Consider the following 42,050-nt stretch of genomic DNA (forward strand, 5'->3'; position numbering starts at 1 on the left):
GGTGCGGGCGCGGCGGGCGCCGCGGGCGCAGGGGCGGCCGGCGCGGGCGCTGCCACGGGAGCGCATGCGGCGGCGAGAAGGCCGGCTATGACAAGCACGCCCAGATGACGTGACAGTTGCCTGGAAGAGAGCATGGGGGTCTCCTTTCACCCGGTGTGGTTATCCGTATGGAGGTGGATCTAAGGTGGGTTTATGATGCACGTTTGCGTCGCAAAAGTCAACGGGGGAGAAGGCGAGTCCGTCGCCAGGCTGGCGGCGACGCGCCCAAGCGAGCAAACGTGGCGTCACGCGGGCGGGCGCCGCTCACGCCACGCAGTCGCCTGCTCATAAGCATGCGCCACGCGCAGGACAGTCGCCTCGTCGAACGCCTTGGCGATAAGCTGCAGCCCGACTGGAAGCCCCGAGGGCGTAAAGCCGGAGAGTGTGCTGACAGCGGGCAGGCCGACAAGGTTGACCGGCCGGGTGAAGTGGGTCAGGATGTCCGTGACGCTCTCCTGTCGCTCCCCGATGTTCACCGTCTCCTCGCCGATGCGTGGCGCCGCGGTCGGACACGTCGGCGTCGCGATGATGTCCACCTGCGCCAGCGCCGCTTGGAAATCGTCCTGCAGCAGTCCGCGGATGCGCTGTGCCCGCAGGTACTGGGAGGCGGGCAGCAACATCCCTGCCTCCAGCCGGGCGCGGACGTCCGGCCCGTACTCGTCCGCGCGAGACTTCAGGTGGCGCTCGTGGATGGAGAAGGCCTCTGGCAGGACGATGGAGGAGAAGAGCGCTCTGGCCAGCCGGAGGCGGGGCAGGATAACGTCGGTGACCGACGCGCCCAGTCCTGTGAGGATGTCCAGGGCGGAGTTGAAAGAGGTCAGGACCTCCGGCGCGACGTCTCCCAGCACGAAGTGCCAGGGCACGCCGATACGCAGGCCGCGCACGTCGGCACGAAGGGCGGAGGCGTAGTCGGGCACGGGCATGTCGCTGGATGTGTCGTCCCGCGGGTCGCGTCCGGCGATGGCCTGGAGGACGAGCGCCGCGTCCAGCGCGCTCCGGGCCATGGGGCCGACATGGTCCACGGACCATGCGAGGGGCAGGACGCCGTGGCGGCTGACGCGCCCGTAGGTCGGCTTGAGACCCACCACGCCGCAGAGCGCCGCGGGAATGCGCACCGAGCCGCCGGTGTCCGACCCCAGAGAGAAGGCACACAGGCCCGCGGCCAGGGCGGCGCCGGAGCCGCCGCTGGAGCCGCCGGTAATGCGCTCGGTGTCCCACGGGTTGTGCGTCGTTCCGTAGTGAGGATTGACGTTGGTGACGCCGAAGGCGAACTCGTGCATGCCAAGCTTGCCCAGCAGCACAGCGCCCGCCTCCCGCAGACGGGAGACGACGGTGGCGTCTCTGTCAGGCACGAACTGCGCTAGGACCCGGGAGCCAGCGGTTGTGCGTACGCCCGCAGTCTGGAAGAGGTCTTTGAGGGCGAAGGGGACGCCGTGCAACGGGCCTTTGTAGTGGCCCGCGCGTATCTCCGCCTCCGCCGTCCGGGCGGCCGAGAGGGCCTCGCGCTCCATCACCAGCAGGTAGGCGTTCAGACGCGAGTCCACCTGCGCGATGCGGTCGAGCGCGGCGCGGGTGACCTCCACGGGCGAGACCTGGCGCTCGCGCAGCAGCTCGGAGAGGCGCGCGACGCTCAGGAATGCAAGGTCGGAGACGGCCACTGCCTAACCCTCCGGACGGAACCGCACGGCAGGCTCCGCGTCGCCGGGGTCCACGCCGTCGAGTTCGCGAATGTCCTGCATCAGCCGCTCGTAGCGGTGGGCGAGACGTTCGCAGCGGGCGGCGTCCAGAGGTATGCCCGCCGCCGCGGCTATCTGGCGGATGGCCTCGGCGGAAAGAGAAGGCAGGTTCGACGTGTTCATACACTGCTCCTGCGCGAGGATGGGCATCGGCAGCCTGGGCTATTATAGCAAGCCCCCGCGGTGCGCCCGCTGCCGGAGCGTGCCTGGATGGGTAGGGGAGTTGACCAAACGCCGTGATTCCTATACCCTATGCGGCATCAGACGCGGGCAGGCGTCGGGCAGTATCGTCGCAGAAGGAGAGCCGATGGCGGCCGTGAAACGGGAGCCACCCAAGAAGGCGGCAAGCGCCGGTCCAACCATCGTCCCCCTCAAGGTGCTGGCGAATCTGCGGAAGGCGATGCAGGAGGAGCGGGGCAGGCTGCGCCGTCAGGAGGCCGGGTTGGAGCAGGAAATCAAGGAGCTCCATGAGAGCGGGGCAGAGGAGAACGGTTTCGGCAGCCATCCGGCTGATGTGAGCGGCGATACGTATATGGAGGAGACCGAGGTGTCTCTTCTGGCGAACACACAGCGTACGCTTGGCCTGATCGAGCAAGCCCTCGAACGCATGGGGCGCGGGACCTACGGCCTATGCGTTGACTGTGGAGCAGCTATCCCGCTGGAGCGTCTGCAGGCCCGCCCGTACGCGGCCCGCTGCGTGTCCTGCCAGGCGACGTTCGACCGCAAGCAGCACGCCAAGACTGCCGGCTAGAGCCGCGCTTTAGCGCGACTCTCCGTGGGCGCCGTGGACGTCGCCGTACTCCGGGCAGAGGCGTCGCCCGTACCTCTTCAGCACATTGGCATGTTTGTCTCCCCGCAGCGTCGCCAGCGCACTACTTGCCCAGAGCAGCCGACAGTCGCCGCGTGAGATGTCCGTATTCACCCGTGTCTCTTTGAATGATATGATAGTGTGGTAAGCGAAACTGCCAGACAGCCGGGAAAGGGTGCGCCAATGTATAAAGCAATCCTCGTGCCCATGGACGGCTCTGCTACAGCAGAGGCGGCTTTGGACCATGCCGTAAAATTCGCCCAAGCTTTCCGGTCCACACTCGTTCTGTTCTATGTAGTGCCCACGTCCGGCGTTTCCTCTTCACCTCTGACGGTAGAGGAGAAGGCCCGCATCGCCGAGGTGGACCAGTACCTGAAGCAGTACAAGGAAAAGCTCACCAAGGCCGGTCTCAAAGACGTGAACTGGGCGGTGACCTCCGGCGACCCCGCGGAGGAGATCATTCGGTACGCTGATCGGTGCAGCGCTGATCTCGTCGTCATGGGCACACATGGACGCTCCGAGGCATTCCAGTGGCTGTTCGGCAGCGTCGCCTCCAAGGTGCTCCAGAGCCTTGGCATTCCCGTGGTCATTCTGCGGCCCAAGGCGGCGGTAAAGCCGCTTCCGTCCTCCAAAAAGTAGCTGCGGAGCGCTCTTTGCGCTGACCACCCACTGCGGGGCGCCAGCCGTCGGCGCTTCCCCTTTGTCTATTTGCCGACACGCCCTGTTTGCGCCGTGGTATGGGCGCTTGCTTTGGCGGGCGCGTTGGGCTAGACTTCGTACCTGTGAAGCAGGGACGAAAGATCGGCATTCTGTACCACCCCCATCGCCCGCGGGCCAAGACGCTGGCGGAGGAGCTTGCCCGGCGCGTCGGTACCGCCGAAGGGGATGCATGGCTGTGTCCTGTGGGGGGAGAAGACATCCCGCGCAGGCACATCGAAGAAACGCGCATCCTGATCGCCGTGGGCGGCGACGGGACCATCCTCCGGGCAGCCCACATCACCCTGCCCTATGGGATACCCATCGTGGGTGTGAACCTGGGGAACCTGGGCTTCCTGGCGGAGCTGCGGCCTGAGGAGGCGATGGAGCGCCTGCCAGGCCTGCTGGCTGGCGGCGGACGCGTCGAGGAGCGGACGATGCTCCGCGTTGAGCTCTCGCCGTCGGTGGACTCAGCGGCGACACGCCGCGCGGCCTACGTGGACGGCGCGTTCCATGCGCTGAACGATGTGGTGGTCGGCCGCGGCGCCATCCTGCGGGTCATCTACGTGGACGCGGAGATTGACGGCGCGCCCTTTGTGACGTACAAAGGGGACGGCGTCATGGTGGCGACGGCCACGGGAAGCACGGGCTACGCCTGGGCCACGGGCGGCCCGCTGCTGTACCCGCTCTCACACTCGCTTATTCTCAAACCCATCTCGCCGCACCTCTCGATGGACACCCCCGTCGTTCTGCCCTCGGCGACGGTGGTCCGCCTGCGGGTGCGCTCGGAGCACCAGGCGGTGCTGAGCATTGACGGACAGGTGGATGTTCCCCTCAAGGGGGACGAGGTCATCCAGGTCTCCGCCAGCCCGTATGTGACGCGCTTCCTGCGGAGCAATCCACCGGGCCATTTCTACACGGCCCTGCAACGGTGGATAGGCTGGAAGGGCCAGAACAACGAGTAGCGCCCTATCCCAGGGGTTGCGTGGGCGTCTTGTTGTTGCCCCCGATTTCCAGCCATACGCGTCGCGACCTGCGCATCCACTCGCTCCCGACGGGACGCGAGCGGATGCGCCTTGCAGCAACTAGCTCGCTGTCGTCACGGGCTCCGGCTCCGCCGCGGGAAGAGGCCCCTTGTAGTCGCACTTGGTGCAGCGCGCCGCCTTCTGGCCGCTTGGCGCCAGCAGGCCACCGCACGTGGGGCATGGCTGCGTGAGCGGGCGACGGCTGAGGGTGAAGTCGCACTTTGGGTAGTTGGAGCAGCCGTAGAAGACGTTTGAGCCTCCGCGCTTCGTCTTCTTGGCCCGCTTGGCGCGCCGCTCCAGGATGTCCCCGCCGCACTTGGGGCATTTGGCGCCCGTCTTGGCCTGGATGGGCCGGGCGTTCTTGCACTCCGGATAGCCGGAGCAGGAGAGGAAGCGTCCGTAGCGTCCCGCCTTGATGACCATCGGGCGGCTGCACTTCTCGCAGACCTCATCGGTAGGCTCCGGCGCGGCCACCGGGGCGGTCCCTTGGATGGGCCGGGCGTTCTTGCACTCCGGATAGCCGGAGCAGGAGAGGAAGCGTCCGTAGCGTCCCACCTTGACCATCATGGGCCGTTCGCACTTCTCGCACTTCTGGCCCTGCGCCTCGTCGGGGATATCCACATGGGCCTTCTTCAGGTCCTGCTCGAAAGGCCCGTAGAAGTCGTGCAGTACCGATGCCCACTTCCGCTTGCCGCGGGCGACGTCGTCAAGCTCGTCCTCCATCTGGGCAGTAAAGCCAAGGTCCACGATCTCCGGGAAGTTGGTGGTGAGCAGGTCGCTGACCATCAGGCCCAACTCCTGGGGATGCAGACGGCCCTCCAGCTTCTTGACGTACTCCCGTCCCGTGAGCGTAACGATGATGGGGGCATACGTGCTGGGCCGCCCGATGCCGTTCTCTTCCAGGGCCTTGATAAGAGTGGCCTCCGTGAAGCGTGGCGGCGGTTCGGTGAAGTGCTGTTCCGGCGTGATGCCCTTGCAGTCCAGAGGATCGTGGGCTTTCAGCTCGGGCAGGGGCTGCTTACCCTCGTCATCCTTCGCGTCATCGTCGCGGCTCTCCGTGTAGAGGGTCAGGAAGCCGGGGAAGCGCACCTTGGAGCCGGACGCCCGGAGCATGTAGTGGGCGCCTGAGCGGCCCGCCGCGTCAATGTCCACGGACGTCTGGTCTACGAGGGCGTTGGCCATCTGGCTCGCCACCATGCGCTTCCAGATGAGGTCGTACAGGGCGAGTTGCTCCCGCGTCAGGAAGTGGCGCAGCTTGGCGGGCTCCCGAAAGGCGCTGGTGGGGCGGATGGCCTCGTGGGCCTCTTGCGCCAGCTTGGACTTGGCGGTGTAAACGCGCGCGTGGGGCGGCAGGTAGTCCTGGCCGAACTTCTCGCGAATGTAGTGGCGCGTCTCCTCCTTGGCCGATGCGGCCACGTGCACGGAGTCCGTGCGCATGTAGGTGATGAGTCCCACCGGCCCTTCGCCGCCCATGGGCAGGCCCTCGTAGAGCTGCTGGGCCAGGGCCATCGTCCTCTGCGCGGAGTATCCCAGCCTGCGGGACGCCTCCTGCTGCAGGGTGCTCGTGGTGTACGGCGCCGCCGGCCGCCGCTGGATTTCCTTCTTGTGCACCTGCTTGACGGCAAAGGCGGCGCCTTCCATGTCCGCCTTCAGGAGGTCCGCCGTGCGCTGGTCTGGTATCTGGATGCGCTTCTCTTCTCCGGCGCGACTGTGCAGTTGGGCGGCGAAGCTCTGCTTCGCGGCGACGCCGTCGCGCTTGGCGAACAGCGCCTCGATGGTCCAGTATTCGACGCGGACGAACTTCTGTATCTCGCGCTCACGGTCCACGACCATGCGCAGCGCAGCCGACTGGACGCGGCCCGCGGAGAGTCCCTTCTTGATCTTGTGCCAGAGCAACGGGCTGAGCTTGTACCCGACCAGTCTGTCCAGCACACGCCGGGCCTGCTGGGCGTCCACCAGCCTTTTGTCAATGGCGCGCGGATGGCGGAAGGCTTCCTTGACCGCCTCCTCCGTGATCTCGTGGAACACCACGCGCTGGAGCGTCATCTTGCCGAGGCCCGCGGCTTCGACGATGTGCCACGAGATGGCCTCGCCCTCTCTGTCCGGGTCGGTGGCGAGGTACACGGTCGAGGCTGCGGTCGCCTCTTTCTTCAGGTCCTTGACGACCTCGCGCTTCTCCTTGACGACCTCGTAGCGGGGCGCGAAGTCGTCCTTGACGTCAACGCCGAGGCCGAACTTGGGAAGGTCCCGCACGTGGCCCTTGGACGCCCTGACCACATATTTGGGGCCCAGAAAACGGGCCAAAGTAATCGCCTTGGCGGGTGACTCCACAATGACCAGGTCTTTTGGCATACCTCTATTCCCCAGTGAAAACGTTCTTCAAAATGTCAGCGACCGGAAACGTTGTATTCGGCCCGTGCCTCGCGGGCGCGCACGTAGTTCATTCCGCCGAGCTGCTTGACCAGCCCCTTGATCTCCATCATAGCCAGGACGCTGGATACCGAGGCCGTCGGGCGCCGTGCCTGGCGCACGATGTCGTCAATGTGCGCGGGGCCTGCCCCCAGGATGCGCAGCAACTCCGCCTCGTCGTCGTTGGCGGGCAGAAGCTCGCGCATCTCCATCTGGACGGGGCGTGTCGAGGCTTGCAGGTTCAACTCCTCCAGGATGTCCTCCACGCTGGTGACGAGCTTGGCCCCATCCTGGATGAGCCGGTGCGGCCCCTTGCTAGAAGGGGTCAGCACGCTGCCGGGCACCGCGAAGACCTCTCTGTTTTGCTCCATGGCCAGGCTGGTCGTGATGAGCGCGCCGCTGCCCTCCGGCGCCTCCACCACCAGCACGCCGAGGCTGACGCCGCTCATGATGCGGTTCCGCCGGGGGAAGAACTCTGGGCGCGGCCTCGTACCCAGAGGATAGTCGCTGATGAGGGCGCCCTGTCCGGCGATCTGCTGGGCCAGGCCAAGGTGCTCGGCGGGATAGACCATGTCTAGTCCGCAGGCTTGTACGGCGATCGTCCTTCCTCCTGCTTCCAGCGCCGCGCGGTGGGCCACGTGGTCAATGCCCCGCGCCAGGCCGCTGACCACGGTGATGCCGTTGCGGGCCAGGTCGCCGGCCAGTCGCTCGGCTACCTCCCGGCCATAGGCCGTAGCGCGCCGCGTGCCCACCACCGAGATAGCCCATTCGTCGGCGGAGGTCAACTCGCCGCGGACGTAGAGGACAGGCGGCGGGTCGTAGATTTCTTTCAGGCGCGCCGGGTACGCCGCGTCATGCCAGGTGAGCGCCTTCACGTCCGAGCGGGCGAGGCGCTCCATCTCCGCGTCCGGCGATATGCCTGGCCGCACCGCGACGATTGCCTCCACGGAGCGTTCGTCCATGCCGCAGGCTCGCAGCTCCGCGGCGCTGGCCCGCCAAGCGTCCGCCAGGGAGCGGAAGCCGCCCTCCATCAGGACATAGCGCGCCCGCCCGATTCCGGGGATGCGGCTGAATGCGATCCAGTAGGGGAGGTCAGTGTTCATGGCTATGAAGGAATCATTCTAACACACCGAAGAAGAGGGTAACACCGCGCGTGCTCGGGGACAAGGCGGGCCGGGCGGCGGGTCGTCTGGTATATCTGAAGCAAAGAGTGACACTAGTAAAAGGAAGGGGGTGGCGGAGACGGTGGGATTCGAACCCACGAGGGGCTTGCGCCCCTACGCGCTTTCCAGGCGCGCCTGTTAGGCCACTCCAGCACGTCTCCGAGTGGCGGAGAGGGTGGGATTTGAACCCACGGTGCCTTGCGGCACACCGCTTTTCGAGAGCGGCGCCTTAAACCACTCGGCCACCTCTCCAAACCGAATGGTAATTATATCACAGAGCTATTTACCTGTGGGAGCACATGCATGATGGTTGGACAGTCCTCACGATTTCGTGTCATGCGCGTGTCTTCATGCAGCATTTTCGAACGAAATTCAATGTTTTGTTGCTTGACATCGGAGCGGTGTCGTGGTATCTTGTGCATAACCCAGGTAATTGAATAGCGTAAACCCATCAGGCACCAGAAAACCAAAGGCTAAGTAGCAGCAAGGCGTAAGCCAGCGAAAGGTTCCCAGGATTTCACCGGATTGATGGGGTAAAGCTAAAGGTTACCTGGGTTTCCTTTTGCGCGCGCTTCCCTTCCCCTGGCCCAGCGGCGGCGCCACTTTCACTACACCCTTCGTCACAAACGACCGCACCTCGTCCGCCGAGTAGCCCAGCTCCGCGAGTATCGCCTCCGTCTGCTCTCCCAGCCTCGGCGCAAAGCTGCGAAAGCTCGCGGGCGTGTCCGAAAGCTTTACGGGGAAACCGACCTGGCGCACCTTGCCCATGCGGGGGTGCTGAAGCTCCTGGACCATCTTCCTGTGCTGGATCTGGGGATCGTCCGCCACCTCGTGGATTTCCAGCAGGGGTGATGCGCACGTGTCCGCCGTGCGGAGCAGCTCAAACCACTGGTCGCGCGTCCTGGTCTTGATGATCTCCCGGATCTCCGCGTACATCTTGCGCCGGAGCGTCATATCCGCCGGCCGCAGCGTGAGCGGCGCGAAGTCGGGCCGTCCGATGGCCCGGCAGAGGTTTTCCCAGAAGTGCTTCTCCGAGGGCATGAGGACAAGGTATTTGTGGTCATTTGTTTCAAGGATGATAAGGTTGTCCTGCGGACGTTGGAATGTCCTGCCGCTCCGGAGGTGGGAGGACAGGAACATGGTGATAAAGTGGACCGCGGTGTCCATCATGGAAACGTCCACGTACTGGCCGCGCCCCGTCTTGTGCCGCGCCTCCAACGCCGTCAGGACGCCGATGACCACGAAGAGGCCGCTCGCCATGTCAATGGTCGGTACGCCAACCCAGATGGGCGTGCCTTCTTTATCGTGCGGCAGGCTCAACATGCCGGCCAGGCCCTGGTAGTTGGGGTCGTGGCCGGGTATGTCCCGGTACGGCCCGTTCTGGCCGTAGCCGGAGAGAGAACAGTAGACCAGGCGAGGGTTGATCTTCGCAAGGGTGTCGTAGTCAATACCCAGGCGCTTCGTCACCCCCGGCCTATACCCCTCTATCAGGACGTCCGCGGTGCGGACAAGTCGGCAGAAGACGGCCTTGCCCTCATCATGCTTCAGGTTGAGGGCGATGCTTTTCTTGTTGCGACCCAGGGGATTGTACGCGGAGTGCTGGTCCTCGCGCTCCGGCGAGAGGCCGGGCGGCGTGAGGATGTCCCGTCCCACCCCGGCCCGATCTTCCATCTCCTCTACTTTGATGACGTCGGCGCCCAGGTCCGCGAGGAGCATGGAGCCAGACGGCCCGGGGAGAAGCCGGGACAGGTCAATGATGCGAATCCCTTCTAGCGCAAGCATCAGCTACCTCCTGGATAAGTGCATCGGAGCGGAGCGGGAGCGTTTCCGCCCGCGTACTCCGGCGGTGCGCCAAAGTCGAAGTGAGCGACGGGAGGGAAGGAAGCGGCTATGAGACCTATGTGGTGAGGCGCCATGCCCTGGTGGTGGATGGTGTTCGGCTGGCTCCTGACGCTCCTCTGCTGGGGCGGCGTCATCGCCCTCGTCGTCTGGGCGGTCCTGCGCGCCGCCCACCGCCGGGGACACGGGGCCGACGCCCCAGGACGTCCTGAAGACGAGGTGCGGCCAAGGCGAGATCACGAAAGAGGAATTCGACCAGCGCAAGGCCGACCTTCAGTAGTCTCCTATCCCTTTCCATTCACGTGCGGGATGAGCCGCTGGCCGATGAGGCGCAGCGTCTCCAGCGCCTCCTCCTGTTTGAGGTTGGGGCGCGCGATGCTCAGTATGATGTGGTTCACACCGAACTCCTCGATGAAGCGGTTTAGCTTCTCCGCGCACTCCTCCGGTGAGCCAATCAAGGCCCGGTCCATCTCCTCCTCGAATGACCGGTGGATGCGGACGGTGGTCTTCTCCTCCAGGCCCCACGGCCGGTAGAGGGCGAAGGTGTCTTTCATGTAGCCCTGGGCTATCTGGACCGCCGTCTGTCTGTCCTTTGCAATGCAGGAATAGCGGAGGAGGGGCACATCCTTGGGGACAGGATGCCCCGCCTTGTCCAGCGCCTCCCGGTAGACCGTCCAGAGTCGTTTCACGTCGTTGAAGTCCGCCTGGGGCGGGATATACCACGCAAGTCCCAGCTCGCCGGCGCGCCGCACGGCGGGCTCGCTCTGGGCCGCAATCCAGATGGGCGGGTGCGGCTTTTGCAGGGGCGTCATGCTGATGCGGCCCCTGGTCACCCTGAAGTGCTTGCCGTGGTAAGTGACCTCCTCGCCGGTCCAGAGTTGGCGCATGACCTCGAGGGACTCCACCAGGCGCCCTGTGCGGTCGGCCCGGCGTGCGCCCGCCGCCTCGAAGAGTTGCTCCCTGTAGCCCAGGCCCACGCCGAAGATGAAGCGGCCCTTGGACATGACGTCCAGGGTGGCGACCTGCTCCGCCATGTCCACTGGATTGTAGAGTGGCAACTGCACGATGCCCGAGATGAGGTTCATGGGGGCGGTGTCCGCAGCCAGCCGGGAGAGGACGAGCATGGGCTGGAACCACTTCACGGGATGCGCTAGCCAGTGGTGCGGCGCGGCCACGCTGTTGAAGCCGGCCTGCCGGCCCACGCGGGCCATCTCCGCCCAGTTGTCGATTTGCTGCTCCACAGGATAGAGGGGATTGGCTACCCCCACGCCAAAGCCGAACTGTACGTTTGGCATCCGACTTATTCCTTGGGTGCGAGAAGCAGCTCTGGCGTGATAGCTGTTCCCTCGGCTACGCGCAGGCCCGCCGCCGCGTGGACGATGGCCTTCGCCTGGGCCAGGGCCAGCCACTTCTTGGACAGGAGCTTCTGGGCAAGTGCGGCGGTCGCGGTCATGAGCTGGTCTTTGGGCACCACCTGGTGCACGAGGCCGATGGCTTGAAGCTGCCGGGCCGTGTAGTGGTTACAGGTCATAATCATTTCCTTTGCCAGGGACGGCCCGACGAGCTTTGTGAGACGTGACGCGGCAGGGGCTCCCAGCGGTACGCCCAGGTCCACCTCCGGGACCCAGAACTGCGCTTCCTCTGCGGCGATACGGAAGTCGCACGAGTTGGCGATGGTCCAGCCGCCGCCCACGGCGAAGCCATTGACGGCGGCGATGACGATTTGCTCCAAGCTCTCCAGCGTGTCGTAAATGCCGGCGGTGAAGCGGGCGTTGAATTTGCCCTGGGCCTTAAACCGCCTGAGGCGCTCCTCGGGATCGGTGACGCCCTTGAAGATGGAGAGGTCCGCGCCCGCGCAGAAGGCTGCGCCCGTCCCCGTCAGGATGACTACGTGGACGTCGGCGTTGTCCTTGAAACTTGTGAGAATGTCCAGCAGTTCACCGGAGGATTCCGCGTTCAAGGGGTTGCGCTTCTCGGGGCGGTTGAACGTGACTGTCGCCAGGTGCCCCTTTTTCTCAAAGAGGAAATGTTTGTAAGGCATGGTGCTCCTTTCTCCGTAACGAATGCGGCGCGTATTATAACAGAGGCCGGAGTGACCTACCAGCCTTGCTCTGTCCGCGGATACGGCAGCGCAGTGGATCTAGGGTAACGCCTCGAGGGAGTCCACGACCTTGGGCCTGTGCGTGAGCGTCTTATGCACGGGGCACCGCGTGGCGATGGAGAGGAGCCTGTCCCGCTGCTCCTGGCTCAACTGGCCTTTGACCTGGATCTCCCGCGTGATGAGGTCCACGCGGCCCGACTCGTCCGCCTCGCAGTCGCGGCAGTCCTGAGCGTGGATCCGCTGGTGGCTCAGAGTGACGCGCACCTCCTCCAGCGGCCAGCCCTTCCTGCGCGCGTACATCAGGAGCGTCGTGGCCGTGCATGACCCCAGAGCGGACAGGAGCAACTCGTAGGGGCCGGGGCCCATGTCGTCGCCCTCCGGCGCGGGCTCGTCGCTGACCCAGGCGTGCGGCGCCGCACGCACCAGGATTTGGTACTTAGCCAGGCTGGTGACAGATACCGTGGCCATGCCGTTCCTCCTGCAAGACTGGGGATACTCGCCGTTTTGATTATGGGAGAGATACCGACTCATGGCAAGAGTGTGGCCGGGGTGCGGCTTTGCACCGGTTGACGGAGGAGTGTGTCCCTGCCACAATAGGACGGATTTTGCCGGAAGGAGCGATCTTCGGTGGGCAAGTACGACAGCTATACGAAGGGCCTGTTCGCCATCCCCGAGTACGAGGGAGAGAGCAAGGTCATAACTCTTGGAGAGGCGATACGCCGGAATGTGAAGCCCGGGATGACCGTACACATGGCCCAGGATGCCCGGGCCGCCGTCTGCGAGATCATCCGCCAGTTTTACGGCACGAAGCCCGGCCTCACGTTCGTCGTCAGCATCATGGGGCAGCATGCCCTGAACGTGGTCCACGCCGGCCTGGTCAGGAAGCTCATCACGTCCAACGCTTCCGACCTGTTTCCCGCGCCCGGCCCCAGCGCCATCATCCAGCGCGTCTTCAAAGAGAAGACCGTTGAGATAGAGAGCTGGTCGCTGCTGAGCCTGCTTCAGCGGTTCATCGCGGGGGCGCTGGACGTCCCGTTCATGCCCACCAAGTCGCTGATTGGCAGCAGCATGGCGGAGCACAACAAGGATGCCTATTCCACGGTGGATGACCCGTTCGGGTCAGGCAGGCGCGTGGGCGTGGTCAAGGCGCTCCAGCCGGACGTCTCCATCGTCCACGGGTGGGCCGCCGACCCCTATGGCAACACCATCACCCTGCCCGTGGACGGCGACGGCGTCTGGGGCGCGAAAGCCTCCAAGAACCCCGTGATCGTGACTGTGGAGCGCATTGTCTCCACGGACTTCATCCGCGAGCACGCTCCTCTGGTGAAGATCCCCGGCCACATGGTGGGCGCGGTGTGCCATGTCCCCTTCGGGGCGCATCCCGGTGGCGTTCTGAACCGGCTGCTGCCCGCCGAGTTCCAGGCGTACACGCAGGACAGGGAGTTCACTATTGCCCACCGCAACGCGAGCCAGAAGCCGGAGACACTGGACGCATGGCTCAAGGAGTGGGTACTGGACGTCAAAGACCATGAGGGCTATCTGAAAAAGCTTGGCTCCGACAAGCTCCTGTGGCTGCGAGGGCGTGCCCAGGCCGACTCGTGGGAGGTGGAGCTGCGCTCCCTGGCCGACAACATCTCCACGTCTCCCGACTACAATGCCGCGGAGTTGATGGTAGTTGTGGCGGCGCGCCAGCTCGTTGAGCGGATGCCCCAGCGCGGCCACCGGGTTGTGCTGACGGGCATCGGCACGGGCGGTCTGGCCGCCTTCTTGGCGTACTACTGGCTGCGTGAGAAAAACTACACCATCGCGCTCACCATTGGTTCCGGGTATTTTGGCTACGCGCCACGGCCGGGCAGTCCCACCCAGTCTGATTTCGCCAACTCCTACACCGCGCAGATGCTGTCCGATGCGCTGGACGTGTACGGCGTGGTGGTGGCGGGGCCGAAGAACGCGAGCATCGGCATCCTGGGCGCGGGACAAATCGACAAGCACGGCAACATCAACTCCACGCGCCTCTCCGCCGATGTGTACTTGACGGGCGCCGGCGGCGGCAACGATGCCGCGAGCACGGCGCGGGAATGCATGGCGGTGGTGCCCCAGTCCAAGCGCCGGTTCATGGAGCAGGTGCCCTATATCAGCATGCCCGGACGCAGGGTGACAGTCCTGGTCTCCAACCGGGGTGTTTTCCAGAAGCTGGGCGACAGTCAGGAGCTTGTGTTGACCCACTGCCTGCCGGACCCGGCAACGCCATCGCTGGAGAAGCGCGTTGAGGCCATCAAGGCCAACTGCGGATGGGATCTGAAGGTGGCGCCTGAGGTGCAAGATGTGCCGCCGCCGACCCTGGACGAGTTGACGGCGGTGCGCCTGCTGGACCCGCGCAAGGAGTTCATCGGAACGCGGGAGTAGCGCCAGGGCCATTGGAAGAGCGATATGTGAAGGAGGTGTGCCGTGCCGGACATCAGAATTGACTCAACGCTGGACATGCACTACGAGGTGGACGATTTCACCGACCCCTGGACAGACCCTCCGATAGCGGTCATGCACCACGGCATCGCGAAGAGCAGCCGTTTCTGGTACGCATGGGTGCCCTATCTGGCGCGACACTTCCGCGTGTACCGCGTGGACGCCCGCGGATTTGGCCAGTCCAGCGTCCCTCCGCCAGATTTTCAATACTCCGTGGATAGCCTCGGCAAGGACTTGCTTGCCTTCATGGACAAGCTCAATCTGCGGAAGGTGCATCTGCTTGGCGAGACGTTTGGCGGAACGGTGACCCTGAAGTTCGCCCACGACCATCCGGAGAGGCTCCACAGCCTGGTGTTCTGCGCCGCGCCGCACACCTTCGCCGGCCTGAAGCAGCGTCTGCCTCAGGAGGTGCGTACGCTGCGCGAGCACGGGGTCGCCACGTGGGCGCGGGAGACGATGTACGGGCGGTTCGACCGCAGCCAGGTTCCCGCAGGACTCATTGACTGGTATCAGGAGCAGATGTCAAAGGCCAACCCCCGCAGCGTCATGGGAGTGGTGAGCCAGCTCGCGGACGTGGACCTGACGCCTCTCCTGCCGCGCGTGCCCATGCCCGTGCTCATCATCGGCGGGGAGAAGAGCATCATGACGCCCCCGGCGTGGCTTGAAGAGATGAGACGAGCTCTCCCCCACGCCGAGCTGATCATTATTCCGGGCGCGCAGCACCACGTCCAGGCGGCTTTCCCCGACAGGTGCGCGCAGGAAGCGGTCAAGTTTATGCTCAAGGCGGGATCGGCGTAGGAGCGCGAAGGAGGCGGTGTCTTGGCGATCCCAGGGCGGGTGCGGTAGGCGACTCTCACTCTGGCCAGGCGGGTTGGTCTGGAGATGGGATCGGGCCGCGTGTCCCCACGAGCTACGTTGGGACTGTCTTCAGCAGCCCGCCTCTCATGGCATTCATGACGGCTTCGGTTCTTGTCCTGGCCTTCACCTTGAGGAAAAGGCTCTGCACGTGGGCCTCCACGGTCTTCGGCGAGATGCCAATGGCTTTCGCGATCTCGCGGTTCCTCGCCGAGAGGAAGATGCCCTCCTCCCCTGCGGGCATCCGGAGCTTCTCGCGGCCCCACCGGGGATACTGCTCCCGCAGGGCCTGGATGCGCAGCACCACGGCCATCGGTGTGATGGGCTGGCGCACGCGTTTTGGCCGGCGGCCCCGAGGTTCCAAGCCTGTCAGACCGTGCGCGGCACAGGCACGCGCCCATCGGCTGATGGTATCCGGACTGAAGCCAAAGCGGCGGGCCGTGAGTTGTACCCTTCGTCCATGCTCTTGATACCACTGGAGGACGTACCATTGCTGGTGTCCGATATGTGTCCGACCCTAATCAGGGCCACGGTCGTGCCGGTGGCAAGCGCAGCATATTGAATGTGACGCGCACGGGAGGACGGGGTGGTGTCCAAAATATGCGGGCACAGTCGGCAGGGCGGCATACTTTTCGTCCGTGAGACGGGCGGCGGGGCCGCCCGTCTCAAACGGCCAATGTGGTATATAATTGGTCATCCCGTGGACACGCGGACAGAGGAGCTATGGATAATCAGGAACTCAATCGGCTTCTCCAGGCGGTGCTGGACTTGGGGGCGTCTGACATGCACATTGCGGCGGGAAGGCCGCCCGTCGTCCGCCGCATAGGTCATCTGGAGCCTCTTGAAGGCTATCCTGCGTTGTCGTCCGCGCAGACGCGGGACATGCTGGCCGCCATGATTGGCCCTGAGGACATGGCGGCCTTTGAGCGCGAACGCGACCTGGATTTTGCCTATGGCATGAAGGGGATGGCGCGCTTTCGGGTGAACGCCGCCTACCAGCGAGGCTCTATTGCCCTGTCGTTGCGTCCTGTCCCCGTCAGTCCGCCGACGTTTGAACAATTGCGCCTGCCGCACGCCTGCGCCACCCTGGCCACGCTGGCGCGCGGGCTGGTGCTGGTCACGGGCCCGACAGGCAGCGGCAAGTCCAGCACTCTGGCCGCCATGATTGACTACATCAACCGGACGGCCCATGTACGCATTGTGACGATTGAGGACCCCATAGAGTTCTTGCACTCTGATAACAAGGCGCACATTATCCAGCGGGAGGTCGGCGCGGACACGCGCTCCTTCGCCACCGCTCTGAAGCACGTCTTGCGGCAGGACCCGGACGTCATTCTGGTGGGAGAGCTGCGCGACCTGGAGACCATCGCGCTGGGCCTGACGGCGGCGGAGACGGGCCATCTGGTGCTGGCGACGTTGCACACCAACAGCGCCGTTCAGACCGTGGACCGTATTATTGATGCCTTTCCTTTCCCGCAGCAGAACCAGATACGCGCTCAACTGGCGCTGGTCCTGGAGGGCGTCGTCGCCCAGCAGCTCCTGCCCCACGCCGACGGCAAAGGGCGGGTCGTCGCCTGCGAAGTGCTGATAGCTACTCCGGCCATCCGCAATCTCATCCGGGAGGGGAAGACGCACCAGATGTCCACGTATCTTCAGACGGGGACTCGCGTAGGGATGCAGACTCTGGAGCAGGCGCTCAAGGAGTTGGTCCAGGCAGGGCAAATCAAGGCCGAGGATGTTCAGGCGATGCTCGCCCAGCAGGCATAACGGAAGGTGTGATGAATATCTTCTTTGACGTGGACAGCACGCTGATTGCCCGGGACGGGAGCTTGCGTCCGTTCGTGCCCCAGGTGTTTGAGCAGCTCGTAGGCGATGGACACAGAATCTACGTTTGGTCGGGGGTCGGACTGCGCTGGGAAGTGGTGGAGCGCCACCGCCTGCGGCCCTATGTCTCCGACGTGTTCGTCAAGCCTCTCTATGACCACCACAACAGCCTCCCCCTGCTGGGCGTATCCGTAAAACCCGACTTCTGTGTGGATGATCACCCGGAGGTCATCGGGGCGTTCGGGGGAGTCACCGTCTGGCCTTATGATGACCCGGACCCATTGGACCGCGAGATGGAGCGGGTCTACCAGATGGTGCAGGGCGTCAACAAAGCGCGGCGCAACGGCAGCTAGACGCGCGCCACGCGGGGTGGGATGCGGCAGCGTTCCGCTTGCAGAATCGCCTCAATGGTAGAGGCGGCGTGGTCAATACGCCCGTTGTCGTTCACGACCACGTAGTCGAACATGGGCAGGCGCGCCATCTCCTCCTGGGCCGTCTTGATGCGCCTCTCCATGTCCACCTCGCGCTCGGTCTTGCGCTGCCGCAGCCTGCGCTCCAGCTCCTCCAGGGTCGGCGACGCCAGGAAAATGAACACCGCCTGCGGGGCAAGGCTCTTGATGGTGGCCGCGCCCTGGACGTCAATCTTGATAAACACGTCCCGCCCCCGGCTCAATGCCTCGCGCACCTGGGAGCGGGGCACTCCGTACCAATGGCCATAGACATGGGCGCTTTCCAGGAACTCGCCGCGCTCTTTCATGGCCGTGAACGCCTCTTCCGTGTAAAAGAAGTAGTCCACGCCGTCGCGTTCGCTGGCGCGCTTAGGCCTGGTTGTGGCGGTGATGGTGAAGTGGTAGGGCCGGTCAAGTGCGCGGAGACGCACCAGCACCGCGTCTTTGCCCACGCCGGAAGGGCCGGAGAGGACGACGAGCAGGGGGCTCCGCGCGAGGTATTCCTTGGGTAGCAGGTCCACTACGCGCTCCCGCTCCGCCGCGCCTTACGAGGCCTCGGCGCCGGGGCCGTTCTGGAGACGGTTCGCGATGGTGGCGGGCGTGAGGGCTGCGAGGACGATGTGCCCGCTGTCCAGGACCACGGCGGCCCTGACCCTGCGTCCGCTGGTCATGTCCACAATGAGGCCGCGGCTCTTGCCGTCCTTGATCATGGTTTTGACCGGCGCCGAGCGCGGGGAGACGATGGCTAGTACGCGATTCGCCGCCAGGACGTTGCCAAAACCTATATGAACGAGGTCCGTCGGCATAGTCAACCCCGCGTCTGCCCTTCGATATGATGGCCGCGGCACCGGGCCTGCAGCCAGAACGACGTGTCCGCTATCCATGACCGCGGCTGTGTTCACCCTGCGCCCGTTGGTCATGTCAATAAGCGTGCCCTGTCTTCGGCCTTCCTCAATCAGCCCCCTGGCCTCCATGGACCGGGGCGATAGGACTGCCCGGACGCGCTCGACCCTTAGCATGTTCGCAAAGCCGACGGTTGTCAAGTCGTCTGCCGGGGGCGGGATACGCTGCTTCTGTGGAGACATACACCACCTACGGGAGACTGGCGAGTCGGCGCAAGTCTTGCCAAAAGCTGGTATAGGAGATGGATGCGGCCTCCGCGTCGTCTATGGTTGTCTCATCCTGCGCCACCAGGCCGGCCACCGCCAGGCTCATGGCCAGTCGGTGGTCGCCGTGGCTCTGGCAGGCGGCGCCACGCAAGCGCGCACCGCCGTGGATGACCATGCCGTCGGGAAGCTCCTCGACTTGGACGCCCATGCGGTCCAGCTCTTGGGCCATGCTGCGGATGCGGTCGGACTCCTTCACGCGTAACTCTTCCGCGTTGCGGATGGTGGTTGTGCCACGGGCGACGGCTGCCGCTATCGCCAGTATGGGTATCTCGTCAATGGCGCGCGGGACAAGGTCGCCCGTGATCTCCGTGGCCTGTAGCTGGCTGGACTCGGCGACGATGTCCGCGACAGGCTCGCCTCCGACTTCCCGCTGGTTCTCCTGCCGGATGCGGGCGCCCATGGCACGCAGGACGTCCAGCACCCCCGTTCGCGACGGGTTGACGACGACGTTGCGCACCCGTATTCGGGCGTCCGGATGAATGGCCGCGGCGACCAGCCAGAAAGCCGCGGCGCTGATGTCCCCCGGCACATCCACGTCCACCGCGTGAAGCTTTCCCGGCCGGATGGTGACGCGGGACCCATCTGTCCGCACGTCGGCGCCCATGGCGCGGAACATGCGCTCCGTGTGGTCGCGGGTGGACACAGGCTCTTCCACCTCTGTCTCACCCTCGGCGAACAGCCCCGCTATGAGGATGGCGCTCTTGACCTGGGCGCTGGCCACGGGCATCCGGTAGCGGATGCCTTTGAGGCTGCCCCCGCGGATGGCCAGCGGCGCCTGTGTATCGCCTCGGCGTCCCCATATCTGAGCGCCCATCTGCCGCAGGGGCTGGATGACCCGTCCCATGGGACGGCTGCGGAGCGAGCTATCGCCAGTGATGATGGACAGGAAGGGGCGGGATGCCAGCAGGCCGCTGAGCAGGCGGGTGGAGGTACCGCTGTTGCCTGCGTCCAGAATACTCTCCGCCTCACGCAAGGCGTCCGCGCCCCGGCCATGCACCACCAGGCGCAGGGAGCCGTCTTCCGCGGATGTGGACTCGATAGAAGCGCCCAACGCGCGCAGGCACGCCACGGTCGAGAGGCAGTCCGCGCCTGTGGAGAAGTGGGTGATGGTGGCTTGCCCGTGCGCAATGGCGTTGAACAGAGCGGCCCTGTGGGAGATGGACTTGTCGCCAGGCAGCGACAGGTCGCCTTCCAGACGTGCGCAGGGGCGGACCGTCTCACGCATGGGGTCTCGCTGCTACTTCTTCGGGGCTGGCGGCAGGTCGCCGAGCTTTTTCTGGCCCTTCCCGTCCGTATCGCCCATCAGCTCCCTGCTACGGCGGGCGAGCCGCTCGCCGACGAAGAGGCCCGCCATGCGCTCGCTGAGGCCGGGTATCTCCTCGAAAGCCTTGCTGGACGGCGAGGGCTCAAATGAGCCGTTCAGCCACCGCTGCCGCGCCTCGTGGACTCGGACGAACGTCGGGCCGAGCTGGTCATTCGCCTCCGTGAGCATCCGGCGGTACTCCTGGAGCTCGCGGATGAGTGCGTTTATCCAGGGGACAATGTTGTCCTTGTTGGTGAGGCAGATGTCCCGGTTCATCTCGGGGTCGCCGGAGGCCAGTCGCGTGACGTCGCGGTAACCCGAAGATGCAAGGCGGCCCATCTCGCGCCAGGAGGGGCTGCCCGTCGTGGCGGACGTCAGCGCGGACGACAGGACAAGAGGCAGGTGGCTCACCGCGGCGACAAAGCTGTCGTGCTCCTGGGCGTCTAGGAAGAACGGTTTTGCCCCCGCGATCTCCGCAAGGCTGACAATAGCTTTTACCGCTTCGGGAGGCGCCTTCTTGCCCGGAATCACACAGTAGGAGGCGCCTTGGAAGAGGCCCGCGTCCGCCGCGTCAATGCCGGACGTCTCTTTGCCCGCCATGGGATGCCCGCCCACGAAGCTGACCGTGGCCGGAAGGTACTGTTCCGCCCACGCCAGTACCTGGGTCTTGGTGCTGCCCGTGTCGGTGACCACACAGTTGGGCTGCAGGTGCGGAGCAATGGCCTCCATAACCTCGCGGATTGCCATCACCGGCGTCGCGATGATGACCATTCCGGACTTCTCGACCGCTCCAATGAGGTTCCAGGAGGACTTGTCAGCCGCGCCCCGTTTGACCGCCTTGGAGGCCGCGGACGGCTCCTTGTCGTGGGCGACAATCTCAATGTCCTTGAGCTTGGCCTTCTTCAGGGCCATGCCCAGCGAGCCTCCAATAAGTCCCGTCCCGATGATGGTGATTTTTTCCATATCCCTCTTCCTCGTCGGTGTCTACGGCAGCGGCCTGCCGGCAAAAAGCATGCCCAGGAACTGCGCCACAGTCCGCAGTCCGCCCCACAGGAAACTCTGCTGAGAGAAGCTGTCGAAGGCCAGCACCGCGATAAGGAGCATCGGCCCGTAGGTCTCGACGCGCGCCAGCGCGAAGGCGGGCCGCCGCGGAAGGATGCCCAGAAGCACCTTGAAGCCGTCCAGCGGTGGCAGGGGAATCAGGTTGAAGACGCCCAGAATGATGTTGTAGAAGACGATGTAGCCCAGGACGTCGCCGACCAGCCCCTGGTCCATCCCGAAGAGGAAACCGCTCAAGGAGATTGTCCCCAGCTTGAGCGGGATGCCGAAGATGCCCGCGGTGACGAAGTTCGCCAGGGGCCCGGCGAGGGCCACCAGTGCCATGGCCCTCATGTGGTCCATGCGGACGCCGATGGCAAAGGGGTTGACAGGCACGGGTTTGCCCCAGCCGAACCCAACCAGGAAGAGCAGGACAGTGCCCAGCGGGTCCAAGTGTCGGATGGGGTTCAGGGAAAGCCGGCCCAGCCGCTGGGCCGTGTCGTCGCCCAGCGCGTGGGCGGCCAGGGCGTGGCCGAACTCGTGTACGGTGATGGCGACGAGCAGCGACAGCCCGACGGTGACCAGGACGACGGGGAGCACCTCCAGGAACTGGAGCGGGTCTCGAAAGAGCAGCGTCAGCAGGGGAAGCAGCATACAGCCTGGTCCGTTTTCACTTTGCGTGTTGCAATAGCGCCAGCTGACGCATTATAGCATGAGCAAGCCTTGTAGCCACAATTGCGCAGGCGCTCTTGAACTCGTAGCGCTGATGCCGCTGGGAAGCGTGCTCGCCGGGGCGCTGGCGGACGCGTTCAGTGTAGGATGTGGGGCTATATGGGGGCTCTCGGCGTGGTCCGCGCTGCCTTCGTGACGCTGGTTGTGGTCGCTGCGCCGAAGCCAAAGAGACTGTAAGGCTTTGAGTCTTCCCATTGGTCGGAGGAGGCTACTCTTCCTCCTCCTCTTCCTCCCCATCCTCGTCTGGCGCGGTGCGGAGAGCGATTCTGGGCACGATGGCATTCGCCTTCATCTTTTTCTTTTTGGGGGGCGCAAGGCCCTCCGCGGCCTTACGCAGGTCGCTTATGGCTTCGGCGGACTTGACGTCCTTCACCCGAACGGCCAGCCCCTGGACACCCATGTCGCGCAGCACCTCCACCTCGGCGATGGACAGGGTGGCCGGCACCACAGCGATGACAGACTTGCTGGTAAGCCCCGCGGTGCGCTGGAAGACCATGACCCGCTGAATCGTAAGCGGGGGGTCCCCCAAGTCCAGCAGGACGGCGTCCACTTCCAGTTGCTCCGCGGTGGCCGCGAGGGTGTCCTCCATGAGGTTGTCCAGGACGAGCACCTTGCCCATCTCTTCGTCGCGGAGGATGGACATGGGCGCCTGCTGCGGCTCGAAGACCAGGAAGTCGCAGCCGGCTTCCTTGAGCGCCGGTATGTGCTCCGCGCTCAGGTCGTGGCAGAGGACCCCGCAGGACACGGACTCGGCTGCCTTGAATGTAGCCCCAAGGTCCTTAATGTTCGCAGCGGATACGGGGACAACTATGAAGTCGGCGCCCGCGCTGGCTGCGGCTGCGGCCGTCCTGGGGTTCTCCTTGTCCAGGAGGGCAATGGTGAGGAGGCTCGGCGTCTTGGGCTGGGCTGCGTGGAAGCCGAAGCCCATCGGCTGATTCACGCCGTGGGCGAGCTTCTCCAGTCGCTCCACCAGTTTGCTCACGTTACGTCCTCGCATATCGGCGATGCTGTGGAGCCAGCGGTGGGATTCGAACCCACGACCTGCGGTTTACGAAACCGCTGCTCTACCACTGAGCTACGCTGGCGTCAAAACTAACGGCCCAGCGCCACGGCTGGACCGTTTCCTACGCCATTTTACTACGGATGCCGTCTGAGCGCCAGACGTGCGGTAAATACAAAGAGGCTTGAATTGCCGAGCGTGATGATACCGGAGTGTTGCTCGTACCGGTGCGTTCGCCGTCGGCGCGGCGCCGGAAGGCTTTGGCCCGACCCGTGCAAAAACAGAGGAGGCGCAGGCTTTCCTTTCTGACGAGGAAGCCCGCGCCTGGGCTTGCCCGTGACCGCTCCGCACGGGCGGGAGCCGTTTACGACCCCAGCTAAACTATTTCAAGCATGGCCCGCGTGCCCTTCTTGATCGCGGCCACGCGGAGCAACGTCCGTATGGCCTGGGCCACGCGTCCTTGCTTGCCAATGACCTTGCCCTTGTCCTCCGGGTCCACCTCAAGTTTGAAGATGACCCGGTCGGCCTCCTGGACCTCCGTGACTTTGACGGCATCAGGCTTATCGGCGATAGACCTGGCGATGAATTCCACCAGTTCCTTCATAGCCCGTTCAGCCTTTCTCGAGGCCCGCCTTCTTGAAGAGCAGCGCCACCGTGTCCGAAGGCTGAGCTCCCATCTTAAGCCACCGCGCCGCCTTTTCCGCGTCCACCTTTACCGTCGGCGGGTCGGTACGAGGGTCGTACTGGCCGATTACCTCGACAAAAGCCCCGTTGCGTGGCGCCCTGGAGTCCGCGACCACAATTCGGTAGCTTGGCTTTTTCTTCGCCCCCACGCGCCGGAGCCGTATTCGTACCATTCTGACGCTTCCTCCATGGATATAACAAACGAATCTAGTCCTCGACGACGAGGCGACAGCATTGTATCCTTGCTCTACCTGTCTTGTCAACTCTACGACAGATGCGCGCCTGGTTCAAAACCGGCTGCTCGCCACTCAGCGCCTGGCGAAGGGGGCATGCTATAATTGCCGGATATGACTAAAGTGACTGACGCAGCCGCTCGGAAGGCAGGCCAAGCTGTGTTCCTGTGCGACTTCTCTCCCCCGCGCGGCGTTGACCTGGCGTATGTGGAGTCGGTGCGCGACATGGACGCTGACTTCGTCTGTGTTGCGTATAACCCCGGCAAGTCCGTGCGCGTTACGCCCGCCGTGGCCGCGGCGGTCATCCGCGACCACACGCGTAAAGAGGTTGTGTTCAACCTCGCCTGCCGGGACATGAACAAGCTGGCTCTCCAGAGCTACCTGCTGGGCGCCCAGGCGCTGGGGTTGGAGAACGTGGTCGTGGTCAAGGGCGACGACTTCACCGAGAACGAGCTGACGATGGTCAGAGGCGTGGCTGACACCACGCCCACCGACCTCATCAGGGCCATCAAGCTGATGAACCAGGGCACAGACTTCAAAGGGCTGCGGCTCCGGACGCAGACCGACTTTTGCGTCGGCGCGGTGCTGGACCTGGGCAGAGGCGTCGAGCGCGAGGCGGCGCTGGCCCGGCGCAAGGTGGACGCCGGCGCCGATTTCTTTATTACGCAGTCGCTTTACGACCCCCGCCTGGCCCGTCAGTTCCTGGAGGCATATCATTCAACAGCGGGCTGTAAGCTCGCCGCTCCGGTTTTCTACGGCATCCAGATCCTGCGGAAGGACGGTCTCACCTTCGGCGATATCCCCTCGTCAATGCAACACGAGCTTGACCAGGGACGCGCGGGCGCGGACATTGCGCTGGAGCTTCTGTCCAGTTTCGCGGCGCACGGCCTCACGCATTTCTACCTTGTGCCACCTGTCCTCAAGGGCGGCGTCCGCGACTATCAGGCGGCCCACGAGGTGATGCACGCCTTCCGACAGGAGTGTCGGACAACGAAGCCTGCCCGCTAGTATGGTGTCTCCGAAGTCCGTTATAGATGTCATTGCGAGGCCCGACGAAGAAGGGCCGTGGCAATCTGGCGGCGGGGTCCACCCCTCTCCCAGATTGCTTCGTCGTCCTTCTGCGGAAGGACTCCTCGCAACGACAACTTTGTACAGGTATTTCAGGACAGGACGCTAGCGGCGCACTAGAAGCTATTCCGAAAACATTCGGTCGGTTGTTGCTCATGGTTCGACCCTTCGGCTCTGCTCAGGGCAGGCAGGCTCACCATGAGCAGCGATTTTCGAAATGAGTTCTACGCGCCAGGCGCAGGCCGTCGCAGGATGCGGGACAGGTTCGCCTCCGTCTGCCGCTCCACCTCGTCCAACGTCACGCCGCGCAGCTCGGCGACCTTCCGGGCCACCAGCCGCACGTCCTTCGGCTCCGTCCAGTTCTCGCGCTTTTTCTTGAAGGGTTGCGGATAGCTGTCCGTCTCCAGTACCATGCTCTCCGGCGGCAGCCACCTGACGATCTCCTGCAGGTGCGGCAGACGCAGGAGCGGCTTGGCGAGCGACAGGGCGATACCCATGTCCAGGCAGGCCCGCGCCGCGCGCTCGTCGCCCTGGAAGTAGTGCTGCACCGCGCGCACGTCCTCCACGTGCTCCCTCCGAAGGAGCGCCAGCGTTTCGTCGTAGCAATCCCGCGTGTGGACGATGAGCGGCAGCCGCAGTTCTCGCGCCAGGGCGATCTGCGCCCGGAACGCGTCCATCTGCATCCGCCAGTCCGGCGAGCCTTCCATGCGGTCAAGCCCGGTCTCGCTGACGCAGACCACGCGGCGACTGGAGAGCGCCAGCCGTCGCAGCGCCTCGATGTCGCTCTCGCTTACGGGCGCTTTCAGCTCGGTGGGATGGATGCCGACGCCCGCCCACAGCAGGTCGTGTGCTTCGGCCAGGCGCACCGCCTCCGCGGACGAGTCCACGGTCACGCCCGCTACAATGATGGACCCGACGCCAGCCTGTCGCGCGCGGTTCAGGATGCCGGGCAGCTCCGCGGGCGCGTACTGGTCAAGGTGAGTGTGGCAATCGGTCAGCATGGCGGCTCCATTATAATTGCACAGGTGTAACTGTGAAACGCACAATCTCTCCCAAGACCGTGGCCGTAGATGCCAACCTCCTCGCCCGCGTCCAGCGCGCCGTCCTCGACTGGTACGCGCGGGAGCAGCGCGACCTGCCGTGGCGTCGCACGGCGGACCCGTACGCCATCCTCGTCTCCGAGGTGATGCTCCAGCAGACGGGTGTTGATCGGGTATTGCCCAAATACAAGGAATTCCTGTCGCGCTTTCCCACCTTCGAGGCGCTGGCGTCGGCGGACGTCGCGGGGGTCATCCGCGCGTGGTCGCCTCTGGGCTACAACCGGCGCGCGGTGAACCTGCACCGCCTGGCGAATGAGGTCGTGGCGCGCGGCGGACGCCTGCCGGAGACGCTTGACGGGCTGCTTGCCTTGCCGGGGATAGGCCCGTACACCGCGCGGGCGGTGGCGTGCTTCGCTCTGCGGCAGGAGGTGACCGTCGTTGACACCAACATCCGGCGCGTGCTGGCCCGCCTGCTGCTGGGCGAGCTGCTGCCCGTGTCGCCGCCGCCGCGCGTCGCGGTCCTGGCGGAGCGCGCGCTGCCCGCTGGCCGCGCCTACGACTGGAACCAGGCGCTCATGGACCTTGGGGCGACGATCTGCACCACGGAGCGCCCCTCGTGTCGTGTCTGCCCCGCGCGCGAGGAGTGCCGCGCCCGCCCTGCGCTGGCCCGAACGGGGGGCGTGGCGCCGGAGCGAGCGGTCAGCGAGTCGCGCGCCGTGTACCGGGTGCAGCCGCCGTTCAAGCACTCGACGCGCTATTATCGGGGGCGCATCGTGGACGCGCTGCGGGCGCTGCCGCCAGACGGCTGGCTGGCGCTGGACGCCATGGGTGTGGCCGTCAAGCCTGGCTACACGCCCGCCGACGCTTCGTGGCTGCGGGCGCTGGTGGATGGCCTGGCGCGGGACGGCCTTGTGCTGGCGCGGGAGGGCAGTGGTGGAACACACATCGGATTGCCTTGAAAATAGGGTTACTTGCCTGTGTAGCACAAATCTCACCAATGAGCAGGAGAAGTAAAACATGGGTGCAGATAGGAGCGTGAAGGCGGAATTTGATTACGTACTCGGGAAAGCGCGCGCTTTGCTTCAATTGCGCGAGATTGCAGAAAAACGCAGACCAATAGAAAACGCGACAAACCTTTTGCCTCCTCTTCCTCCTCCGTTGAACGAATTCAAGGCTATGATAGATAAATGGGCCACAACTGTGGATGATGTTTTGTGTGAAATGGTCATAGTAATAGCAGTAACGGCTCTAGAGATTTATTTGGAGGGAGTCTACCAACAGAAAAAAGGAGATTGGAAAAAGGGGAAATTGGAAAACATAGGTCGGTTGAATCAGTGGAGCAAAGAACTGGGACTCAATCTATTTGGTGATGTCAAGGAAGGCAGCCTTCGAGAAGTTTTTGAAATACGACATGCAATAGTCCACAGGGGAGGAAGGCTGGATCAAAAGGCGGTGGAAGGGCTAAAGATGGGCAAGCTCGGCCAAGAGGTCAAGGAGTTTTTGACGGAGCAAAGAACACAGGAGATGCTTGCACAAATTTCGAGGCTTGTAGAATCGATTGAGAGGCAGATATAGACTCGCTTATGTGTGCCATCTGTCTTTGAACCACGCCTGCGCCCGTTCCTTCAGCGTGCGCCAGCTCGTGTCCACCTGCGCAAGCTCTACCGGCGATAGCTCGGCGTAGCACTTTCCGAACCTGGGGTAGTAGAACAAGCTGGCGACCCAGAAGCCGGGGATGCGCCGTCGCGCGGGATCGTAGCGCTCGGCCAGATAGCCTTCGTCGCCGTCCGCCCGCCAGGACGCCAGCGCGCGCCCGCGCTCGGCGACGGCGAGGGCCTCCGTCCAGTAGATACGACGTTCCTGGCCGTGACAGGGCTGCATCATGTCCAGAAGGCGCTGGATGCGCTCCTCGTCGGTGGCGTGCTCGCCCGCGTTGCGGCGCGTCTGGAGCGCGTTCCACCGCTCGCCCAGGACCGGGATGGCGGCGCCGCCGTCGCTCGCCATCGCCAGGCAGTCCGCCCGGCGCGACCAGCAGGCCGCCTTGATGCGTGCGTTCTCCTCGAAGGTGACGCCCGTCTCCTCTGGCTCCAGCGCGGGCGGTATGTCGCGCAGCGTGCGCAGCGACAGGCCGAGACCCGCCAGCGCCCACGCGAGCTTGGCGGCCTTGGCGGGATTCGTGGTGGCTAAGAGAACGTCCTGAGGTTGCTCCGAAGGCATGTCCGCATTGTGGCTGCTCCGACGCACTGCGTCAAGCAGAAGCCGCGCCGCTCATAGTCACTTAAGCTCGGCGAACCCTACAGCCCATCCGTTCTCGGGCTGGAAGCTCCGCAAAGCTTGTCCTGAGCGTGGTCTTCCTCACTCGTCCTTCGACAGGCTCTCCGAATGGTCCGAGCGAAGCATCGGACTCCGCAAGGCGGAGAGTCCTTCGGACAGGACGAGCGGACCGGGCGGAAGGACATGCGATAATAGAAGCAGATGACCGGAAAGGAGGAGCTATGAGCTTCCGGAGAGCCCTCTTCGGCCTGTTCTTCGTGGCGGTCGGCGCCCTCTGGCTCCTGGATACACTGGGGATCATTGCGCTGAGGGCAAGGGACCTGTGGAGCATCGCGGCGCCCCTCTTCTTGGTCCTCATTGGACTGTCGTTGCTGCTCCGATGGGGCGGACACGCGCGCAAGCAGTAGCGGGGAGTACGACATGTGGACGATTCTGTTCGGCCTGTACTTCCTCGCGCTGGGCGGCATCCTGGCGCTGCACAACCTGGGCGTCTTCTCGCTGCGGGAGAACAATGGTTGGGGTGTCGCATGGGCGCTGCTGCTTGTCGTGCTGGGCGTCGGCATCATGGCCCGCGGCGGGGCGCGGCGGATCTGGCGATGCGAGCACGGGCATGGCCGCGCGGCGGGGGACGTGCGCATAGGCGACTCTCCCTTTGACCTGAAGGAGGCGACGTACGAGATTGGCATGGGGCGTCTGACGGTGGACCTGACGCGCGCCACGGTCGCGTCCGGTGAGGCGACGGCGCGGGCGCACGCGGGCATGGGTTCTCTTCAGGTGCTTCTGCCCGAAGCGTTGGCGGTGGACATCAACGCCGCTGTAGGCATCGGCGATCTGCACGTCCTTGAGCAGACGGCGCAGGGATTTGGCCGCGAGCTGCACGTGACGTCGCCGGACTACGCCCAGGCGGAGCGGCGCGTGCGCCTCGACCTGGACGTGGGCATCGGCGAGATTGTGGTGCGCCGCGCGGGAGAGCCGCCCGCGGGCTAGTACACGACCTTCTCGTCAACCAGGCGCTGCGCCTCGTCGGTGGGCAACCCCAGCACGTCGCGCAACACGTAAGCGCTGTGCTGTCCAAGGAGCGGCGCGGGCTCGTAGTTGGGGGTCTTCATGCTGCTCATGCGCCACGGATGGCCCAGGACGGGGCGCTCGCCCACCTCCGGGTGGTTCACGGTCACGAAGAAGTCGCGCGCCCGGAGCTGCGGGTCCTGGATGACGTCCATCGCTGTCAGACAGGGGAATGCCGCCACACCCACCTTCTGGAGCCTCTCGGTGACATCCCGCGCGGTGTGTTCCCTTGTCCATGCCGTTATCGCTCTGTCCATCTCTGCCTCGTTGCAACGGCGGGCGTAGGCGTCGGCGAAGCGAGAGTCGGCGGCCCACTCGCGATGGCCGGTGGCGCGGCAGAACACGTGCCATTCCGCCTCGTCGCGCACCGCGATTGCGACCCAGGAGTCGTCGCCCCGGCAGCGATAGGTGTTGTGCGGGACCGCTATCTCCTCGAAATTGCCGCTGCGCTCAGGAACGCGTCCTGTCAAGCTACACTTGATCACCTGCTCCGGCGTGATGGCCAGCATCGCGTCGCTCATGGCCAGGTCAATGTATTGGCCCTGGCCTGTGCGCCGCCTGTGGTGCAGCGCGGCCAGAATGGCGTAGGCCATCGTGACCGCCGTGACAGGGTCGGCCCAGGTGCCGCTCAGAGGTCGGGGAGGCTGGCCCGCGTAGCCCGTGGCGTGGGTGACGCCGCTGAAGGCGTGCAGGGTCATGCCGTAAGCGACGTAATGCTTGGCGGGACCTGCTCTCCCCAGCCCCGAGCTGCTGAGATAAACGATGTCAGGGCGGCTGCGGCGCACGTCCTCCCATCCGAGGCCCAAGCGCTCCAGTACCCCCGCCGCGAAGTTCTCCACAACCACGTCGCTGACCATTACCAGGCGGCGGGCCATGTCCGCTCCGCGCGGCGTGCTCAGGTCCAACGTCATGCTCAACTTGGAGTAGTTGAGCAGATTGAAGTGGGGCGACCTATTGATGCCGTGGATGCCGTCCGGGTACGGCCCTATTTGTCTGAGCTGGTCCACGCGCTTCCGGCTCTCCACGCGGACCACTTCGGCGCCCATCGTGGCCAGAAAGCGAGTGGCGAGCGGCCCGGCGGCAAGCCAGCTGAAGTCCGCGACACGTATTTCTGCCAGGGGGAGGGTTGAGCGTTTCGCATTGTTTGGCACGGTCTTCCTCGCGTTGAGGTTCATACAACGCCACTCCGGTAGAGCCGGACGACATCGTCGCGGGAATAGCCCATTTCTCCCAGTATCTCCGCGGTATGTTCGCCGAGGCGCGGCGGTGGCCTGCGCCACGTCACAGGCGTGGCGGAGAGTTTGTACGCTGGGCCGGGGAGACGCACAGTCCCCGCTTGGGGATACGAGAACTCCACGAGGGAGCCGCGCTGCCGAAGGTGGTCTGAGGCGAGGATGTCCGCGGCGTTGTTGACGGGCATGGCGGGCACCCGCTGGGCCTGGGCGAGGCGGGTCACCTCCTCCTTCGTTCTGGCTTTCGTCCACTGCTCGACATATTCTCGCAGGGCAACCCAGTTTCTCGCCCTGCTCGTCCCCTTCCGGAAGCGCTGGTCCTTCGTCCACTCGGGCTCGCCCATGGCCTTCACGAACCCCTGCCACTGGTGGTCCGCCAGCATGGAAAGCTGAAGCAGGCCGTTGGAACATTCGATCAGGCCCATGGCGGCGCCGACCGCTCCCGCCGACTCAGTGAGACGCGAGGGCAGCGGCGCGCCGTAGAAGTAGTTCATGGGGAACGCGAAGAAGGTTGTCGCGACAGCCTCGCGAACGGATTGGTCCACATGCTGCCCCTTGCCGGTGAGCCACCGCTGGTACACCGCGGAGAGGGTGGCGGCGGCGGCGTTGACCCCACCCATGAAATCCGCCTGGTGTCCGCCCGCCTTCAGCGGGTTCTCTCGTTCGGGGTCGGTGATGCCCTCCGGCGTGTAGTAGCCCTTCCCGCTGGCCTGCCACGCCACAAGGTCGGAGCCGCGGTAGCTCCTGTACGGGCCGGTCCATCCGAAATACGTGATGGATGTGACGATGAGGCGCGGATTGAGCCTGCGGAGGCTGCTGAAGGTGAGACCCAGTCGCCGCGCCTCGGCGGACGTGTGGTCGGTGATGAGAATGTCCGCCGTGCGCAAGAGCTGGCCAAGGATGCTGGCTCCCGTTGGCGTTGCGATGTCCAGGGCAAGCCCGCGCTTGTTCGTGTTCAGGTAAAAGAACAGGCCGCTGCGGTCAGGGTGCGGCACGTCGTCGGGGAACGGCCCGTGGCGCCGGGAGACGTCGCCCGAACGCGGCGGCTCCACCTTGATGACGTCAGCTCCAAGGTCGGCCAGCAGCTTGGCGGCGTAGGGGCCGGCTATGAACTGTGCGAGTTCGATGACTCGCAAGTCTGAGAGGGCGTCAGGCATTGCATACTCCTGGGCTGCGCAAGTCCGCCGCTCACTTTAGCCTGATGTGGCGGGTGGACGCAAGAGACGGTTCTCTTGCGTAGAGGTTTCTTTCGCCTTCTTTCCAAGGTAATCCACCAGTGATTCGGAGCCGCAGAATTTACACTTTATCGCCTCTTCTCAGTATCTCGAAGGCTCTGCCAATACCCATGTTAGAAGAGCGCCTATAATCCCGGATGCAATAGGTACAAATAGCCCTAAAAACATGAAGGCGTTGTTTCTTCTTGTACGGCTTTGCATCTCACAATGTATCCGTGGCGAGGAGCAGCAAAGGGTTGGAAGGCACCTGCCAGCTAAATGAGCTTCCATGTTCGTTTATAGCTGGAAATAAGTCTTCGTGGCTGCGGAAGAAGGGATGCCCTGGACTCTCTAAACAAAGCTCGAATTAGAGCTTTCAGGCGTCGTAGTTCTTCATCGTCGCTGTACCGCTCAACGACGTGCCTCATGGAAGGAGTGATTAGGTAGGAGTTCAAGAGATGGTAGTGGCACTCGATTAGAGCACGCAACAATACGAAATTCAGCCTGATGTCATCTTTATCCGTTTCCCAACCTATGCTGATCTGCTGCGCATAAATCGTTGGATGAGAAAACTGACACATGAGTTTCCAAAACTCGTCGAACACCGTCTTGTCTGGCGCTGCGATCTTCTTAAGGACGCTATTCGTGAAATAGACGGTTTCCCCCTGCTCCCAGTGCGAGTACACGGATGGGTCACTGGCAAGGGCACAAAACTTGGCGACAATCAATGATTCGTATACGTGTCTTAGAAGACTGCGCGCAGGTCCATAAAAACCGCGCGTGGTGAGTAAAAGCGATGAGTAGAAGACAAAGAGGTTCTTATGAAAGGCTGAGAAAAGCATCTTTGATTGCGGAGATGGTTGCGCGATGTCTGGCTTGGAGAGTATCCCCAGGTAGTAGCAAGCAACTCGATATTCGGCTGAAAGGCTCACCCGAACGAACTGCAGATCGGTGGCGAGGTTGGCTTCAACTTGCTTTTGGCATTCATCCGCCTCGCGCTCGAATCGCTCAAGCAAAAGAGGATCATCCTTTGAGTACCACTTAGAGCCTTCCGCGCGATTAATCATAGAACCTTTGCTCCGTTCACCGGTTGACGCCTTCTAGCGCCAAGCTCAGCCGCCGGTGGCTAGAGCGCCTTGTTGAATTCCCGGCTTCTTGCAGGACGCCCTATGCGCCGCCAATATACACCCGCCGTCCGATTAGGGGCATTCTATGCTTATTCGGAAGCATGTTCAATCTCCTTGTAAGTGGACGCAAGCGATGAAAGCCCTGCGACGTCCACCATATTCTGGTATACTAAATGTTTGGCACCTGGATAGCACGGACACCGGAGTACCCGAACGGAGTTGATAGCTTGGCGCTGACAACGCGAACTGACATACGCAACGTGGCGATCATCGCACACGTTGATCACGGCAAGACCACCCTGGTGGACGGCCTGCTCAGGCAGTCCCACATCTTCCGCTCGAACGAGCAGGTGGGCGATCTCATCATGGACAGCAACGCCCTGGAGCGGGAGAAGGGCATCACCATCCTGGCCAAGAACACGGCCATCGTGTACAAGGGCATCAAAATCAACATTATAGACACGCCCGGCCACGCTGACTTCAGCGGCGAGGTGGAGCGCGTTGTAAACATGGCGGACGGCGCTCTGCTTCTGGTGGATTCGGCCGAGGGCGTCATGCCTCAGACCCGCTACGTGCTGAAGAAGGCCTTTGAGCGGAAGCTGAAGCTCATTGTCGTTATCAACAAGATGGATAGGCCGGACTGCCGCTACCAGGAGGTGCTGGCCCAGACCCAGGACCTCTTCCTGGAGCTGGCCACGGACATGGACCAGCTGGACTTCCCTGTCCTTTACGCCGTGGGGCGTGAGGGGCGCGCCAGCCTCGCGCCCGAGGACCCTGGCCGCGACCTGACGCCGCTCTTTGAAGCGATACTCTCCTTCGTTCCTCCGCCGCGCGTGGACCTGGAGGGGCCCGCCCAGATGCTGGCGACCACGCTGGACTACGACAGCCACAAGGGCCAGATAGCTATCGGTCGAGTCTTCCGCGGACGCCTGCGCGCGGACACGCCCGTGGCCCACATCAGGCGGGACGGGCGAATCATCCCGGCCAAGCTGACGTATATTTTCACCTTCCACGGGCTGAAGCGCACGGAGGTCCAGGAGGTGGCGGCGGGCGATATTGTGGCCGTGGGGGGCATACAGGACATCGCTATTGGCGACACCATCGCGGACGCGGCCCATCCTGAAGCGCTGCCCGTCATTGAGATCAGCCCTCCGACCATCAAGATGACCTTCAGCGTGAACGCGTCGTCCTTCGCCGGGCGCGAGGGACGCTTTTGCACATCTCGGCAGCTCAGGGACCGCCTCTTCCGCGAACTGCGGACCAACGTGAGTCTGCGTGTCCAGGAAACGGACAGCCCGGACCAGTTTCTTGTCGCTGGCCGCGGCGAGCTTCACCTTGCAGTGCTCATTGAGACCATGCGCCGCGAGGGGTACGAGTTCGAAGTGTCCCAGCCGGAGGTCATCACGCGCGTGGTGAACGGCGAGGTGCACGAACCCGTGGAGCAGGTGGTGGTGGAGGTCCCGGAAGCGCACGTGGGCACGGTCTCGGAGATGCTTGGCCCGCGCCGCGCCCGCATGACCGACATGAAACCTGATGGTAGGGGACATGTGCGCATGGAGTTCCTTGCGCCGTCCCGCGGAATCATAGGGTTCCGCAGCTCTTTCCTCACCGCCGTCAGGGGCGAGGGGACGGTGGCGGCGACGTTCGCCGACTACGAGCCGTGGTACGGGGAGATACCGCATCGCCGCGGTGGCGTGCTCGTGGCCGCCGAGGCGGGTGAAGCGGTAGGCTTCGGCATTGCCAACGCGCAGGAGCGAGGCAAGTTGTTCGTGGACCCGGGCACGGCGGTCTATGAGGGCATGGTGGTGGGCGAGCATGCCCGCGACACCGACCTCGTGGTCAACGTGTGCAAAGAGAAGAAGCAGACCAACATGCGCGCGTCCAGCGCTGATATCGCCGTGAAGCTCGTGCCGCCCGTTCGCCTGAGTCTGGAGCAGTATCTGGAGTTCATGGCGGGGGACGAACTGCTGGAGGTCACGCCCCAGAACATTCGTCTGCGCAAGAAGGCCCTGACGCTCAAGGAACGACTCCGGGCCAAGTCCGCAGCCAGGTCCGCTTCTTAGTACTTAAAGTGGCATGACATAACGTGCGGCCTCGTCACTGGAGAGCCGCACCCTGCGCCAGTCGGCAGATTGCAATCCGCCCCCGCTGGACGCTATAATATCTGCCAACCTTCGTGCGCACCCTGGCCCAAGGCATCTGCGGAGCGTGATTGGTGGGAATTGTGGCGTCTTTGCTGAGGCGTCACTGTAGTCCTTTTGGGGCCCATTCACTGGACCCCTGTATTCGCTCTGCGCGCCATGCCTCCGCGGCGGCCTTTCGTGTGATTGGACCTTGGCGTGATTGGCTTGGACTGGAAGGCGCATCTCTCGGCATTGGCCTGCTGTTGAGCGTTTCGGCCAAAGATCATCATCAACTGCTAACCAAACACTGGCCCGATCGTTAAATATTAAAGCGACTGGCGGGCATATCCAGAAAGGAACGGGAGCGTCATGGGGTTTCATCGTCCTCTTTCGCTGATTGTGCTGGCGGCGTTCGGCGTGGGCCTTCTGGCGTCCTGTGCCCCTGCGCAGGGAGAGCCGCCCGCCGCCGGGCCGCGCGCAGTCGCCGTAGGTACGGTGCGGGTCAGCACAGGGGGCATCGCTGTGTCCACCGCCTACGCGGGCAACGTTCAGTCCAAGGAACAGGTGAACGTGGTGCCCCTGTCAACGGGCCGGATAGATAAGATATACGTGGACATAGGGGCGGAGGTCAAGAAGGGAGATCTCGTCGCGGAGTTGAGCCACGACGTCCTGGACGCGCAACTTCAGCAGGCGCAAGCAGGGCTGCGGGCCGTGCAGGCGCGGCTGGCCACTCTGATGGCGGGGTCCAAGCCGGAGGATTTGGCGATTGCCGCGTCTCAACTGAGCTCTGCCAAGACGAGGCTGGACTCCATGTTGAGCGGCGCCCGTGCGGAGCAGGTCACCATCAGCGAATCGCAGCTTGACACGGTCAAAGTCCGGTTGAGCCAACTCCTTACCCCCACGTCCTCGGACGTGCAGTCTGCCCAGAGCGCTGTGGCCGCGGCCCAGGCGGCCCTCGACATCGTTAAGACTCGGCTGAATCAGCTAAAGATCCCGTCTGCCTCGGATATCGCCGCCAGCAAGGCCGCAGTCAGCGCGGCGGACGCGGCGCTTGTGTCCGCTCAGGTCAAGCTGGACACGCTCAAGAACCCCACGCCCACCGACATAAGCGCGGCATACTCCAGCCTCACCAGCGCTCAGGCAACTCTGGACGCGCGGCGGTCCACGCTGAATAGCCTGCCCCAGAGCCTGGGCCGCCAGCCGACGGGCACTGAGACGAGCAAGGCGCAGGGCGACGCGGCAGTGGCCCAGTCCTCGGTCGCCGCAGCCCAGGCAAAGGTGGACGCGCTTCAGAATCCTGTTCCAAATGACCTGAATTCCGCCACATCCAACATCGCCTCCGCGCAGGCCGCCCTGGACTCCGCCAGAGCGAAATATGACCAGTTGGTGAAGCCCAACGCCAACGACGTGGCCATTGCCGAGGCGAACGTGACTTCGGCGCAGGCGGCCCTGGACGCCGCTCAGGTGAAGCTGAACCTGTTGAGGAGCCCGAACCCGGCGGACGTGGCGGCCGCGCGGGCCGCAGTGGCGCAGGCGGAGCAGACCCTCGCCATCCTGAAGGCTCCCTCCAGCTTTGACGTGCAGCTTCAGAAGGACTTGGTGACCCAGGCGGGGCAGACCCTGGCGCTGCGTCAGAAGCCGTACACCGCCCAGGACGTGGAGGCGGCGCAGGCGGCCGTTGACCAGGCGCAGGCCCAGGTCAGCCAGTTGAAACAGCAGATCGAGGACACGCGGGTCCGCGCGCCCTTTGACGCTTTCCTTACGCAGCGGTTCCTATCGCCAGGCGCGCTGGCGTCCACTCAGACGCCCGTCGCTACTCTGGTCAGCAAGGACGCGCTGGTCGCCTTCCGAATTGAGGAGGCGCGCATCGGGTCGCTGCGGGAGGGCCAGCAGGTGACGCTGACCAGTCCGGCCCTGCCGGGCCAGACGGTGCAGGCGCGCATCACCCTGATATCGCCCGGCGGCGACGCCCAGCGGCATACCTTTGCCGTGCAGGTGGAGCCGTTGGCCCCCACGAAAGACCTCAAGTCCGGCATGTCCGCTCAGGTCAGCATAGCCACGCGCAGGGACAACGTGGTGTTGGTCCCCAAGGAGGCGCTGCTCCTGCGCAACGACCAGTCCGCTCTGTTTATCGTCCAGGATGGCAAGGCCCAACTCCGGATGGTGGAAGTGGGGCTTGTGGACGACAAGAACGCGGAGATTCGCAGCGGTCTGCGGGCCGGAGAAGACCTGGTCGTGTCCGGCCAGGGCCTGCTGAATGACGGGGACTCGGTAACCGTGCAGCAGCCTCGCGCACAGCCTTCGGGAGGGCGTTCCGGCTAGGAGCCGGCAAGGAGGGAACCAATGGGACTGACCCGCCTGGCCGTTAAGCGGCCCATCACTATCACCATGCTCATTCTGGCGCTGGTCCTGATGGGCGGCGTGGCCTATACCAAGCTGCAGGTGAGCCGTTTCCCAAGGGTCAATTTCCCGGTCGTGACCATCCGAATCGGCTATCCGGGCGCTTCCGCTCAGGACGTGGAGCAGCTCGTCACCAAGCCCATTGAGACTGCGATGAACGGCCTGTCGGGCGTGAGCGACATCTCCTCCACGTCCCGTGAGGGACAATCAAATGTGACGGTCCGACTAAGCGAGGACGCGGACGTCAACCAGGCGGCTCTGGATATTTCGCGGAAGGTCGCGTCCATCCAGAGCCGGCTTCCCGCCGATATCACGCCGCCTGACGTGATCAAGGCGGACTCTGGCAGCTTCCCGATCATGAACGTCGCTTTATCCGGCAGCCTGCCCCTTGATCAGCTCTATAACCTGGCCAATAATACCGTTGCGCCCCGAATCCAGTCTCTGCCTGGCGTGGCGCAAGTCACTCTGGTGGGCGGCCTTCGGCGAGAGGTCCAGGTCCAGGTGGACCCGGTCAAGGTGCAAGCCTATGGCCTCACTCTTCTGCAGGTGCAAGCCGCTATGGCGGCGGACAATCTGACCAGCCCAGGCGGCACGGTGCGGCAGGGGCTTACCCAATACTCGGTCCGCACCTCGGCCCTGTTCACCCACCTGGACCAGTTCAGCGATATTGTCGTGAGCAGCGGCCCCGCGGGTAACGTGCGACTGAAGGACGTTGCTCAGATCAAGGATACGTACGCAAATCAGACCAATATTCAGCGGTTCAATGGGAATCCCAGCATTGGCCTCTCCATCGTTCAACAGAGCGATGCGAACACCGTCCATGTGGTGGAAAGCGTGCGCGCCGAGATGGACCGTCTCCAACGCACTGTGCCGCGAGGAGTCGTCTTCAACGTGGCCAACGACTCCAGTCGCTACACCAAGTCGGCCATTGACGCGGTCCAGTTTGACCTTGGTATGGCCGTGCTGCTCTGCGGCCTTGTCCTCTTGGTCTCCCTGCATGCGTGGCGTAACACGCTCATTGTCCTTCTGGCTATACCCACGTCTCTGATATCCACCTTCCTTGTCATGTACTTTATGGGATTCAGTCTTAATACCATCTCCCTGCTCGCCCTGGCGATTCTCATCGGTATCCTGGTGGATGACTCCATCGTTGTCCTTGAGAATATCCACCGCCATCTGAAGCTGGGCGACGAGCCGGTCCTGGCGGCGCTGAAAGGGCGCAGTGAGATAGGCATGGCCGCCATCGCCATCACCCTCGTTGACGTGGTGGTGTTCCTGCCCATCGCCTTCATGTCAGGGTCACTGGGCCAGATCTTCCGTGAGTTCGGCTTGACCATTGTGGTGGCTACTCTGTTCTCCCTGTTCATTTCATTTACGTTGACGCCTATGCTGGCCGCCCGCTGGCTCAAGCCCGAGAAGGTGGATGAGGTCAATCGCCGCGTCCGGCGGGGTCTTTTAGCGCCGTTCCGTGGCTTTGGCGAGTGGTCGGATAACACCTTAGACGCCGTGCGCCAGTTGTACCGAAGGACGCTGGGGTGGGCTTTGAACCACCGGCCGCTTGTGCTCCTGGGCGCCGCGGTGGCTTTCGGCGTCGCCATTGCCTTCATCCCGCTGAACCTGCTGGGCAGCGAGTTCGCCCCTAACGAGGACGACAACCAGTTCAGTCTCCAGGTCCGTATGCCCTCCGGTTCCTCGCTGGAGGCAACAAGCCAGGCGATGGTGCGGCTTGAAGGGCGTCTGGCGGGTTTGCCGGAGGTGAGGGACGTCTTCAGTTCGGTGGGCGTCGGGGGAGGTGGCGGCGGCGGGCAGGCGGCCTTTGGCAACATGACTGTGCAGCTTGTGGACAAGCAGCAGCGCACCCGGACCACGTTGGCTGTTTTGGAGGATGTCAGAGGCATCGGTCGCACCATTCCGGGGATGACGCTGACCGGCAATGTCCAGAGCAGCTTTGGCGGTGGCTCTCCAATTTCCATGCGTATTCTGGGTGATGATTTGAACACCCTCGCCGGTATTGCGGACCAGGTGATGGTCATTGTGCGCAACACGCCTGGAACAACTGATGTGAGGCTGGAGCAGGACGCAGGGGTACCGGAGGTCCAGGCCGTCCTGGACAGGTCGCGCATGGCTGATCTGGGTCTGACATCGGCGCAGGTGGCCGGCGTTCTCCGCACGGCGGTGCAGGGCACCGTAGTCTCCCAGTTTGACCGTCCGGACGGGACTCAGTCCGATGTGCGGCTGAAACTGGCCGACGCCGACACCATGACGCCCACGCAGCTTGGGGCGCTGCCCGTATTTGTGCCAAGCACGGGGCAGACTGTGCGACTGGACCAGATTGCTACGCTGCGGCAGGCGACGGGGCCCAACCAAATTGACCGGGCCAGTCAGCAGCGGCGCATGAGCATCAGCGCCAACGTGGTGGGCCGCTCTCTGGGAGATGTGGCGCGGGATATCCAGGCCCAGACGAGCAAGCTGGCCGTTCCCACAGGCTACCGGGTAGTTCTCCTGGGCCAGGCAGACCGTTTGAACCAGGCCGTTGCGTCCCTTCTCGGAGCGTTGGGTATGTCAATTGTGCTCATCTACATGCTTCTCGCTGCGCTTTACGAGGACTGGCTGCACCCTCTGGCCATCATGTTCTCGCTGCCCCTTGCGCTGGTGGGCGCGTTCACCGGCCTGCTGGTCACGGGGAACACGCTCAACATGTTCTCCATGATTGGCTTGATTTTCTTGATGGGCCTGGTGGCCAAGAACGCCATTCTTCTCGTGGACTATACGAACACACTGCGGGGACGAGGGGTGGCCCAACATGAGGCTATTTTGGAGGCGGGGGCCACGCGCTTGCGTCCCATCTTCATGACATCGTTCACGCTGGTGTTCGCCATGATCCCGCTGGCTATGAAACTGGAAGCGGGCGCCGAGTCGCGGTCGCCGCTGGCGGTGGTCATCATCGGCGGCGTGCTGAGTTCCATGTTCCTCACGCTGGTCGTGGTGCCCGTAGTCTACGCTCTGCTGGAGGACCTGTCCGGCTTGGTGAAGAGCAAGTCGCGACAACGTGTCCAACGGGAAGAACGCGGGCGTCAGGCCGTGCGTCCCGCCCTTCTGGGCGAGGCCTCGCGTGCCCACGAGTCGCGTTCATCCGACTTCGTGTCCAAGCCATAGCCTGAGAACGCTATAACGGATCTGGCTACCCTTCAGGAGCGAGCGCATGCTGATTGAGAAACGTCTTCAAGAGATGGGCCTCTCCCTGCCCAAGCTGGGCCCTTCGGCGGGCAACTACGTACGGGCGTTGCGCGCGGGGAATTACGTCTATCTGTCCGGACACCTGCCGAACTACCCGGGTGGCAAAGTGTATAAAGGTAAGGTAGGGCGGGACATCCCCGTGGAGGAGGGCTATCAGGGGGCGCGTCAGGCGGCCCTCTGCATGCTCAGCAGCCTGAAGGACGAAATAGGCAACTTGGACAAAGTGGTCCGGGTGGTCAAAGTGACCGGTTTTGTCAGTTGCGCCGAAGACTTCCTGGACCAGTCCAAGGTGGTGAACGGCGCGTCCGACCTGTTCCTGGAGGTTTTCGGAGAACGCGGGCGCCACACGCGCTCCGCGGTGGGCGTTTTCCAGCTTCCCGCAGGCGCGCCCGTCGAGATGGAAGCCATCGTCGAGGTCGGGGACTAGCGCCTCGTCCGGCGTCCCGCCCGATTCCAGCCGGCGACCGGAGGCCCTCATTACGTTTCTGACAGAGGTGAGACTTGGACTCGATTACGTTCATCCGCCAGTCGTTGCAGCAGGGCCGCGAGCGTCTGCTCGCCAGCCTGCAAGGCCTGACGCCGGAGCAGGTCGAGTGGAGGCCGACGCCTGACGCCAACAGCATCGGCTGGCTGCTGGTGCACATTGGCTTGGCGGAAGACGCGCACATGCATAAGTACCTGGGGCGTGAGCCTGGTCTCTGGGTCCGCGACAGGTGGTATGAGCGCCTGGGCGTGCCGGAGGTGCAGCGCGCGGTGGAGTTGACGGACGCGCACCGACGGCATATTGAAGGGCTGGGGTTGGAGCCGCTGCTGCGCTTCCCCGAGGCGGTGCGCAGGGAGACCTGCGACTACCTCGCGACGCTGCAGCCGAATGACCTGAGCAGGGTTCCTGTGCCGCAGAGGCCTGACCTGCTGGTGGGCAGCCTCTTCCGCCACACCATCAACCACGAGGCGCAGCACGGCGGGCATATTGACTTCATCAGGGGGCTGCGTCAGGCGGGATGGGACATGGGCATGGGCGTGGGCATGGCGCAGCGCTAGCCCGCCGCGGGATTCGCCACAGAAAGGGGAGGGAACCTGTGGAGAAGTCTCTGTCTGGTCATCACCTGTCGTACAGCGACGTCCGCCATGACGTGGTGCTTCAGGTAGCAAAACTCATGGTGGCGGCAGCCATCACTGCCCCCAAGTCCGGGGGGCAACTGTTCATGAAGGGGTCGCCCCTCTTCGTCGAGACGGTCATCGTGGATGACCGGCAGACGCTTCACCTTCTGGCGGAATGGATGCGCTCGCGGGCCCGCGAGCGGCGCGAAGCTATCTGGGTCCGTGACGCCGACGTCGCGGAGAAAGTGGACTGCGTTCTGTTCATCGGCCTCAAGGACTGGTATCCGCCGGTGTACGATTGCGGGGCGTGCGGCTATTCCACGTGCGCCGAGTTCATGCGGGCGACGCAGGGTCTGCGCAACGAGAGCAAGCCGTTTGAGTTCGAAGGGCCGCAGTGCAACCTGCGCGATATTGATCTGGGCATAGCTGTAGGCTCGGCTGCGAAGACGGCCTCTCTGAACAACGTGGACTGCCGCTGCCAGACGCGCATCGCGGTGGCGGCCCGCAAGCTGGGCGTCATTCAAGCTGATGTCGCCGTGGCCCTCTCGTTGAGTCTGACGCACAAGAACGTGGGCTTTGACCGCGCCATGCCGCAGGTGGACT

General features: G+C 64.0%; 40 protein-coding genes, 3 tRNA genes and 2 pseudogenes. 18 read left to right on the forward strand and 27 right to left on the reverse strand.

Annotated elements, in window-relative coordinates; all coding sequences use genetic code 11:
* Positions 1-284 precede the first annotated feature (284 nt).
* Both Q7T26_09170 and Q7T26_09175 read right to left on the reverse strand, forming a co-directional pair.
* A complete protein-coding gene (locus tag Q7T26_09170; protein ID MDO8532317.1) occupies positions 285-1,697 on the reverse strand; it encodes an amidase in 1,413 nt (470 codons plus the stop codon).
* Positions 1,698-1,700: 3 nt separating this feature from the next.
* Positions 1,701-1,898 carry a hypothetical protein gene (locus tag Q7T26_09175; protein ID MDO8532318.1) on the reverse strand — a complete coding sequence of 66 codons (198 nt, stop codon included), beginning with the start codon at positions 1,896-1,898 and terminating at the stop codon, positions 1,701-1,703.
* A 184-nt stretch (positions 1,899-2,082) separates the two neighbouring features.
* On the opposite strand from Q7T26_09175, the gene Q7T26_09180 reads away from it, so the two are divergent.
* Positions 2,083-2,526 (forward strand): TraR/DksA C4-type zinc finger protein, encoded by a 444-nt coding sequence (locus Q7T26_09180; GenBank protein MDO8532319.1) that lies wholly within the window; start codon positions 2,083-2,085, stop codon positions 2,524-2,526.
* Positions 2,527-2,535: 9 nt separating this feature from the next.
* On the opposite strand, the gene Q7T26_09185 is transcribed toward Q7T26_09180, so the two are convergent.
* Positions 2,536-2,697 (reverse strand): hypothetical protein, encoded by a 162-nt coding sequence (locus tag Q7T26_09185; protein ID MDO8532320.1) that lies wholly within the window; start codon positions 2,695-2,697, stop codon positions 2,536-2,538.
* 69 nt (positions 2,698-2,766) lie between these two features.
* On the opposite strand from Q7T26_09185, the gene Q7T26_09190 reads away from it, so the two are divergent.
* Together Q7T26_09190 and Q7T26_09195 are read left to right on the forward strand one after the other, a co-directional pair.
* Positions 2,767-3,222 (forward strand): universal stress protein, encoded by a 456-nt coding sequence (locus tag Q7T26_09190; protein ID MDO8532321.1) that lies wholly within the window; start codon positions 2,767-2,769, stop codon positions 3,220-3,222.
* A 143-nt stretch (positions 3,223-3,365) separates the two neighbouring features.
* The gene (locus tag Q7T26_09195; GenBank protein MDO8532322.1) at positions 3,366-4,244 is read left to right on the forward strand and encodes an NAD(+)/NADH kinase; all 879 of its coding nucleotides are present in this window, start codon (positions 3,366-3,368) and stop codon (positions 4,242-4,244) included.
* A 120-nt stretch (positions 4,245-4,364) separates the two neighbouring features.
* Here Q7T26_09195 and topA read toward each other — a convergent pair whose 3' ends face one another.
* The 8 genes from topA to Q7T26_09235 form a co-directional block, all read right to left on the reverse strand.
* On the reverse strand, positions 4,365-6,656 hold the full coding sequence (gene topA / locus Q7T26_09200; GenBank protein MDO8532323.1) for a type I DNA topoisomerase: 2,292 nt from the start codon (positions 6,654-6,656) through the stop codon (positions 4,365-4,367).
* A gap of 35 nt (positions 6,657-6,691) precedes the next feature.
* Positions 6,692-7,816: a DNA-processing protein DprA gene (gene dprA / locus Q7T26_09205; protein ID MDO8532324.1), complete on the reverse strand. Its 1,125-nt coding sequence runs from the start codon at positions 7,814-7,816 to the stop codon at positions 6,692-6,694.
* A gap of 131 nt (positions 7,817-7,947) precedes the next feature.
* A tRNA-Ser gene (locus Q7T26_09210) sits at positions 7,948-8,037 on the reverse strand.
* Positions 8,038-8,040: 3 nt separating this feature from the next.
* Positions 8,041-8,128: transfer RNA gene (locus Q7T26_09215), tRNA-Ser, on the reverse strand.
* 294 nt (positions 8,129-8,422) lie between these two features.
* Positions 8,423-9,658, reverse strand: a complete 1,236-nt coding sequence (locus Q7T26_09220) for a CaiB/BaiF CoA-transferase family protein (GenBank protein ID MDO8532325.1) — start codon at positions 9,656-9,658, stop codon at positions 8,423-8,425.
* Between the two features lie 341 nt (positions 9,659-9,999).
* Positions 10,000-11,010 (reverse strand): LLM class flavin-dependent oxidoreductase, encoded by a 1,011-nt coding sequence (locus tag Q7T26_09225; GenBank protein MDO8532326.1) that lies wholly within the window; start codon positions 11,008-11,010, stop codon positions 10,000-10,002.
* 5 nt (positions 11,011-11,015) lie between these two features.
* On the reverse strand, positions 11,016-11,756 hold the full coding sequence (locus tag Q7T26_09230) for an enoyl-CoA hydratase/isomerase family protein (protein MDO8532327.1): 741 nt from the start codon (positions 11,754-11,756) through the stop codon (positions 11,016-11,018).
* A 99-nt stretch (positions 11,757-11,855) separates the two neighbouring features.
* Complete coding sequence (locus Q7T26_09235) at positions 11,856-12,284, reverse strand: OsmC family protein (GenBank protein MDO8532328.1); 429 nt, start codon at positions 12,282-12,284, stop codon at positions 11,856-11,858.
* 159 nt (positions 12,285-12,443) lie between these two features.
* On the opposite strand from Q7T26_09235, the gene Q7T26_09240 reads away from it, so the two are divergent.
* Positions 12,444-14,222 carry a CoA-transferase gene (locus tag Q7T26_09240; protein ID MDO8532329.1) on the forward strand — a complete coding sequence of 593 codons (1,779 nt, stop codon included), beginning with the start codon at positions 12,444-12,446 and terminating at the stop codon, positions 14,220-14,222.
* Positions 14,223-14,264: 42 nt separating this feature from the next.
* Positions 14,265-15,077, forward strand: a complete 813-nt coding sequence (locus Q7T26_09245; protein MDO8532330.1) for an alpha/beta hydrolase — start codon at positions 14,265-14,267, stop codon at positions 15,075-15,077.
* 112 nt (positions 15,078-15,189) lie between these two features.
* Here the strand turns inward: Q7T26_09245 and Q7T26_09250 are convergent, their stop codons facing one another.
* Positions 15,190-15,468 (reverse strand): LuxR C-terminal-related transcriptional regulator, encoded by a 279-nt coding sequence (locus Q7T26_09250; GenBank protein MDO8532331.1) that lies wholly within the window; start codon positions 15,466-15,468, stop codon positions 15,190-15,192.
* 389 nt (positions 15,469-15,857) lie between these two features.
* Here Q7T26_09250 and Q7T26_09255 point away from each other — a divergent pair, with 389 nt between their 5' ends.
* A complete protein-coding gene (locus tag Q7T26_09255; GenBank protein ID MDO8532332.1) occupies positions 15,858-16,901 on the forward strand; it encodes a type IV pilus twitching motility protein PilT in 1,044 nt (347 codons plus the stop codon).
* Positions 16,902-16,912: 11 nt separating this feature from the next.
* The gene (locus Q7T26_09260; GenBank protein ID MDO8532333.1) at positions 16,913-17,311 is read left to right on the forward strand and encodes a hypothetical protein; all 399 of its coding nucleotides are present in this window, start codon (positions 16,913-16,915) and stop codon (positions 17,309-17,311) included.
* Here the strand turns inward: Q7T26_09260 and Q7T26_09265 are convergent.
* The 10 genes and pseudogenes from Q7T26_09265 to rpsP all read right to left on the reverse strand — a co-directional run bounded on the left by Q7T26_09265 (position 17,308) and on the right by rpsP (position 23,506).
* A complete protein-coding gene (locus Q7T26_09265; GenBank protein ID MDO8532334.1) occupies positions 17,308-17,928 on the reverse strand; it encodes a guanylate kinase in 621 nt (206 codons plus the stop codon). The genes Q7T26_09260 and Q7T26_09265 overlap by 4 nt on opposite strands.
* Positions 17,929-17,952: 24 nt before the next feature.
* Positions 17,953-18,213: a DUF370 domain-containing protein gene (locus Q7T26_09270; GenBank protein MDO8532335.1), complete on the reverse strand. Its 261-nt coding sequence runs from the start codon at positions 18,211-18,213 to the stop codon at positions 17,953-17,955.
* A gap of 60 nt (positions 18,214-18,273) precedes the next feature.
* A pseudogene (locus Q7T26_09275) lies at positions 18,274-18,492 on the reverse strand (DUF370 domain-containing protein).
* A gap of 7 nt (positions 18,493-18,499) precedes the next feature.
* Positions 18,500-19,801 (reverse strand): 3-phosphoshikimate 1-carboxyvinyltransferase, encoded by a 1,302-nt coding sequence (gene aroA, locus Q7T26_09280; protein MDO8532336.1) that lies wholly within the window; start codon positions 19,799-19,801, stop codon positions 18,500-18,502.
* A 12-nt stretch (positions 19,802-19,813) separates the two neighbouring features.
* A pseudogene (locus Q7T26_09285) lies at positions 19,814-20,845 on the reverse strand (prephenate dehydrogenase/arogenate dehydrogenase family protein).
* An 18-nt stretch (positions 20,846-20,863) separates the two neighbouring features.
* Positions 20,864-21,571, reverse strand: a complete 708-nt coding sequence (locus tag Q7T26_09290) for a site-2 protease family protein (GenBank protein ID MDO8532337.1) — start codon at positions 21,569-21,571, stop codon at positions 20,864-20,866.
* 286 nt (positions 21,572-21,857) lie between these two features.
* Positions 21,858-22,631 (reverse strand): hypothetical protein, encoded by a 774-nt coding sequence (locus tag Q7T26_09295; protein MDO8532338.1) that lies wholly within the window; start codon positions 22,629-22,631, stop codon positions 21,858-21,860.
* A 28-nt stretch (positions 22,632-22,659) separates the two neighbouring features.
* Positions 22,660-22,734: transfer RNA gene (locus Q7T26_09300), tRNA-Thr, on the reverse strand.
* 291 nt (positions 22,735-23,025) lie between these two features.
* Complete coding sequence (locus Q7T26_09305; GenBank protein MDO8532339.1) at positions 23,026-23,253, reverse strand: KH domain-containing protein; 228 nt, start codon at positions 23,251-23,253, stop codon at positions 23,026-23,028.
* Positions 23,254-23,260: 7 nt separating this feature from the next.
* Positions 23,261-23,506 carry a 30S ribosomal protein S16 gene (gene rpsP / locus Q7T26_09310; protein MDO8532340.1) on the reverse strand — a complete coding sequence of 82 codons (246 nt, stop codon included), beginning with the start codon at positions 23,504-23,506 and terminating at the stop codon, positions 23,261-23,263.
* 174 nt (positions 23,507-23,680) lie between these two features.
* On the opposite strand from rpsP, the gene Q7T26_09315 reads away from it, so the two are divergent.
* Complete coding sequence (locus Q7T26_09315) at positions 23,681-24,574, forward strand: methylenetetrahydrofolate reductase (GenBank protein ID MDO8532341.1); 894 nt, start codon at positions 23,681-23,683, stop codon at positions 24,572-24,574.
* A gap of 284 nt (positions 24,575-24,858) precedes the next feature.
* On the opposite strand, the gene Q7T26_09320 is transcribed toward Q7T26_09315, so the two are convergent.
* Positions 24,859-25,635, reverse strand: coding sequence for a TatD family hydrolase (locus Q7T26_09320; protein MDO8532342.1), 777 nt, complete (start codon positions 25,633-25,635; stop codon positions 24,859-24,861).
* Positions 25,636-25,667: 32 nt separating this feature from the next.
* Here Q7T26_09320 and Q7T26_09325 point away from each other — a divergent pair, with 32 nt between their 5' ends.
* Both Q7T26_09325 and Q7T26_09330 read left to right on the forward strand, forming a co-directional pair.
* On the forward strand, positions 25,668-26,633 hold the full coding sequence (locus Q7T26_09325; GenBank protein MDO8532343.1) for an A/G-specific adenine glycosylase: 966 nt from the start codon (positions 25,668-25,670) through the stop codon (positions 26,631-26,633).
* Between the two features lie 58 nt (positions 26,634-26,691).
* Positions 26,692-27,249, forward strand: a complete 558-nt coding sequence (locus tag Q7T26_09330; protein ID MDO8532344.1) for a hypothetical protein — start codon at positions 26,692-26,694, stop codon at positions 27,247-27,249.
* A gap of 6 nt (positions 27,250-27,255) precedes the next feature.
* On the opposite strand, the gene Q7T26_09335 is transcribed toward Q7T26_09330, so the two are convergent.
* The gene (locus tag Q7T26_09335) at positions 27,256-27,891 is read right to left on the reverse strand and encodes a non-canonical purine NTP pyrophosphatase (protein MDO8532345.1); all 636 of its coding nucleotides are present in this window, start codon (positions 27,889-27,891) and stop codon (positions 27,256-27,258) included.
* 278 nt (positions 27,892-28,169) lie between these two features.
* Here Q7T26_09335 and Q7T26_09340 point away from each other — a divergent pair, with 278 nt between their 5' ends.
* Both Q7T26_09340 and liaF read left to right on the forward strand, forming a co-directional pair.
* Positions 28,170-28,355 (forward strand): DUF5668 domain-containing protein, encoded by a 186-nt coding sequence (locus Q7T26_09340; GenBank protein MDO8532346.1) that lies wholly within the window; start codon positions 28,170-28,172, stop codon positions 28,353-28,355.
* 13 nt (positions 28,356-28,368) lie between these two features.
* The gene (gene liaF, locus Q7T26_09345) at positions 28,369-28,935 is read left to right on the forward strand and encodes a cell wall-active antibiotics response protein LiaF (GenBank protein ID MDO8532347.1); all 567 of its coding nucleotides are present in this window, start codon (positions 28,369-28,371) and stop codon (positions 28,933-28,935) included.
* Here the strand turns inward: liaF and Q7T26_09350 are convergent.
* The 3 genes from Q7T26_09350 to Q7T26_09360 all read right to left on the reverse strand — a co-directional run bounded on the left by Q7T26_09350 (position 28,932) and on the right by Q7T26_09360 (position 32,526).
* Complete coding sequence (locus Q7T26_09350) at positions 28,932-30,188, reverse strand: CoA transferase (GenBank protein MDO8532348.1); 1,257 nt, start codon at positions 30,186-30,188, stop codon at positions 28,932-28,934. The genes liaF and Q7T26_09350 overlap by 4 nt on opposite strands.
* Positions 30,185-31,402: a CoA transferase gene (locus Q7T26_09355; GenBank protein MDO8532349.1), complete on the reverse strand. Its 1,218-nt coding sequence runs from the start codon at positions 31,400-31,402 to the stop codon at positions 30,185-30,187. Before Q7T26_09355 ends, Q7T26_09350 begins: the two co-directional genes overlap by 4 nt.
* Positions 31,403-31,734: 332 nt before the next feature.
* A complete protein-coding gene (locus tag Q7T26_09360) occupies positions 31,735-32,526 on the reverse strand; it encodes a hypothetical protein (GenBank protein MDO8532350.1) in 792 nt (263 codons plus the stop codon).
* A gap of 287 nt (positions 32,527-32,813) precedes the next feature.
* On the opposite strand from Q7T26_09360, the gene typA reads away from it, so the two are divergent.
* The 6 genes from typA to Q7T26_09390 all read left to right on the forward strand — a co-directional run.
* Positions 32,814-34,649, forward strand: coding sequence for a translational GTPase TypA (typA, locus tag Q7T26_09365; GenBank protein MDO8532351.1), 1,836 nt, complete (start codon positions 32,814-32,816; stop codon positions 34,647-34,649).
* A gap of 429 nt (positions 34,650-35,078) precedes the next feature.
* Positions 35,079-37,031 carry an efflux RND transporter periplasmic adaptor subunit gene (locus Q7T26_09370; GenBank protein ID MDO8532352.1) on the forward strand — a complete coding sequence of 651 codons (1,953 nt, stop codon included), beginning with the start codon at positions 35,079-35,081 and terminating at the stop codon, positions 37,029-37,031.
* A 21-nt stretch (positions 37,032-37,052) separates the two neighbouring features.
* On the forward strand, positions 37,053-40,265 hold the full coding sequence (locus tag Q7T26_09375) for an efflux RND transporter permease subunit (GenBank protein MDO8532353.1): 3,213 nt from the start codon (positions 37,053-37,055) through the stop codon (positions 40,263-40,265).
* Positions 40,266-40,311: 46 nt separating this feature from the next.
* Positions 40,312-40,773: a RidA family protein gene (locus tag Q7T26_09380; GenBank protein MDO8532354.1), complete on the forward strand. Its 462-nt coding sequence runs from the start codon at positions 40,312-40,314 to the stop codon at positions 40,771-40,773.
* 74 nt (positions 40,774-40,847) lie between these two features.
* Positions 40,848-41,387, forward strand: coding sequence for a DinB family protein (locus Q7T26_09385; GenBank protein MDO8532355.1), 540 nt, complete (start codon positions 40,848-40,850; stop codon positions 41,385-41,387).
* Positions 41,388-41,425: 38 nt separating this feature from the next.
* Positions 41,426-42,050, forward strand: a 625-nt coding sequence (locus Q7T26_09390) for a DUF2148 domain-containing protein (GenBank protein ID MDO8532356.1), incomplete at its 3' end; no start/stop codon positions are given.

The organism is Dehalococcoidia bacterium (assembly GCA_030648205.1).
Lineage (GTDB): Bacteria > Chloroflexota > Dehalococcoidia > JAUSIH01 > JAUSIH01 > JAUSIH01.

Excerpts from the sequence above, each read along its gene's own strand:
- Q7T26_09175 (MDO8532318.1), bottom strand. The coding sequence starts at position 1,898 with ATGAACACGTCGAACCTGCCTTCTCTTTCCGCCGAGGCCATCCGCCAG.
- Q7T26_09180 (MDO8532319.1), top strand. The coding sequence starts at position 2,083 with ATGGCGGCCGTGAAACGGGAGCCACCCAAGAAGGCGGCAAGCGCCGGT.
- Q7T26_09190 (MDO8532321.1), top strand. The coding sequence starts at position 2,767 with ATGTATAAAGCAATCCTCGTGCCCATGGACGGCTCTGCTACAGCAGAG.
- topA (MDO8532323.1), bottom strand. The coding sequence starts at position 6,656 with ATGCCAAAAGACCTGGTCATTGTGGAGTCACCCGCCAAGGCGATTACT.
- dprA (MDO8532324.1), bottom strand. The coding sequence starts at position 7,816 with ATGAACACTGACCTCCCCTACTGGATCGCATTCAGCCGCATCCCCGGA.
- Q7T26_09220 (MDO8532325.1), bottom strand. The coding sequence starts at position 9,658 with ATGCTTGCGCTAGAAGGGATTCGCATCATTGACCTGTCCCGGCTTCTC.
- Q7T26_09225 (MDO8532326.1), bottom strand. The coding sequence starts at position 11,010 with ATGCCAAACGTACAGTTCGGCTTTGGCGTGGGGGTAGCCAATCCCCTC.
- Q7T26_09230 (MDO8532327.1), bottom strand. The coding sequence starts at position 11,756 with ATGCCTTACAAACATTTCCTCTTTGAGAAAAAGGGGCACCTGGCGACA.
- Q7T26_09235 (MDO8532328.1), bottom strand. The coding sequence starts at position 12,284 with ATGGCCACGGTATCTGTCACCAGCCTGGCTAAGTACCAAATCCTGGTG.
- Q7T26_09255 (MDO8532332.1), top strand. The coding sequence starts at position 15,858 with ATGGATAATCAGGAACTCAATCGGCTTCTCCAGGCGGTGCTGGACTTG.
- Q7T26_09260 (MDO8532333.1), top strand. The coding sequence starts at position 16,913 with ATGAATATCTTCTTTGACGTGGACAGCACGCTGATTGCCCGGGACGGG.
- Q7T26_09270 (MDO8532335.1), bottom strand. The coding sequence starts at position 18,213 with ATGCCGACGGACCTCGTTCATATAGGTTTTGGCAACGTCCTGGCGGCG.
- aroA (MDO8532336.1), bottom strand. The coding sequence starts at position 19,801 with ATGCGTGAGACGGTCCGCCCCTGCGCACGTCTGGAAGGCGACCTGTCG.
- Q7T26_09290 (MDO8532337.1), bottom strand. The coding sequence starts at position 21,571 with ATGCTGCTTCCCCTGCTGACGCTGCTCTTTCGAGACCCGCTCCAGTTC.
- Q7T26_09305 (MDO8532339.1), bottom strand. The coding sequence starts at position 23,253 with ATGAAGGAACTGGTGGAATTCATCGCCAGGTCTATCGCCGATAAGCCT.
- rpsP (MDO8532340.1), bottom strand. The coding sequence starts at position 23,506 with ATGGTACGAATACGGCTCCGGCGCGTGGGGGCGAAGAAAAAGCCAAGC.
- Q7T26_09315 (MDO8532341.1), top strand. The coding sequence starts at position 23,681 with ATGACTAAAGTGACTGACGCAGCCGCTCGGAAGGCAGGCCAAGCTGTG.
- Q7T26_09320 (MDO8532342.1), bottom strand. The coding sequence starts at position 25,635 with ATGCTGACCGATTGCCACACTCACCTTGACCAGTACGCGCCCGCGGAG.
- Q7T26_09330 (MDO8532344.1), top strand. The coding sequence starts at position 26,692 with ATGGGTGCAGATAGGAGCGTGAAGGCGGAATTTGATTACGTACTCGGG.
- Q7T26_09335 (MDO8532345.1), bottom strand. The coding sequence starts at position 27,891 with ATGCCTTCGGAGCAACCTCAGGACGTTCTCTTAGCCACCACGAATCCC.
- Q7T26_09340 (MDO8532346.1), top strand. The coding sequence starts at position 28,170 with ATGAGCTTCCGGAGAGCCCTCTTCGGCCTGTTCTTCGTGGCGGTCGGC.
- liaF (MDO8532347.1), top strand. The coding sequence starts at position 28,369 with ATGTGGACGATTCTGTTCGGCCTGTACTTCCTCGCGCTGGGCGGCATC.
- Q7T26_09350 (MDO8532348.1), bottom strand. The coding sequence starts at position 30,188 with ATGAACCTCAACGCGAGGAAGACCGTGCCAAACAATGCGAAACGCTCA.
- Q7T26_09355 (MDO8532349.1), bottom strand. The coding sequence starts at position 31,402 with ATGCCTGACGCCCTCTCAGACTTGCGAGTCATCGAACTCGCACAGTTC.
- Q7T26_09360 (MDO8532350.1), bottom strand. The coding sequence starts at position 32,526 with ATGATTAATCGCGCGGAAGGCTCTAAGTGGTACTCAAAGGATGATCCT.
- Q7T26_09370 (MDO8532352.1), top strand. The coding sequence starts at position 35,079 with ATGGGGTTTCATCGTCCTCTTTCGCTGATTGTGCTGGCGGCGTTCGGC.
- Q7T26_09375 (MDO8532353.1), top strand. The coding sequence starts at position 37,053 with ATGGGACTGACCCGCCTGGCCGTTAAGCGGCCCATCACTATCACCATG.
- Q7T26_09380 (MDO8532354.1), top strand. The coding sequence starts at position 40,312 with ATGCTGATTGAGAAACGTCTTCAAGAGATGGGCCTCTCCCTGCCCAAG.